Origin of the sequence: Bradyrhizobium erythrophlei (genome assembly GCF_900129505.1) — a bacterium.
Taxonomy (GTDB): Bacteria; Pseudomonadota; Alphaproteobacteria; order Rhizobiales; family Xanthobacteraceae; genus Bradyrhizobium; species Bradyrhizobium erythrophlei_D.
Window position 1 is genome coordinate 7,195,076 of the sequence record NZ_LT670818.1, and the last position, 56,748, is coordinate 7,251,823.

57 protein-coding genes and 3 pseudogenes (2 of these 60 only partly in view) are annotated in these 56,748 nt (G+C 57.0%); 15 read left to right on the forward strand and 45 right to left on the reverse strand.

Going from position 1 to position 56,748, the window contains the following annotated elements:
- The 10 genes from B5525_RS33725 to B5525_RS33770 all read right to left on the reverse strand — a co-directional run.
- On the reverse strand, positions 1 to 976 hold the 5' portion of the coding sequence (locus B5525_RS33725) for an ABC transporter substrate-binding protein (protein WP_172900027.1). The gene continues 188 nt to the left of window position 1, outside the view; the window shows 976 of its 1,164 coding nt (coding positions 1-976); its start codon is at positions 974 to 976; the stop codon falls past the left edge of the window.
- Between the two features lie 22 nt (positions 977 to 998).
- Positions 999 to 1,730: an ABC transporter ATP-binding protein gene (locus tag B5525_RS33730; RefSeq protein ID WP_154073599.1), complete on the reverse strand. Its 732-nt coding sequence runs from the start codon at positions 1,728 to 1,730 to the stop codon at positions 999 to 1,001.
- Positions 1,720 to 2,553, reverse strand: coding sequence for an ABC transporter ATP-binding protein (locus B5525_RS33735; protein ID WP_079570124.1), 834 nt, complete (start codon positions 2,551 to 2,553; stop codon positions 1,720 to 1,722). Before B5525_RS33735 ends, B5525_RS33730 begins: the two co-directional genes overlap by 11 nt.
- Positions 2,550 to 3,383, reverse strand: a complete 834-nt coding sequence (locus tag B5525_RS33740) for a branched-chain amino acid ABC transporter permease (RefSeq protein ID WP_079570126.1) — start codon at positions 3,381 to 3,383, stop codon at positions 2,550 to 2,552. The genes B5525_RS33735 and B5525_RS33740 overlap by 4 nt, the downstream gene beginning before the upstream one ends.
- Positions 3,383 to 4,258 (reverse strand): branched-chain amino acid ABC transporter permease, encoded by an 876-nt coding sequence (locus B5525_RS33745; RefSeq protein ID WP_079570128.1) that lies wholly within the window; start codon positions 4,256 to 4,258, stop codon positions 3,383 to 3,385. Before B5525_RS33745 ends, B5525_RS33740 begins: the two co-directional genes overlap by 1 nt.
- A gap of 207 nt (positions 4,259 to 4,465) precedes the next feature.
- Positions 4,466 to 5,170, reverse strand: a complete 705-nt coding sequence (locus B5525_RS33750) for a GntR family transcriptional regulator (RefSeq protein WP_079570130.1) — start codon at positions 5,168 to 5,170, stop codon at positions 4,466 to 4,468.
- Between the two features lie 132 nt (positions 5,171 to 5,302).
- The gene (locus B5525_RS33755) at positions 5,303 to 6,691 is read right to left on the reverse strand and encodes an FAD-dependent oxidoreductase (RefSeq protein ID WP_079570131.1); all 1,389 of its coding nucleotides are present in this window, start codon (positions 6,689 to 6,691) and stop codon (positions 5,303 to 5,305) included.
- A gap of 2 nt (positions 6,692 to 6,693) precedes the next feature.
- A complete protein-coding gene (locus B5525_RS33760) occupies positions 6,694 to 6,999 on the reverse strand; it encodes a ferredoxin family protein (RefSeq protein ID WP_079570133.1) in 306 nt (101 codons plus the stop codon).
- Between the two features lie 44 nt (positions 7,000 to 7,043).
- Positions 7,044 to 7,547, reverse strand: a complete 504-nt coding sequence (locus B5525_RS33765) for a glutamine amidotransferase-related protein (protein ID WP_079570135.1) — start codon at positions 7,545 to 7,547, stop codon at positions 7,044 to 7,046.
- Between the two features lie 189 nt (positions 7,548 to 7,736).
- Complete coding sequence (locus tag B5525_RS33770; RefSeq protein ID WP_079570136.1) at positions 7,737 to 9,779, reverse strand: molybdopterin-containing oxidoreductase family protein; 2,043 nt, start codon at positions 9,777 to 9,779, stop codon at positions 7,737 to 7,739.
- 69 nt (positions 9,780 to 9,848) lie between these two features.
- Between B5525_RS33770 and B5525_RS33775 the strand changes: the two genes are divergently transcribed.
- Positions 9,849 to 10,349: a tripartite tricarboxylate transporter TctB family protein gene (locus B5525_RS33775; RefSeq protein ID WP_079570138.1), complete on the forward strand. Its 501-nt coding sequence runs from the start codon at positions 9,849 to 9,851 to the stop codon at positions 10,347 to 10,349.
- Positions 10,350 to 10,398: 49 nt separating this feature from the next.
- On the opposite strand, the gene B5525_RS33780 is transcribed toward B5525_RS33775, so the two are convergent.
- Positions 10,399 to 11,931, reverse strand: coding sequence for a tripartite tricarboxylate transporter permease (locus B5525_RS33780; protein WP_079570139.1), 1,533 nt, complete (start codon positions 11,929 to 11,931; stop codon positions 10,399 to 10,401).
- A 292-nt stretch (positions 11,932 to 12,223) separates the two neighbouring features.
- Between B5525_RS33780 and B5525_RS33785 the strand changes: the two genes are divergently transcribed.
- From B5525_RS33785 to B5525_RS33805, 5 genes are all read left to right on the forward strand, one after another.
- Positions 12,224 to 13,663, forward strand: coding sequence for a UbiD family decarboxylase (locus B5525_RS33785; RefSeq protein WP_079570141.1), 1,440 nt, complete (start codon positions 12,224 to 12,226; stop codon positions 13,661 to 13,663).
- Between the two features lie 39 nt (positions 13,664 to 13,702).
- The gene (locus tag B5525_RS33790; RefSeq protein ID WP_079570142.1) at positions 13,703 to 14,911 is read left to right on the forward strand and encodes an FAD-dependent oxidoreductase; all 1,209 of its coding nucleotides are present in this window, start codon (positions 13,703 to 13,705) and stop codon (positions 14,909 to 14,911) included.
- A gap of 66 nt (positions 14,912 to 14,977) precedes the next feature.
- A complete protein-coding gene (locus tag B5525_RS33795; RefSeq protein WP_079570144.1) occupies positions 14,978 to 15,937 on the forward strand; it encodes a tripartite tricarboxylate transporter substrate binding protein in 960 nt (319 codons plus the stop codon).
- Positions 15,938 to 15,952: 15 nt separating this feature from the next.
- On the forward strand, positions 15,953 to 16,600 hold the full coding sequence (locus B5525_RS33800; RefSeq protein ID WP_079570146.1) for a UbiX family flavin prenyltransferase: 648 nt from the start codon (positions 15,953 to 15,955) through the stop codon (positions 16,598 to 16,600).
- 103 nt (positions 16,601 to 16,703) lie between these two features.
- Complete coding sequence (locus tag B5525_RS33805) at positions 16,704 to 17,258, forward strand: TIGR02444 family protein (RefSeq protein WP_079570148.1); 555 nt, start codon at positions 16,704 to 16,706, stop codon at positions 17,256 to 17,258.
- Between the two features lie 74 nt (positions 17,259 to 17,332).
- On the opposite strand, the gene B5525_RS33810 is transcribed toward B5525_RS33805, so the two are convergent.
- The 7 genes from B5525_RS33810 to B5525_RS33840 all read right to left on the reverse strand — a co-directional run bounded on the left by B5525_RS33810 (position 17,333) and on the right by B5525_RS33840 (position 24,990).
- On the reverse strand, positions 17,333 to 18,064 hold the full coding sequence (locus tag B5525_RS33810; RefSeq protein ID WP_079570149.1) for an ABC transporter ATP-binding protein: 732 nt from the start codon (positions 18,062 to 18,064) through the stop codon (positions 17,333 to 17,335).
- On the reverse strand, positions 18,054 to 18,887 hold the full coding sequence (locus B5525_RS33815) for an ABC transporter ATP-binding protein (RefSeq protein WP_154073600.1): 834 nt from the start codon (positions 18,885 to 18,887) through the stop codon (positions 18,054 to 18,056). Before B5525_RS33815 ends, B5525_RS33810 begins: the two co-directional genes overlap by 11 nt.
- Positions 18,888 to 19,612: 725 nt before the next feature.
- Entirely contained in the window at positions 19,613 to 21,379 is a 1,767-nt protein-coding gene (locus B5525_RS33820) for a 4-hydroxyphenylacetate 3-hydroxylase N-terminal domain-containing protein (RefSeq protein WP_338075238.1), read from the reverse strand.
- A gap of 2 nt (positions 21,380 to 21,381) precedes the next feature.
- Positions 21,382 to 21,588 carry a hypothetical protein gene (locus B5525_RS33825; RefSeq protein WP_079570153.1) on the reverse strand — a complete coding sequence of 69 codons (207 nt, stop codon included), beginning with the start codon at positions 21,586 to 21,588 and terminating at the stop codon, positions 21,382 to 21,384.
- Between the two features lie 274 nt (positions 21,589 to 21,862).
- On the reverse strand, positions 21,863 to 23,053 hold the full coding sequence (locus B5525_RS33830) for an ABC transporter substrate-binding protein (protein ID WP_079570154.1): 1,191 nt from the start codon (positions 23,051 to 23,053) through the stop codon (positions 21,863 to 21,865).
- A 156-nt stretch (positions 23,054 to 23,209) separates the two neighbouring features.
- Positions 23,210 to 24,043, reverse strand: a complete 834-nt coding sequence (locus B5525_RS33835) for a branched-chain amino acid ABC transporter permease (protein WP_079570156.1) — start codon at positions 24,041 to 24,043, stop codon at positions 23,210 to 23,212.
- Positions 24,043 to 24,990 carry a branched-chain amino acid ABC transporter permease gene (locus B5525_RS33840; RefSeq protein WP_172900028.1) on the reverse strand — a complete coding sequence of 316 codons (948 nt, stop codon included), beginning with the start codon at positions 24,988 to 24,990 and terminating at the stop codon, positions 24,043 to 24,045. Before B5525_RS33840 ends, B5525_RS33835 begins: the two co-directional genes overlap by 1 nt.
- A 739-nt stretch (positions 24,991 to 25,729) precedes the next feature.
- Here B5525_RS33840 and B5525_RS33845 point away from each other — a divergent pair.
- Positions 25,730 to 26,257, forward strand: coding sequence for a flavin reductase family protein (locus B5525_RS33845; protein WP_079570159.1), 528 nt, complete (start codon positions 25,730 to 25,732; stop codon positions 26,255 to 26,257).
- A 125-nt stretch (positions 26,258 to 26,382) separates the two neighbouring features.
- On the opposite strand, the gene B5525_RS48005 is transcribed toward B5525_RS33845, so the two are convergent.
- A complete protein-coding gene (locus tag B5525_RS48005) occupies positions 26,383 to 26,502 on the reverse strand; it encodes an alpha/beta fold hydrolase (RefSeq protein ID WP_425305227.1) in 120 nt (39 codons plus the stop codon).
- Between the two features lie 546 nt (positions 26,503 to 27,048).
- Between B5525_RS48005 and B5525_RS44800 the strand changes: the two genes are divergently transcribed.
- Both B5525_RS44800 and B5525_RS33855 read left to right on the forward strand, forming a co-directional pair.
- Positions 27,049 to 27,444, forward strand: a complete 396-nt coding sequence (locus tag B5525_RS44800) for a helix-turn-helix domain-containing protein (RefSeq protein WP_172899784.1) — start codon at positions 27,049 to 27,051, stop codon at positions 27,442 to 27,444.
- Between the two features lie 5 nt (positions 27,445 to 27,449).
- Positions 27,450 to 27,842, forward strand: a complete 393-nt coding sequence (locus B5525_RS33855; protein WP_154073604.1) for a transposase — start codon at positions 27,450 to 27,452, stop codon at positions 27,840 to 27,842.
- Positions 27,843 to 27,867: 25 nt separating this feature from the next.
- On the opposite strand, the gene B5525_RS44805 is transcribed toward B5525_RS33855, so the two are convergent.
- The 8 genes from B5525_RS44805 to B5525_RS33890 form a co-directional block, all read right to left on the reverse strand.
- Positions 27,868 to 28,014, reverse strand: coding sequence for a hypothetical protein (locus B5525_RS44805; RefSeq protein ID WP_154073605.1), 147 nt, complete (start codon positions 28,012 to 28,014; stop codon positions 27,868 to 27,870).
- Between the two features lie 195 nt (positions 28,015 to 28,209).
- Entirely contained in the window at positions 28,210 to 28,980 is a 771-nt protein-coding gene (locus B5525_RS33860) for a type 1 glutamine amidotransferase (RefSeq protein ID WP_079570162.1), read from the reverse strand.
- A 376-nt stretch (positions 28,981 to 29,356) separates the two neighbouring features.
- Positions 29,357 to 30,961: a GMC family oxidoreductase gene (locus B5525_RS33865; protein WP_079570164.1), complete on the reverse strand. Its 1,605-nt coding sequence runs from the start codon at positions 30,959 to 30,961 to the stop codon at positions 29,357 to 29,359.
- A gap of 241 nt (positions 30,962 to 31,202) precedes the next feature.
- The gene (locus tag B5525_RS33870) at positions 31,203 to 31,676 is read right to left on the reverse strand and encodes a flavin reductase family protein (protein WP_079570165.1); all 474 of its coding nucleotides are present in this window, start codon (positions 31,674 to 31,676) and stop codon (positions 31,203 to 31,205) included.
- Positions 31,677 to 31,747: 71 nt separating this feature from the next.
- On the reverse strand, positions 31,748 to 32,542 hold the full coding sequence (locus B5525_RS33875; protein WP_079570167.1) for an alpha/beta fold hydrolase: 795 nt from the start codon (positions 32,540 to 32,542) through the stop codon (positions 31,748 to 31,750).
- A 16-nt stretch (positions 32,543 to 32,558) separates the two neighbouring features.
- Complete coding sequence (locus B5525_RS33880; protein ID WP_079570169.1) at positions 32,559 to 33,044, reverse strand: VOC family protein; 486 nt, start codon at positions 33,042 to 33,044, stop codon at positions 32,559 to 32,561.
- Positions 33,041 to 33,688: a 2-hydroxychromene-2-carboxylate isomerase gene (locus B5525_RS33885; RefSeq protein WP_079570171.1), complete on the reverse strand. Its 648-nt coding sequence runs from the start codon at positions 33,686 to 33,688 to the stop codon at positions 33,041 to 33,043. Before B5525_RS33885 ends, B5525_RS33880 begins: the two co-directional genes overlap by 4 nt.
- Before the next feature lie 77 nt (positions 33,689 to 33,765).
- A complete protein-coding gene (locus B5525_RS33890) occupies positions 33,766 to 34,692 on the reverse strand; it encodes a dihydrodipicolinate synthase family protein (protein WP_079570173.1) in 927 nt (308 codons plus the stop codon).
- A gap of 225 nt (positions 34,693 to 34,917) precedes the next feature.
- Between B5525_RS33890 and B5525_RS33895 the strand changes: the two genes are divergently transcribed.
- Entirely contained in the window at positions 34,918 to 36,453 is a 1,536-nt protein-coding gene (locus B5525_RS33895; RefSeq protein ID WP_079570174.1) for a PLP-dependent aminotransferase family protein, read from the forward strand.
- A 110-nt stretch (positions 36,454 to 36,563) separates the two neighbouring features.
- Here the strand turns inward: B5525_RS33895 and B5525_RS33900 are convergent, their stop codons facing one another.
- The 7 genes from B5525_RS33900 to B5525_RS33930 form a co-directional block, all read right to left on the reverse strand.
- Complete coding sequence (locus B5525_RS33900; RefSeq protein WP_079574144.1) at positions 36,564 to 37,112, reverse strand: flavin reductase; 549 nt, start codon at positions 37,110 to 37,112, stop codon at positions 36,564 to 36,566.
- A 92-nt stretch (positions 37,113 to 37,204) separates the two neighbouring features.
- Positions 37,205 to 38,287 (reverse strand): LLM class flavin-dependent oxidoreductase, encoded by a 1,083-nt coding sequence (locus B5525_RS33905; RefSeq protein ID WP_154073606.1) that lies wholly within the window; start codon positions 38,285 to 38,287, stop codon positions 37,205 to 37,207.
- A 264-nt stretch (positions 38,288 to 38,551) separates the two neighbouring features.
- Entirely contained in the window at positions 38,552 to 39,625 is a 1,074-nt protein-coding gene (locus B5525_RS33910) for a branched-chain amino acid ABC transporter permease (RefSeq protein WP_079570178.1), read from the reverse strand.
- Between the two features lie 9 nt (positions 39,626 to 39,634).
- Positions 39,635 to 40,561 (reverse strand): branched-chain amino acid ABC transporter permease, encoded by a 927-nt coding sequence (locus B5525_RS33915; protein WP_079570180.1) that lies wholly within the window; start codon positions 40,559 to 40,561, stop codon positions 39,635 to 39,637.
- Positions 40,558 to 41,310 carry an ABC transporter ATP-binding protein gene (locus tag B5525_RS33920; RefSeq protein ID WP_079570181.1) on the reverse strand — a complete coding sequence of 251 codons (753 nt, stop codon included), beginning with the start codon at positions 41,308 to 41,310 and terminating at the stop codon, positions 40,558 to 40,560. The genes B5525_RS33915 and B5525_RS33920 overlap by 4 nt, the downstream gene beginning before the upstream one ends.
- A 17-nt stretch (positions 41,311 to 41,327) precedes the next feature.
- Positions 41,328 to 41,999 (reverse strand): ABC transporter ATP-binding protein, encoded by a 672-nt coding sequence (locus tag B5525_RS33925; protein ID WP_244567673.1) that lies wholly within the window; start codon positions 41,997 to 41,999, stop codon positions 41,328 to 41,330.
- Positions 42,000 to 42,144: 145 nt separating this feature from the next.
- Positions 42,145 to 43,353, reverse strand: coding sequence for an ABC transporter substrate-binding protein (locus B5525_RS33930; protein WP_079574148.1), 1,209 nt, complete (start codon positions 43,351 to 43,353; stop codon positions 42,145 to 42,147).
- 306 nt (positions 43,354 to 43,659) lie between these two features.
- On the opposite strand from B5525_RS33930, the pseudogene B5525_RS33935 reads away from it, so the two are divergent.
- Positions 43,660 to 44,132: pseudogene (locus tag B5525_RS33935) on the forward strand (IS91 family transposase); the annotation flags it as partial.
- Positions 44,133 to 44,190: 58 nt separating this feature from the next.
- Here the strand turns inward: B5525_RS33935 and B5525_RS48010 are convergent.
- The 4 genes and pseudogenes from B5525_RS48010 to B5525_RS45600 all read right to left on the reverse strand — a co-directional run bounded on the left by B5525_RS48010 (position 44,191) and on the right by B5525_RS45600 (position 46,108).
- Positions 44,191 to 44,577 carry a transporter associated domain-containing protein gene (locus tag B5525_RS48010; protein WP_079570183.1) on the reverse strand — a complete coding sequence of 129 codons (387 nt, stop codon included), beginning with the start codon at positions 44,575 to 44,577 and terminating at the stop codon, positions 44,191 to 44,193.
- Positions 44,578 to 44,731: 154 nt separating this feature from the next.
- Positions 44,732 to 45,406, reverse strand: coding sequence for a pyridoxamine 5'-phosphate oxidase family protein (locus B5525_RS33945; RefSeq protein WP_079574150.1), 675 nt, complete (start codon positions 45,404 to 45,406; stop codon positions 44,732 to 44,734).
- A 267-nt stretch (positions 45,407 to 45,673) separates the two neighbouring features.
- Positions 45,674 to 45,913 (reverse strand): annotated as a pseudogene (locus B5525_RS33950) (transposase zinc-binding domain-containing protein); the annotation flags it as partial.
- Positions 45,914 to 45,922: 9 nt separating this feature from the next.
- Positions 45,923 to 46,108, reverse strand: a complete 186-nt coding sequence (locus tag B5525_RS45600) for a hypothetical protein (RefSeq protein WP_172899785.1) — start codon at positions 46,106 to 46,108, stop codon at positions 45,923 to 45,925.
- Here B5525_RS45600 and B5525_RS33955 point away from each other — a divergent pair.
- The gene (locus B5525_RS33955) at positions 46,043 to 46,582 is read left to right on the forward strand and encodes a nucleotidyl transferase AbiEii/AbiGii toxin family protein (RefSeq protein ID WP_172900029.1); all 540 of its coding nucleotides are present in this window, start codon (positions 46,043 to 46,045) and stop codon (positions 46,580 to 46,582) included. The two genes, B5525_RS45600 and B5525_RS33955, sit on opposite strands and share 66 nt — an antisense overlap.
- 32 nt (positions 46,583 to 46,614) lie before the next feature.
- On the opposite strand, the gene B5525_RS33960 is transcribed toward B5525_RS33955, so the two are convergent.
- The 3 genes from B5525_RS33960 to B5525_RS33970 form a co-directional block, all read right to left on the reverse strand.
- A complete protein-coding gene (locus B5525_RS33960) occupies positions 46,615 to 47,175 on the reverse strand; it encodes a hypothetical protein (RefSeq protein WP_154073608.1) in 561 nt (186 codons plus the stop codon).
- A 180-nt stretch (positions 47,176 to 47,355) separates the two neighbouring features.
- Positions 47,356 to 48,609, reverse strand: a complete 1,254-nt coding sequence (locus B5525_RS33965; protein WP_154073609.1) for a lipocalin-like domain-containing protein — start codon at positions 48,607 to 48,609, stop codon at positions 47,356 to 47,358.
- Positions 48,610 to 48,637: 28 nt separating this feature from the next.
- Complete coding sequence (locus B5525_RS33970; protein WP_079570189.1) at positions 48,638 to 49,744, reverse strand: NAD(P)/FAD-dependent oxidoreductase; 1,107 nt, start codon at positions 49,742 to 49,744, stop codon at positions 48,638 to 48,640.
- Between the two features lie 108 nt (positions 49,745 to 49,852).
- Here B5525_RS33970 and B5525_RS33975 point away from each other — a divergent pair, with 108 nt between their 5' ends.
- On the forward strand, positions 49,853 to 50,755 hold the full coding sequence (locus B5525_RS33975) for a LysR family transcriptional regulator (protein ID WP_079570190.1): 903 nt from the start codon (positions 49,853 to 49,855) through the stop codon (positions 50,753 to 50,755).
- 238 nt (positions 50,756 to 50,993) lie between these two features.
- Here B5525_RS33975 and B5525_RS33980 read toward each other — a convergent pair whose 3' ends face one another.
- Genes B5525_RS33980 through B5525_RS33990 form a run of 3 tightly spaced genes read right to left on the reverse strand, consistent with a single transcriptional unit; the run spans position 50,994 to position 53,931 of the window.
- Entirely contained in the window at positions 50,994 to 52,307 is a 1,314-nt protein-coding gene (locus tag B5525_RS33980) for an MFS transporter (RefSeq protein ID WP_079570192.1), read from the reverse strand.
- A 53-nt stretch (positions 52,308 to 52,360) separates the two neighbouring features.
- Complete coding sequence (locus B5525_RS33985; protein WP_244567674.1) at positions 52,361 to 53,071, reverse strand: RraA family protein; 711 nt, start codon at positions 53,069 to 53,071, stop codon at positions 52,361 to 52,363.
- Between the two features lie 8 nt (positions 53,072 to 53,079).
- Positions 53,080 to 53,931 carry an aspartate dehydrogenase gene (locus B5525_RS33990; protein WP_079570194.1) on the reverse strand — a complete coding sequence of 284 codons (852 nt, stop codon included), beginning with the start codon at positions 53,929 to 53,931 and terminating at the stop codon, positions 53,080 to 53,082.
- Between the two features lie 168 nt (positions 53,932 to 54,099).
- Between B5525_RS33990 and B5525_RS33995 the strand changes: the two genes are divergently transcribed.
- Positions 54,100 to 55,092 carry a LysR substrate-binding domain-containing protein gene (locus tag B5525_RS33995; protein ID WP_172900030.1) on the forward strand — a complete coding sequence of 331 codons (993 nt, stop codon included), beginning with the start codon at positions 54,100 to 54,102 and terminating at the stop codon, positions 55,090 to 55,092.
- Between the two features lie 186 nt (positions 55,093 to 55,278).
- Complete coding sequence (locus B5525_RS34000) at positions 55,279 to 56,085, forward strand: alpha/beta fold hydrolase (RefSeq protein WP_079570197.1); 807 nt, start codon at positions 55,279 to 55,281, stop codon at positions 56,083 to 56,085.
- Between the two features lie 612 nt (positions 56,086 to 56,697).
- On the opposite strand, the pseudogene B5525_RS44810 reads toward B5525_RS34000, so the two are convergent.
- Positions 56,698 to 56,748 (reverse strand): annotated as a pseudogene (locus B5525_RS44810) (IS110 family transposase) (its annotated part continues 72 nt past the right edge of the window); the annotation flags it as partial.

The following is a 56,748-nucleotide window of genomic DNA, read 5'->3' on the forward strand; positions in this document are numbered from 1 at the left end:
TCGCCGCCTGCTGCATCGCGTAGGCATACATCGATACGATGTCGTAGCTCGCTGCGTCGAACTGGTTAGGTTCGACGACCGCTTCGCCCTTCTCCTTCAGCTTGGCCTTGAATTTCTCGACAAAATCCCGCGTCCGCTCGTCATCGAGCCCGCTGAAGAACGTCGCGGTGATCAACGTCCCCTCCCCGTTCGGTCCCATGCGAGCCGGCAATTCAGCATCAGCGACCGACGACCCGCCCAGCATCCGTCCTTTGTGACCCTGGCGGCGCAGCTCGGCGGCAAGCTTCAGCATCGGTTCTGGCGGGGTGCCGACTGCGATGAGGTCGGTCGGCTTTTGCATCAGTTGCGAAACCTGTGGAGCTAGGTCGAATGCCGCAACACGAAGCGAAACGGTCTGCTCCAGCGGAAGGCCGGCTTGCTTGATTGCATCAGGGAGTACCTTCGTCCCCAAGGACTCGGAAACAGCGTCGTCGGTTGCGTAGGCAATAGACACGGACTTCGCGGCGTAACCCTTCGCCTTGATCGTCTTGAACAATCGCTCGTACGTATACGCCTCATCCGTGGTGTTGCGGAACGCATAGGTAAAAGGCGCGGCAACCTTCGGCGCCGACGAAGCCATCGACATCTGTGGAATACCGAGACGCTCTCCGGCCGGGAACGAAACCCGGCATTCGCTGGTACTGAACGGACCGACGATCGCAAGAACCGGTTCGTCCTGAGCAAAACGCGTCACGCCTGCGGCGGCCTGGTCCGGCTTGCCCCCGGTGTCGAACGAAGACAGCACCAGTTTCTTTCCGTTTATGCCTCCCTTCGCATTGATGTCTTCGATGGCGATCTCGACCGCGACGGCATTTCGCTTTGCCAGTGCAGAGAACGGCCCGGTATTTGCGGCCAGATATCCGATGGTCAGATCGTTCGCGTGGGCGGAAACGATGCCTAACACGAGGAGTGACGTAACAAGGTAGATCCGCTTCATGTTCTTTCCTCTTTTGTAATCGTCAGGCATGCAGGGCGTTGTTAACTGCGACGCCTCCGCCGAGATAGGCTTTCGTCAAATCGTCGGACTTCGTGAGTTCTTCAGTGTCAGCTTCAAGCGCAAGGCGACCGAGCCTCAAGACATATCCCCTTTGCGCCGCCTGCAGCGCCATTCTGGTGTTTTGCTCGACAAGCAGGATCGTCAAGCCGGCTTCGTTCAGGCTTTGAATGAGATTGAAGATTTCTCGAACGAACAACGGACTAAGACCAAGTGATGGTTCATCCATCAGCAAAAGTCGTGGACGTGCCATGAGTGCGCGTGCGATCGCAAGCATCTGCTGTTCGCCGCCAGACAACACAGAGCCAAGTTCATGTCGTCGCCGCGCAAGATTTGGAAACAGATCATACATTTCGGCCAGATCGGACGTAACGCCTCGATCTCGCCGTTGGTAGGCTCCCATCAAAAGATTCTCCTCGATCGTCAGCGACAGCAATATCCGACGACCTTCAGGCACCAGCGCTATGCCGGCCGACACCCGACGGGCCGATGACCATCTTGAAATCATTTGGCCTTCAAAATGAATCGTTCCCTGTGCACGCGTCACGCCCATGATTGCGTTGAGGAGCGATGTTTTTCCTGCTCCGTTCGCGCCGAGCACCGCCGCGATACTGCAGCCTTCGATTTGAAGGCTGACGTCATTGACCGCCAATACGTTGCCATACGACACGCCCAGATTGCGGACCTCAAGCAGCATTGTCGTTCCTCCGACGCGCCGCTTCGCCAGATCCAGTTGAAGTCGATTTCGGACGGCTGAGATAGGTCGGCTCGTCCTTTCCCAGGTAAGCCTCGATCACAAGTGGATGGCTACAAACGGAGACTGGGTCGCCTTCGGCAATTTTTTGTCCGAAGTTAAGAGCAACTGCACGATCGCAAAGCGTTCTGACGAAATCCGTATCGTGCTCGACGATGAGAACTGTCGTCTCCTTCGGAAGCGAAGATGCGAGCACCGTAACGAGCTCGTTTCGCTCGCTCGAATTGAGTCCTGCAGCTGGCTCATCAAGTAGCAGGAGTCTGGGGCGCCCCACGAGCGCGCGTGCTACCTCGATCCGCTTTTGAACGCCGTAGGAAAGACCCTGCGCGAGCTTGTAAATATCGTCTCGAAGTCCCAACGCTTCGGCCGCGCTCATCGCCTCCTCGCGCCAGGATCGATTCCACGAGCTTCCAAGCGGGGCCAGTATTCTTGCCCAGGGGCTGACCAAATGGTGCTGGCCCAGCATGATGTTTTCCAGCACCGTGAGGTGTTTCATCAAGCGAAGATTCTGGAAAGTCCTGCCGATACCGAGATGGATGCGTTGATCAAGCGGGACATCGTCGATCGGCTCGTCATCAAGAAGGATCTCGCCCGCAGTGACGCGGTACACGCCGCTGAGCAAATTGAAGATTGTCGTCTTGCCCGCGCCGTTCGGGCCGATCAGACCGCAGCGCGATCCCTTTTGCAGCTGAATATCGAGATTGCCGATCACCGACAGGCCGCCAAAGGTAAGTGAAATTCCGTGCAGGAAAAGCATCGGCTTCATACGAGGCGCCTCCTGAACGGCAGTTCGTGGATCAAGCGCCGGGTCAACAGACCCTCAGGCCGCAGCAGCATCAGCAGGACGATGCAGGCGCCGAACCCGACATATCGCCACTGATCCGTGCTGCGGAGCAATTCCGGAACGAGCGTAAATACAACAGCCCCAATCAACGGCCCGAATGGGGTCTGCAGTCCGCCCAGCAGCGCATAGAGCACCGCGTAGGTGCTCAGTAGAACGTTAAAATGCTGCGCTTCGAGGTAGTTGAAATGATGAGCGTAAAGCGCTCCGGCAACGCCGGCGAATCCAGCGCCGATGGTCAAGGCTGCCACCTCTACACACCGTACCCTCACGCCGAATACCGCTGCGCCCCTGCCGTCGTTTCGAACGGCCGTCATGCACAGACCGAACCGCGTACTGCTCAAGCAGGCTATGATCGCGAGGACGATCATCATCGTTCCGAACATCGGGGCGACACTCAAATGATCGGCCACCACTAAACCGCTGGCCCCTCCAACCACATTCAGGTTAAGCAGAATCGCGGTTACCACTTCCGAAAACGCAAGCGTGGCAATCGTGAGATAAATGCCCCGGGCTCGAAGAACCGGAAATGAGATTGCAAATCCGGCTATCGTGGAAGCGCAGGCGCCGCACAGGATCGAAACACCGAGCGGAAATCCGTAGCGACTTAGAACGGCCGAAGCGTAGGCGCCAATTGCCATGAAGCCGGCAATTCCAAGATTCAATTGACCGCACGCGAGCGGCATGTAGGCGGAATACGCAGCGACGATATTGACGATCAGGATCGCCGCGATCTGGGTTGCGTATCCGCTCATTACATCCGCTCGACTAAAATGGCGCGATCGCCGAGCAGACCGTTTGGTACCAAGAGGATGAGCGCGAGCAACACGCCATAGACGACGATGTTCACGGCTTCCGAGCTGACGTATGAGATCGTCAGCACTTCCACGACCGCGATGATCAAAGCTCCCAGCAACGCGCCCCAGATGTTGCCCATCCCGCCAAGCACCATCGCGGAGATGCCCTTAAGCGCGACTTCCGACCCCATGTCCCAGGAGACCTGAAGATAGCTGATGCCGAACAGCGCGCCGCCCACTCCGGCCAGCAAACCAGAAATGAGGTACATGCCGGACACGGTTCGCCCGACATCGACGCCCAGCATTTCAGAAATGGTTGGACTCTCTGCAATTGAGCGCAGGCCTCGTCCGAGCTTCGTTCGGGTTACGATGAGGTAACAGGCGACAATTAGCAGCAAGGAAATGGCGAAGCTGGCCAGTTGCGGCAGACTGATAAGCACGCTTACAATACGGATACTCGCCCCACCAAACGGACTCGGATAGCCAACAGCATCCGATCCGAAATAGATCACAACGAGATTCTCAAAAAGCACCAGAAAGCCGAGAGAGCTGACGAGTGGAATGTGGCTGTCCGAATTCTTCAGCCATCGGAAGGTGAAGCGTTCAATGACGAGAGAAACGCCGCCGGTCACGGCGAGCGCCACCGCGATCGAGACCGCGATCGAGTACCCCTTCGCCAGCATCGCGCATGAGACGATGCCGCCGAGCATGAACAACGCCGGAATGCTGAAATTCAGAAAATTCAGGATGCCGATGGTCAGCGAGAACGCCAGCGCCACCAGCGCATAGATGCCGCCAAGGAGCAGTCCGTTTACAACCTGTTGGGCTAACATGGCGGCTCGCTAAGCATTCGTGTTTCATTTCACGAAAGCAAGCGACGTGCCAGAATTGGGAACGCTCAAAACTTGGAGAATAACTGGAAAAAAGCTGCGATGGGCCGAAACCTCCGAGGTTTCGGCGGAGGACAGGCTTGCTGCCGGCCAGGCCGGCCATGACAGCACTGATAACGAGCAGGGGTGCCGAGAACTTAATCTGATATCTCAACGCGCGAGCGCAGAGAGCCTGCTCTTAGCTGCAGCGGGAGCCTGCGCAGGTACTCGCTCGCGACGAATGGCCATCGCGAGATCCTTGATGTGGTTTCGCGCCTCTCGCTCTGCCAAATCTGGATCGCGCTTGCGGATAGCCGATAATATTTTTTCGTGGTCGGTACAGGACTGCGGGAGATGCGTCGGGATCGAGTTCCGCTGGATTCGCATGGCTCTCATCTGCGCAAACACTGATTGCAACAGCCTTTCAAGCGTCACATTATTGGCCGCCCGCACGATTTCCTCGTGAAATTCAATGGTGCGCGTGTAGTAGCCGTCCGAGTCGCCGCTGCTCAGAGCGGCGCGCTGATCGTCGATGCTCCGTTGAAGAATTGCGAGCTGCCGGTCGCTAATGTTGGAAGCTGCAAGCCGTGCAGCCATTCCTTCGAGCGCTTCTCGCGCGATATACATCTCCAGCGCGCGCCCTGGATCGTAGTCGACCAGATAAACGCCCTGCCTTGGCACGACCTCGACGACGCGTTCCGCCTCAAGTCGATTGATCGCCGCCCACAACGGCGTGCGGCTCACTCCAAGCTCGCGACTGAGTTCTTCGACGCTGACCTTGTCGCCCGGGTTGAACCGATTCCCATTGAGCAACATCTCGCGAACCACCGTATAGGCGTCCTCGCTTAAATTGGACCGCTTGAGCTTTCGCGCCATCCTTCAGACCCACACGTTTCATGTTAGATTTCTGCTTTTAGCGGCGAATCGGGAGTTCCTCAAGGCGCAACCAGGGGTCGCCCTCGAAAAATCAGATAATTTTTCAATAAGATGCTCCAACCTTTGGCCGCCTCAGGCGGCGGTTTCGGGTGTCGCGGCGCCTTCCCTGCCCCTTACGGCGACCTCCAACATGGCGTCAATACTGACCATCTTCCGCCGCGGCCTACCGGATTCACGACCGGCGCGACATTCGGCATCGTCGATCCGACGCCAATCGGCGAAATCAATCCGGGGACTCATCAGCGGCACATTCACCCGTTGCCGGTCGTCCTTCACCGGCCAACGTCCCTCGCGAAAATCCGAGAGCAACTTGCGAACCGTTTCGCCGGCGTCGGCGCGATTTGTTCCGATGATGCCGGTGGCCCCCCGCTTGATCCAACCGGCGACGTACAGAGGCGCGGCGCCGTGCAGCGCCTCACCCATTACGCGTCCTTCAACGTTGGGGATGATGCCGCGGCGCGTGTCAAACGGCACATTTTCAAGGGGCCTGCCCCGAAAGCCAATACTTGCGATCGTCAACCCCGCCAAAACTGAAAAATGCCATGTGCCAGGCACGGCCTTTCTATCGTTGACGGGACCTTCCAACTGGTTGCGCACAAACTGAACGGCGCTAACGCGGTCAGATCCTTCGATAGCCACAGGACTCGCCAGAAACGTCAAATGAAGCTCTTTAGCCTTCTCCCGAGAGCAATCACGCGCCGCCGCAGCGTTAATGACGTCGACGTTGCGCTTAATGGCTGCGTTAATCGGCAATTCAAGAAAGGCGTGTTCTTGCTCGTCGAGCCGCAAAGCCTCGCGATCGACCACGATGCGAACATCGGGCATGCCAAGCAGTTCACGCAGTTCCGCGGTCGTAAATGACGCCTGTATCGGTCCTCGCCGCCCGACCATGTGAACGCGGCGCACCCGGCTTCGACGGAGTGCCTCTAGCGCGTGATCGGCTATATCGGTTTTTGCGAGCCGCGCGTGATCACTGAGCAGAATGCGCGCAACATCAATGGCGACGTTGCCGTGTCCGATAACAACCGCACTGTCATTGTCAAGGCTCAGATCAAGTCTGGTAAAGTCCGGATGGCCGTTGTACCAGCCAACGAAGTCCGTCGCCGTGATACTCTGCGAAAGATGACTACCTGGGACCGGCAATGGTGTTCCGGCAGATGCACCATACGCAAGAATAATGGCGTCGTATCGGCTTCGCAGCAAGTCCAGCGAGATATTGCTGCCCACCTCGACGTTGCCGAAGAACGCAAACTTGATGTTGCTGGCCAGGGCATCGAACACCTTGACGACCTGTTTGATCTGCTGGTGATCCGGCGCGACGCCGGAACGAACCAACCCGTAAGGCGTCGGCAACCGGTCGAACATATCCACGCGTACGCCGGCATCCGATTTCAGGAGCGCTTCTGCGGCAAAAAAGCCGCTGGGACCGCTCCCAATTATCGCAATGTGAGGTTCAGACATTGTCAAAATCCGTAGCTCGCCTTCCGCGTTTCCGCGTTCGGAAGAGCCACCTGCTTTTCCAGAATCGCCGGCAATTGAGACGCACGCTCGGCGTTGATCTCGATCCAATGGGACTTGTCGGCGGGCAAATCCTCGACGTCGAAGATTGCATTCACGGGGCACGCAGTCAGACATGCGCGGCACGCAATGCATTCGATGGGGTCAACGTAAACCATCCGCTCGTCTTGGTGAAAACAGGATACCGGGCAAACCGCGACACATTCAGTGAAGCGGCAATCCAAGCAGTTATCAGTAACAACGACGGCCATTGATCAATCTCGTCCCTTCCCCCTCATCCGCACGCCCATTGTATTCATAGTTGCGCGACCCACTGCGAGACGAAACGGGAGCTCCTCTCCGACAGACCGGATGCATATTTGGCGGTATCCGCGCGAAGCCTGGACAAAGTGTCAGGGCCCGATTTGCGAATGTCACCGGCGAACGCGACGAACCATTGCTCGAGCTCCGCCGCATCAGTTTCGACGTGGAATTGCAAAGCAAGTGCGTAATTTCCTACCGCGAACGCCTGGTGAGCGTAACGAGAAGTCGATGCCAGCAACGTCGCACCTTGCGGCAGTTCGAATGTGTCACCGTGCCAATGCAGAACCGGCATGTCGTCGCCCGCGACCGCCGCGAGCGGGTGCTCGCGCCCTTGCGCGGTCAATTGAACGGATGCCCAACCGAGCTCCACGCCGTTCGTCCCCGGAAATAGTCTGGCGCCAAGCGCGGCCGCCATCAGTTGTGACCCAAGACAGAGGCCGAGAATCGGGTGTTTTGCCGCGAGACGGGCGCGTATGATGCCGATTTCATCGGTCAAGAATGGAAACTCGGGAGCGTCGTAGACCTCCCATCACGATAAGCAAGTCGGCGTCTGCAGCTCTTTCGCGAAACTGCCGAATCCCTGCCGCCGGGATCGATACAACCTCATATCCATTCGCCTCCAGCACCGGTTTAAGCGTGCCGGGATGTTCGACTGCCAAGTGCTCGATAGCGATACAGAGCTTACTCATTCCGCAGCCTCACTCATCGCACACCTGATGCGCACCTCAATTCCGTGCACGCTCGAGCTTTCCGCAAGATCGGTCTTTTGACCGGGATTGAGGATATTGACGTTAGCACCGGCCATTTCGTATTTCGGCCAGCGGCCCTTGTGAAGCAGGATCGTTGCCTGAGGCACTCCCGCATCGAAGCCCACGCGCATCGGCAGCTCGCCGGTTTCGTTGAACAGAATAACGGCTTCCCCTTCAACAAGGCCCGCTGCATTCGCCATTGCCGGATTGATGAATCCAGTTTGCGGGCCGATCTGACGCCGAATGCGCTCTTCGCTCCCGTAGCTGCTGTTCATCAGCCAACTGCTTGCCGGCGACAGAACGCGCCAGAAACCCGGCGCGGGCGGCGCGTCCGCGTGCGGCGTCGGCGCGGTAGGTAATCCGGCATCGACGAAAGCTGGTCCCGCCAGTTCGATCTTGCCGGAATTCGTGGAGAACCTGCCATCGACAAAAGGAATGCCGGTCTTGCTTGACCAGAACACGGTTCCGCGCTCGGACAATTCAGAAAAACCCATTTCAATACCGCTCTGATGAAGCAGCTTCTCAAGCATGTCGCCGTCCTGTTCGAACAGCGCTCTGTCCGAGAGCCTGCAAGCTTCAGCGATCTGGCGGAACATTTCCATGTTGGTTTTCGACGAACCAAACGGTTCGCTCGCCTTGGTCTGGGCCGACACCGTCCAATCGAAATACGACATCACCAGATCATCGAATTCGAGGAAACTCGCGGCCGGTAGAACGATGTCAGCGTAGTCCACCGTATCTGTCGGAAAAATGTCGATCGCCACATGAAAGAGGTCTTCTCGCTTCAAGGCATCGACCAGCTTTTTCTGGTTCGGGCTGGAGGCGGCAGGATTGCAATTCCACGTGAAGAAAACCGACGAACGTCGTGGATCGGCTAATGCCTCGTGCAAATCCATGTGACTAATCGCGGGCGACGCGCCGGGCGCGATCTCAGCGCCAGTGACCCAGCCCATGTCAACGCCGCGAAATCCAAAGCCGTTCATGTAGAATAGCCCCGCGCCGGGCTTCATCATATTCCCGGTCGCGACCGGAAGAAGCGAGCAGGCACGAAAGACATTGCCGCCAAACGGCTGGCGCTGCAGCCCTTGCCCCAGCCAAAGCAGCGAGGGTCCCCTTGCATAGATCTCGGCGGCCTGGCGAATAAGCGCTGCGGGAACGCCGGTCTCAGCCTCTCCCCACTCCGGCGTGCAGGCGTCAAGCTGCGCAGCGACCGAAGGCCAGCCGATCGCATGCGATTCAATGAATGACCGGTCGAGAAGATTCAATTCGCGGATAACATGCAACATGGCGAATGCCAGCGATGCATCGCTGCCCGGCCGCGGCTGCAGGAAAAGATCGGCCTCCTGCGCCGTTTTGTGCTTGATCGGATCGATGACGATCCGCGTCGCTTTACTGCTCTTCAACCAGTGGCGGTCGACATGCGGTGCAGAAGTCGCCGGATTTGCACCCCAGACCATGATACAATTCGAATCCTTGACGGTGCGTGGGTCGAAGCCGCTGAGACTGTCGCCAAAGACGAGCTGAAGCGCAGCATGGCCGGCTTTGTTGCACACCGTATCCGGATCGACTTCGGTCGCTCCAATCGCATTGAAGAAACGCAGTGGAAAATTTCCGGCGAGCAGCGCCACGGTTCCGGTGTAATGCGCCTGAATGACTTTGCTGGCCCGCCCACCCGCGATATGCGGCTTTAACTTTGCTGCGATAACGGCAATCGCGTCATCCCAGGTAATCTGTTCCCATTGTCCTGCGCCCTTCGGCCCGGTTCGTCGCAACGGATGCAACAGGCGAGACGACGAATTGATGAAACCTCCGTTGTAGGCAACAGCGCATTTGCCGCACAACGAACCCTTGCTGACGAAATGGTTCGGATCACCCACAACGCGGGAGATTTTCCCATCGCGACGTTCGACCAAGATACCGCATGCGTCGTAACAATCACGCGGGCATGTGGTTAGAACCTTGTCCGGAATCGTGCTCATATAGCGATCTTCCCTCTTACGCACTTCATAAGACCAGCGGCTGCATGGCCCGCGTTTTGCAGGCAATCGATGATCTTCCCCGACTTGAATACGAGGTACCCCATGCTTCCACCTCTCCGCTTTCTCGCTGACAATTTCGACCGCGTCTGCGGAATCGTAACGACATCCGTTGCTGCTTTTCTGTATCTGAACACGACCGGACTGCCGTTTGGAACGGTTGGCGCGCCCGATTCAGGCTTCTTCCCGAAATCCCTTTCCGCGATTTTGGCTATCCTCGGACTGGGAATGATTTTACGAGCGAGCTTTGCGACGCGCGAGCGCGCCGAGTTCACCCTGCGGAGCTGGGCTGTGCCCCTGGCAGCCTCTGCGCTGCTCGTGTACGCCGCGCTCCTCAACAAGGTCGGCTTTATTCTCTGCACGATCACGATCCTGTTTCTTCTCATGACAGCCTATGGCCGGTTACGTTGGGTTGTCGCACTCGCCATTTCCGTTCCAGCCGTCGTTGTTTGCTATGTCGGCTTCACCGAACTCGGCGTGCCGCTTCCGCAGGGTATTCTCACCATTTTCTGAGCGATGCCCCTGACAAAGCTGGCCGTCTTCTTCTCGTCATCGTCTCCCCTTACTCCGCCGGTTGTGTCGCTGGCAGACTTGGCCTGCGGCGGCGCCACGCTGCAAAAAGTGCCGCCATTGCGGGCCAAAGCCCGATAAGCAGCGCTGCCGCCACGAGCGAGCCCGCCACCGGTCGGTTGACGAAGATCGTAAAATTGCCGCCGGACATGATCAGGGACTGTCGAAGTGCCGTCTCCATGATCGGGCCTATGACGAAAGCCAGCACCAGGGGCGGTAACGGAAAATCGAACTTCCGCATCAGATATCCGAGCATACCGAACGCGGTCATGGATGCGATGTCCGCCGGATTGTTATTGACGCCATAGGCGCCGGCGAGACAGGCCAGAACGATGATTGGAACCAGGATACTGTTCGGCACCAACGTGATCTTCGAAAGATAGCCAATTAGCGGAAGCATTAGGCATAGCAGGATGCAGTTGCCGACGAACATGCTGGTTACAATCGCCCAGAACATCTCGGGATGCTGAATCATAAGCGTCGGCCCCGGCGTGATGCCGTGAAGCATGAATGCACCCAACATCAGCGCCATCACCGCGTTCTCCGGTAATCCCAGCGTCAACAGAGGGATGAATCCGGCGCAGGTTGCCGCATTGGCCGCCGCTTCCGGCGCCGCAACGCCGCCGACGGCGCCTCCGCCAAAATTCTGAGATGGGTGTCGCCAACGTTTCGCCGTCGCGTAAGCCAGATACGACGAGACCGTCGCTCCGCCTCCGGGAAGCAGGCCAACGAAAAAACCAACGAGCGTTCCCTGGATCAATGGTCGCGCGGCATTCCGCCAGTCCTGTCGCGTCGGCAAGACGTCGCGTAGCCGGCTTGGCGCACGGATCGGCCCGGCAGCAACTATCTTCTCCTCAAGAAGCGAGAAGACTTCCGAAATGCCAAACAATCCCATCACCATCGGTACCAGATCGATGCCGGACTGCAGGCTGAGCGAGCCGAAAGTGAAACGCGCGGTGCTTCGGACGGGGTCCAGACCGACCGTCCCAAGCAGCAGGCCGAACACTGTCACCGCGATCGCCTTAAGAACAGAGTTTGTGGCCAGATAGCTCACCAGCGTCAGCCCCAATAGCGTGAGCGCAAAATATTCCGGAGGGCCAAAGTTCAAGGCGAAATCGGCGAGCGTGGGTGCCAGCAAGCCCAACCCGACGAGGCCGAACATTCCTGCGATAAAGGCACTGAACATCGAGATGCCAAGCGCCACACCTGCCCGCCCCTGCTTGGTCAGCTCATAGCCGTCAATCGCGACCATAACGGAGGCGGATTCGCCGGGCACGCAAAGCAGGATCGAGGTGATTGAGCCGCCATACATCGAGCCATACCAGATGCCGGACAGCATGATGATCGCGGTCGCCGTATCGAGGAAATAGGTGATCGGAAGAAGCAGTGCGATCGTCGCCGCCGAGCCGAGGCCAGGCAAAATTCCCACGATAACGCCCAGCGATACGCCGATAAAGCAGAACAGCAGGCTCATCGGTTGGAGCGAGATCGAAAATCCATGGCCAATGTTGACGAGCGTATCCAAGCCAGCCCCCTCCGAAGCGCGGTATCCGCAATCAGATGAAGGGGTAGCAAGTCACGTGCCAAACTCCAGCACGAAAAATGTTTCATTATACGAAGCATTGAGCTCCCGGGATCGCATACGAGATCGCGGAATGCTCAATATTTTCTCGCCAACGAGCAATTTTTGGGCATATCACAAGATCATTAGGTTCAACGCCGTGAAATGAAACATTTTTTATTCTGGCATGGTTGTTGCTCTGAGATAGCCGACGACAAGGCGGCATGCCGGCAAAGATCAAGGGAACCAAGACCCCATGTTACACGTACCGAATAACTCCTATTTCGAGTCACTCCGGGACCTCCTTTCTCATCTGGAAAAGATCGGAAAGCTGCGAAGAATCACCAAGCACGTCGATAAGGATTGGGAAATCGCCTGCGTTACGCGCCAGGTCATGTACCAGCGGCCGGAAAATCGCTACGCGCTTCTTTTCGAAAATATTTCTGGATTCGAGACGCCGGTCGCGACGAACACACTCGGTGCGTCTCGCGACATATATGCCACCGCTCTCGGCGTTCCGTCCATTGACGGCCGTATCGACAAGGAAGCAATCCGCACGAAATGGGCTACCGCGCTAAGCGCGCCGATTCCGCCGGTCGTGGTCAAGACCGGCCCCTGCAAGGAAAACGTCATGCGGGGAAAAGATGTCAACCTGCTAAAATTTCCGATTCCGACATGGACGCCAGGTCTCGATGCCGGCGCTTATCTGTCGGCCGGTGCCGTGATTCAGGTAGATCCGGAAACCGGCATTCAGAATGCCGGCGTTTATCGCGGAATGATCAAGGGACCGAATCGGATCGGGGTCCTGGTACAGCCCGCAAAGCATTCCGGCATCATCATGCAAAAATATGAGGCCACGAATAAGCCGATGCCGATCGCGATCGCGATCGGTTCGCCGCCGTACCTCGGGATGACGTCAGTGGGAAGGGTTCCCTTCGGTGTCGACGAAATGGCGGTCGCCGGAGGGCTCGGCGGTCAGCCGATGGAAATCGTGAAGTGCGAGACCATCGATTTGATGGTCCCGGCGCATGCCGAAATGATCATCGAGGGAATTGTGCAGCCTCACTTCCGCGAACAGGAGGGACCGTTCGGCGAATTCTACGGGCATATGGGTCCCGTCGCGCAATCGCCGGTAATCGAGGTCACCGCAATCACTTATAGAAACGGTACCATTCATCAGGGTTTCCAGGAGCAAATGCCGCCGAGCGAAGGCAGCTGCATCAAGGATATCGCGATGGAATCCATTCTTCTCACCGGGCTCCGGCAATGCGGTATTCCCGGCGTGCTCGATGTCTATGTTCATCCGATGTCGTGCCAGTCGCACGTCGTCGTGAAGATCAAACCGCAGTTTCCATCACATGCGAAGGCGGTTTATTCAGGATGTTGGGCGGTTTATCCGAACCGCGCCAAGCAGGTCACTGTCGTTGAGGACGATTGCGACATCTACAACGACGACGACGTCGCCTGGCACGTTTCGACGCGCGTCCAGCCCGACCGCGACTACACGATCTGGGAAAACGGCACCGGCCTTCCGCTCGATCCTTCAATGCCGAAAGAACAGGCGATCTACAGCGGTAAAGTTGGCATCGACGCAACACGCAAACATGCTTATCCGCCGCGCTCCATGCCGCCGCGCGAACTGATGCAGACCGTACATGATCAGTGGGAAAGCTACGGCCTCCCTCCCCTGGTGTGACAGTTATCGATAGGTAGGCATCGGCAGGAAGGGTAAGAGATGAAGGCCCGCGAGAAAGTCATCATAGTCGGCGGTGGACCCGTGGGTCTTCTGTGTGCACTCAATCTGGCCTCGCACGATGTGCCGGTCCTCGTCCTTGAATCCCATCCGGAACTGTTTATGGACCTACGGGCGGGGTCGTTTCACCCGCCCACGTTGGAGGTGATGGAACCGCTTGGACTAACCGCAAAGTTGCTCGACATCGGCATTCCCGTTCACAAGTGGCAACTCCGCGATCGTAACAAAGGCATCATCGCTACATTTGAACTATCCCTGCTCGGTGACGAAACGCCATTTCCTTTCCGTCTCCATCTCGAGCAACACCGCTTTACGCCGATCGTACTCGAAGAATTGCGCAAGCTGCCGAATGCAGAAGTGCGGTTTTCGAGTCATGTCGAAAACATCGCGCAGACCGACAGCGGCGTTCGCGTGACAGCGCGAACGCCGGACGGAGAAGAAGCATTCGAGAGCACCTGGGTCATCGGCGCCGACGGCGGCGGCAGCGTCGTCCGGAACTGCGCCGATATCGAGTTCGAAGGATTCACCTTTCCCGAACGCTTTGCGCTCATCAGCACCACACATGACCTGGGCCACGATGGCTTCACAGATACCGCCTATATCTCGCATCCCGTCGAGTGGTGCGCGGTGTTTCGCCTGCCGGATCAGGGACCACCGGGGTTGTGGCGCTTTCTGTATGGGTGTGATCCCGACGAGAGCGAGCAGGACGCATTGTCCACGCCCAGGATCGAGAGACGGCTTCAGTCGGTTCAACCGAAATCGACGCCTTATGACATCGTTCACCGGACGATCTACCGGGTCCACCAGCGCGTCGCGACCACCTTTCGCAACGGCCGGCTTCTGATCGCCGGCGATGCGGCGCATCTCAACAATCCGATTGGCGGGTTCGGTTTAAACTGCGGATTGCAGGACGCGATGAACCTCACCGACAAACTCATTCGCGTCATTCACGCCGACGCATCGGACGATTTCCTGGGTCTGTATGTTCGGCAGCGGCGAACCGCCAACATCGAATACGTCCAGGAAGCCTCGATCCGCAACAAGCGGCTGCTGGAAGAAACCGACGAAAGCGTCAGGCTTTCGCGGCTCGACGACATGCGGCGTTCATCGCTTGATCCGTCACTTGCGAAGGCCGTTCTGATGCGTTCGTCCATGATCGACAGCATGCGACGCGCGAACTCGATCGTCTAATATCAAATAAAAGCCGGGAGAGCGACCTTGAGGACATACCGACATTTGTAAACTGGGGACGGTTGAATGAAAATGGTCAGGTCACTGCTTCTCGCTGCGGCTATCGCTGCCTCGTCGTCCGCTCACGCTCAAACCTATCCGTTCAAACCAGTGACCATGATCATTCCGTTTCCGGCGGGCGGACGAACCGACGTGATCGGCCGGATTTTTGCGCAGAGCCTGCAAGACGCGTTGGGTAAACCGATCCCCGTGATCAACAAACCCGGCGCAAGCAGCGTTCTGGGATCGAACGAGGTCTCGGAGGCAGCTCCCGACGGTTACACCATCGGCTTCTTCTCGACGGCAGCCGTGACGGCGCAATATACCGTTCCCACTCCGCTATCCCTCAAGAGCTTCGAACTCGTAGCTATCGTCAATGCCGATCCGGCGGCCCTTGCCGTTGCCGAGAGTGCACCGTGGAAATCGCTGCGTGATCTCGTCGCCGACGCGAGAACCAAGCCCGGTGCGCTTCGTCTCGGCATGATCCCGGGCGCTTCTTCGCAGATCTTCGCGGCGGGGTTCACGCGCGCGGCGGGCCTCGATCTCATCAGCGTTCCGTTCAAAGGCGATACCGATGGAGCGATTGCGCTCGCTGGACACAACATCGACGTCCATTTCGCAGTTCCGGTGTCATACAAGAGTTTGGTCGAAAGCAAGAAGGTTCGTATTCTTGCGGTCGCTTCCGATGCGCCGTCGCCGATCTATGGAAATCTTCCCACGTTCAAGGATGGTGGTGTCGACCTGACGATCGGCGCTTTCCACGGAATCTTCGTGCCAGTCGGGACGCCATCCGCGGTCACGCAGAAGCTCGCCGACGCGCTCAAAATCGCCGTCGAACGGCCTGAGCTCAGGAAACGCATGGACGACGCAGGCGCGGCCATCGTCTTTCTGCGGGGAGACGAGGCGAAATCATATCTTGCGAAGCAGGATGAAACCTATCGGAATATCATCGAAGCGCTCGGTTTGCGCGTTGCTGCTGCCCACTAATTCGAGGCTGAACATATGACTGTATCCGATCGGCGCCGAATGATCGTCGGCATTAGCGGGGCTTCCGGTATCGTCTACGGCATTCGCACGCTGGAGGTGCTTCAGCAGCTCGGTTACGAGACCCACCTGGTGATGACGAAATCCGCGCAAATTACGATGGCGCATGAAACGAGCGTGAAGGTTGCCGCGCTCGGAAGGATCGCCAGCGTCTTCCATCGTATCGAAGATATTGGAGCTTCGATCTCCAGCGGTTCGTTCAAGACCATGGGAATGATCGTCGCGCCATGCTCGATCAGAACGTTGTCGGAGATCGCGACGGGCATCACCTCTACACTGCTGACACGGGCGGCCGACGTCGTACTCAAGGAGCGACGGCGGCTTGTGCTGTTGGCCCGCGAGACCCCATTGCATCTCGGTCACCTCCGAAGCATGACGCAGCTCACGGAAATGGGCGCCATCGTTATGCCCCCAGTTCCTGCCTTCTACGCAAAGCCGCAAACCATCGACGACATCGTCAACCACACCGTTGGCCGGGCTCTCGACCTGTTCGATATCGATTGCAAAATGGTCAAGCGCTGGGGTGACCCGGATTCGAAGAGCGACCGGACACAATCGCGCGTCGACCACGATGAGGCTGTCGTCACCTCGATCGCTGCCCGCTGATAAGCTTCATCGAACCCGAGCGACAAACTGCGAATTCCGCAGATCATTCGTATCGCCGCAGGCCGCGCGATAGGGACCTGCGTTCGAGAAGCGGCATGGCTCAATGATCATCGACTGGATCGGTAATATGCAGATGAACGAGTCCGCCGCAAACGAAGTCTGCTGGAACTTCGTGATCGAGCTCTATGCCAAACAAGGCGTCTCGCAGGCCTGCCTGCTACTACAGGATCAATTAGGCGTTGACGTCAGCTTTCTCCTGACCGCCATGTTCTATTCTGCCCGCCGGCAGGTGGATTTGACGGCGGACGAGATCGAAAAACTCGACCGGCACATCTCGGCCTGGCGCAATGAGACCGTTCTTCCGCTTCGCAACCGTCGCCGCAGGCTCAAGGAAGGCAATCCAGCGGTCAAGGGACATTCGGCTGGCGAACTCTACCGTCAAATAAAAGCGGCTGAACTGTTGGCGGAGCGGCTGGAAATCGGTGCACTTGTGCAGCAGCTTGAGCAAATACCGGGCAACCCCGCGAGCGCGCAACCGAACCGAACGACCATCGAAGGTGTTGTCAAATACTTTGCCGATGCTTCGGAGCCGGGCAATCAGCTCGGCGATGCGGCCATTCAAAGCGCAATTTCGGTCCTCGATGCCGCATCGTCGTGATCGTGGGTATGAATTTCCTGTTGCCTCGAGCGTTCCGAACACGTGCTTGATCACAGCCTGTTGCGCCAAACACGCTAAACGGAATGGACGAGTTCGGGTGCCGCTTCTCCACCCAAATAAGCTTTTGCGAGTTCGCCGGATCTGGATAAGACTGCGGTATCGCCATCCAGCAGCAAGCGCCCCAGCTTCAACACGTACCCATGATGCGCCGTCTGCAGGGCCAGCCTTGTATTCTGTTCCACTAAGAGGATTGACAAACCCGAGCCGTTGAGGGTTCGGATAAGTCTAAATATCTCTCGCACGAAAAGCGGACTTAGTCCGAGCGAAGGCTCATCCATCAAAAGAAGCCGGGGACGCGCCATCAGCGCACGGCCGATCGCCAGCATTTGCTGTTCGCCACCCGAGAGCACTGAACCAAGCTCACGTCGCCTACGTGCAAGGTTTGGGAACAGATCATAAATTTTGTCGAGGTCAGCGATGATCGCGCGATCCTTGCGTTGATACGCGCCCATCAGCAGATTTTCGTCGACGGAAAGCGACAACAAAATTCGCCGACCTTCGGGAACCAGCGCCATGCCGGCAGCGACCCGCCGAGCAGACGGCCATTTGGTGATGGTCTCTCCATTAAAGACTATTTTACCCAGAGAGGGCGTAACACCCATGATCGAATTGAGGACTGACGTTTTTCCAGCGCCATTGGCCCCAAGTATTGTGACGATCTGTCCCTCAGTAACCCCGATGTTGACGTCGGTTACAGCAACGACTCTGCCGTAGGAGACGTTGAGGCTGTTGACTTCAAGCAGCATCGTCGCTCCCAGCGCTAGCGGAATAGGCGACCTCAACGTCGACGACGGAGCCGGAAGAAACGTCAATAACGTCGTCCTTACCTAGATAGGCTTCGACAACCGCTGGATGCTTGAATACGTCCTTGGGTCTTCCTTCAGCAATCTTCCGGCCAAAATTCAACGCCACAACGTGATCACAAAGGGAACCAACAAACTCAATGTCGTGTTCGACAATGAGAACACTCATCTCCTGGGGAAGAGACTTGACAAGTACCGACACGAGCTCCGCACGTTCGACAGTATTCAGGCCGGCTGCGGGTTCGTCCAGCAGGAGTAGTCTTGGCCGTGTAACAAGGGCACGCGCGATCTCAATGCGCTTTTGAACGCCATAAGGCAGTCCATCGGCGAGTTGGTTCATATCATCCCGCAATCCAACGCTTTCGATTGCCTGCCGTGCTTCCTCCAAATAACGGCGATTTGCACGCCACTGGAGAGGAATGAAGTTGCGGTGCAGTTTTCCCACGTGATGATGCTGGCCAAGCATGACGTTTTCGAGAACTGTCAGGTGCTTCATCAATCGTAAATTTTGGAAAGTCCGTCCGATGCCAAGTTTGACCCGCCGGTCAATCGGGACTTCGTTAATGCGCTCGTTATCGAGGAGTATCTCTCCGGAGGTCGGTTGATAGACGCCGCTCAGCAGATTGAAGACGGTGGTCTTTCCAGCGCCGTTCGGGCCAATCAGGCCGCACCGCGATCCCTTCTCGACAGCGATATCAAGGCTTTCCACCACAGCGAGGCCGCCGAAAGTTAGCGTGACACCGTGCACGAACAGCACGGGAATCATGAGCGCTGTCTCCTCACCTGCAGTTTCCCCTCGCGGCAACCAACTCCGGCAAAGAAGCAAGGACCACCGCCCTGCCTGACCGCAATCACGCCCCTTTCTTGCTTTCCAGCCACGGCTGCACTCAAATCCAACCTCGTGCGATCCTTCAGTCTATTAGCAGGCGGCATGCCAACCAAGATTGCTATACTCCGGGAGGCAGTTGCATCGATGTGCGCGCCGATCCTATTTCGCACCAATGAACTCATTGTCCTGAACGGCAACCTTCAACATCGCCTCAACCGAAACGAATTTTCTGCCGGGCCTGCCGACGGTTGCGCCTCGATCCGCTTCCAGCCTGCAAATTAACAACCTGCCCGTTAAAGCTTGAGTCGATTTCAGCTTTACGCGTCCTGCATTCCAATGACTGCTCCGAAACTGCTCCTAGAGACTTTGGACGGTCTCTTCAGAGTCGGCCTTATTGGTGCCAATGACCCCGCTTTGCCTTCGTTTAATCCACCCGGTGACGTAGACCGCAAGCGTCTTAGCAGTCGCGCGGACATGTTGCTGTAACTCTCTCCGGAATGGCATTCATCAAATGATCCGTGTTGCACGCAGCATCCCAGACGCTCATCCGAGATCGATGGCCACTAGCGACTATCGGAGGGGCTGTGATCCGCGCGGACACCGAACTGCCGGATACCTCGTGAAACCAACGCGCGTCCGGCAGATGGGCAGCTCTTACGATCTTAGTCGCGGCCTTTCGGCCAAAACAGATTGATATCGCTCGGATTCACAAGGTCCGGTACCGTCCAACCTTTGTGGTCGTATTCGTCCAAGCATTGTTCGACGAACGACTTCATTCGAGAAGAAAGCCCCGAGTCATGGGCATCCTTGAACGCGTCGAGCTGACCCTGCTCGTAGTTCCCCGCATAATTGATCTCGTATAGCTCGTGGCGGGATGCAAATTCAGATCCGACGGAATCCCAGAGAAGCTTGAGCAACTTTACGCGATCAATAGCTTCGATTCCATTCGAGCCGCGGACATATTTGTCAAGATAGGGCTTTAATTCCGGCTGTTCAAAATCCGCTCCACTGGAGGGAAGATAGATCAGGCCGGATGCGACCGTCTTGCTGATCAGATTTCTCATCCGGGAATAGGCGTCGGCCGCGAGATTTCGGTAGGCCAGGCAGGCTTCATAGTTCGGTTTGACATATTGCCCACACCATCGCTCGCCGGAGTGAACCATTGCGTCGGACAAACTCCATATCAAGTGCCGTAACGCGATTGCCTCGCCAACGCTTGCCTGGACACCACGAAAGTCCTTGGTACCCGTGATTTCCACCGCCTTCAGCAGCATGCCACAGAAAAAATCCATCTTTACCGCGAGGCGCGCGCACCCGTGCATGAGATTGCGCCCGTCGTGCCCCACTTGCGCAGCGAAACGGTTCGAATTTTCGACCCCGTACATCAGAACGTCTTCCCAAGGAACGAAAACCTTGTCGAGGATGAGGATTGTATCATTCTCGTCGAACCGACCGGAGAGCGGCGCATCAAACGGACGCCCTGTCACACCGGAATTGAACTCATAGGAAGAGCGGCAGATCAATTTCACCCCGGGCGCATTTGGCGGCACAATGAAAACAGGGGAGAAGCGTTTCTCTTTGTGGATCACGTTGCCGTAGAAACCGACGTAAATATATTGGGTCAGCGGGGCTCCTGTCGCCACGACCTTGGCGCCGCTCACCACGATTCCGCCGTCAGTTTCCTCGTCGACCCGCACGAAGACATCCGACTGCTCGTTCGGAAGCTGCCGATCAACCGGCGGATGGACAATTGCATGGCCGAAATAAGGAACGCGCTCGCGTACGATGTCGTACCAGCGGTCGGCATTGGCCTGGTAATCCTGATAGACATTCTTATGGAGACCAAGGGTGCCGAACCAGGCCGCCTTGTAATCCGGGGTTCGGCCCATCCAACCGTAAGTCATGCGGGCCCATTCGACGATCGCATCCCGAGCGGCTACCTGCTCCGGGATTGACCGCGGTGCCTGAAAGAAGCGATGCGTACGCATACCGCTTCCGTTATCGATTGGAATGGTCAAAAGTTCGACTTTTTTCGGATCATGAAGTGAGTCGTACAGCCGGGCGATCATCCGCGCGGAATTTCTAAAGGCCGGATGGTTCGCCACATCCTTGACGCGTTGACCATTTATCCAGACCTCTCGGCCGTCATTCAGGCTCTGCAGATATTGTGCACCGGTGCAGGCGCCCACCTTGCCGGCCGCACCTGCCCTGATGGTGGGCGGCGCGTCAGGCATTACACCAGCTGTGCGTGCTGGCTGCGACACTATACTCTCCATTATCTTCATACTCTCCATTGGATTTCGAGATACAAGTTTAGAGCTCAATCGCGCCACTGCAGCGTCCTCGCCCATCGTACCCAACGCGATGCCGAGGCGACGGTGCATCATCAAGCCAGTTTCCGTGGTTTCCAAAAGCACCGCTCTGGACATTTCTATGGTACCGCTTCTTGCCAAGAGCGGCGCGGCCAATAACTCAGCGCGGCAAAGCTGTCCACGAGAACCGTCTTCTCGCTAATTTTCAAGGCTTCGCCTTCCTGCTCGGTTTGATAAACGGCGAACGGCGCGACGATACGCGGCAGCCCAGTGACGTGACGATCGCTGTGGATATTATAGTTGCTCGCAACGCGGAGCGCCTTCAATCGTCTTCGATCGTCTCGCGGCTATCACAATAGATGAGGGCCGACGAAAATATTGTTCCCGGGGCTTCCCGTAGCAGGAACAACGAACCGCGAATAGATCGAGCCATTGTTACTGATCTGCGTGATCGCGCAGTTCGGAAACAGAGAAACGATCGCCACATTGATGTCGTCGTTACGATCCGGATGAAAGGCAACGAGGGACGACTCCGCGAGTTCAAGGTTAGCACGGCTCACCCAGGCACCTGCGTGGCAGCCGGATAACAACCACCCGGAATTATTTCGACTGCGCTAATTCGGGGGGGTGCTTGTCGACCAACACCCATTTGTTGGCTTTTGCTTCCAATATGTAGATTGTCTTGATGACATCACCTTCTGGCCCCATGCTCAAATTGCCAACGATCGCAGGAAAGTCTTTCATTTTTCGCAACTCATCGCGAATTGCCGTGCGCTCCTCAGCAAGTTTGGTCTTGTCACCCGTGACTTTTGCCCGCTTCATCGCCTCGGCATACATGAAGACGATATCGTAGCTGGCAGCATCAAACTGACTTGGCTCGATCCCGGTTTCTCCGGCGACCTTCAGTTTTGCCTTGAACCGTTCGACGAATGATTGGACCCGGGCATCCTCGATGCCGCTGTAAAATGTAGCGCCGATCAGCGTTCCTTCGCCATTCGGCCCCATCCGTTCGGGGAGATCGGCATCGGCGATGCCCGAGCTGCCGAGGATCCGCCCTTTGTGGCCCTGGCGCCGGAGTTCGGTAACGAATCGCAGCAGCACGTCGGTCTGAGCGCCAACAGCGATCAAATCGCTTGGCTTTTGCATCAATTGAGAAACCTGCGCGGACAAATCGAACGAGCTAACCCGAAACGTCACCGTGTCGGTCTGCGGTATGTTGGCAGCGGTGAGGCGCGTCGGCAAAACGCCGGTTCCAACGGCCTGAGAAAAACTGTCGTCGGTTGCATACGCGATCGCAGCGGACGAATGCGCATAGCCCTTGCGGTCGATCGTTCGGAAGATACGTTCCCACGTGTAGTTCTCTTCAACGGTATTTCTAAAAGCATAGCTAAATGGGGCGGCCACTTTTGGCGCCGATGATCCCATCGACATCTGCGAAATACCCAATCGCTCACCTACGGGAAACGCCGCGCGGCATTCGCCGGTGGTGAGCGGGCCGACTACGGCCAGCGCCGAAAGGTCCTGGGCAAACTGCTGCACGGCGACTACGGCCTGGTCCGGCTTTCCGCCGGTATCGAACGAACGGAGAACGAGCTTCTTACCGTTTACGCCGCCGGCGCCGTTGATCTCTTCCAGCGCGACTTCAATAGCTACGTCATTATGCTTGGACAGCGTCGCGGAAGGCCCTGTAGAGGATCCGCTGTACCCAAGAACGAGCTCTTGGGCCAGCGTGCCGCTTGAATTCGCCAACATGCAGGCAAACACGGCTAACGTGCGGAGATACGTACTCATTCAAGCCACCTCTGGTCTGTTGAAAAAACTGTTTCTGCTGTCACTCTCGAAACACTGCCGCAGATGCACGAGCTTGCTGCCAGGTCGACCGATCGCCGCCGGCTGGCGAAATCACTTCTGCGGAGATGTTCGACGTGCGGGTGGAACGGATGATTGTCATCGGACCGCACTCAGACGCAGTCTTCGGATGACACTCCGCGTCAGCAGACCCTCTGGCCGGCAGACCATCAGGATCACCATCGTCGTGCCAAAGCCGATATAACGCCACTCGCCGCCCGCGCGCATGAGTTCCGGAAGAAGGGTAATGGCGCTGGCGCCGAGCAACGGCCCCCACCATGTTTGTGCGCCGCCGAGCAGCACGAACAGCACCGCATTGCTGCTCAAGAAGAAGTTGAAATTCTGCGCCTCGATGTAACTGTAATGGTGCCCGTAAAGGCCTCCAGCGAGACCCGCGAAGGCTCCTCCGAGCACAAGGGAAAGCATTTTCACGGATGGCACGCCAACACCGAATATGGCGGCTGCGCGTTCGTCGTTGCGGACAGCGGTGAAGACCAGGCCGAGACGCGTCGACATCAGATAAGCAACCAGTACGATCACCAGGAGTGCAGCCGCGGCAATCGAATAGAGCCCGATATAGCCGGGCACGGCAAAGCCGCTGGCGCCCCCTACCGCTTCGGAATTGATGAGAACGGCGGCTACGACTTCGGCGAAGGCGAAAGTTGCAAGACTAAAGTAAATCCCATCCATGCGCGCGATGGTTACTGCGACCAAGAATGCAGCGACGGTCGCGCATGCCGTGCCAATTATGATGCACAGCAAGATAGGCAGCGCAAACTTCACGCTCACAATCGCGGAGGCATAGGCACCGATCGCCACATAGCTTGCAACGCCAAGGTTGAGTTGGCCTGTCGCAAGAGGTAAATATGCGGCATACGCGATGATCACTGAGATCAGGAGATGGGCCGCAATCTGAGACGAATATCCGCCCATCACATTCTTTCAATCATACTGGTGCGATTGCCCAACAGGCCACCAGGGCACCAGACAAGGAGCGCAAGTAATGTGCTGTAGACGACCGCATTTACGGCGTCGGAGCTAATGTAGGCGATCGCCAGCACCTCGATCAAACCGACAATGAACCCCCCGACCACGGCGCCCCAGACATTCCCCATGCCCCCAAGCACCATTGCCGAAAGGCCCTTGGCCGCGACTTCTTGCCCCATATTCCATGAAACCTGCAGGTAGCTAAGCCCGAACAGAATTCCTCCGATACTGGCGAGCATTCCTCCGATGATGTAGATGCTGGATACGGTCTTGCCGACATCCACACCCAGCATCTCGGCGGTTCTCGAGTTTTCCGCGATGCTGCGAATCCCGCGCCCCAGCTTTGATCGTTTGAGCGTCGAGTGCATGACAACGACCGATGTCAACGCTACGGCGAGCCCCAACAGCTGAGGAACGCTTACGAGCAGCCGACCAAAGTGTAGATCCGCGGTCGGAAGCGGGCTTGGATAGCGTATCGCCTCCGAGCCAAATCCAATGATGGCCGAATTTTCCAGAAGGATAAGGAAACCCAGCGAACTGACGAGGGGAATGTGATGAGAGGACTGCCGCAACCAACGATATGTGAATCTTTCGATGAGAAGCGAACAGGCCGCCGAAACAAGTAGCGCCAACCCGAAGGCAATCGACCAATGAAAGCCAGCCCTGAGAAATGCGTAGCTTAGGACTCCGCCGAGCATAAACAGGCCAGGAATGCTGAAGTTCAAAAAGTTCAACATTCCTATTGTGAGCGTAAACGCTACGGCAACCAGCACGTAGATGCTTCCCAACATCAACCCATTGATGACTTGTTGCATGACCACGACAATATCTTCCGTTACAGATTGCCCACTTCGCTGACGCATCGAAAGTTCACGAGAAACGGTAAGTTCCATGAATTTGATCTCAAGCAAAAGAACCACTTCGCGGAATTCTATTGGGATAGGTCGCTTCACCTCCAACCCGGCATCGGATTGCGTCCTTCGGTCTGAGCCACGAATAGATGTCCTCTTGTCAAGCATCCATGGGGCCGCCCATCCGAACGAGAAGGTGGAAACCGTTGAGGGATGGGATAGGTTCACCGGCGTCGAGTTCCACGGGCGTCCTCTGATGACACTGCTCCGCCCAAAATTCCCGAAATACTCCCGGGTGCGCGAACTTGAGGTGTTGGAAGAATACCCATTTTGGTCTGTCGGCGCGTCCTCTCTCCCATATTGCTCAGACTGCCGGAATGCCGCGACACTCGTCGAGCCAAGAGGAGGTCGGCATCTGGGAGATTTTCACCGTATAAGTTGCGCGCTCGGAGAGGAGACCCATTTTGCGATTGCTGATAGGACCAACTCATTTTTCCTGGAAACTTGACCTTGGCGAATTCGGCGCCGCGACGGTAAAGTTTACCTTAGGATCCGGATTATCGGCTAGCCTCGGATGCTTCTCTTTCGGTCGGCGGAGCCGCTTCTCTTTGCAGATCTGAACCTCAATCCAAATTTTAAATCCAACTTTTAACAACTGATCTCGCGACATCTGAGTGGCAAAGGCGATCGGTCGCTAGCGATTACGCTCAAGATTGCCGGGCCTACTTGATAATTGAATTTCTTTGATACAGATTGCTGTTGAACACTTGGAGGTAACATCTTGTCGCCCGACAGTCGCCGCCTACGCGCCGCGCTTGGCCACTTCGCGACCGGAATCATTATCGTCACCGGCCATACCGACGTCGGAGAGCGAATTGGCATGACGATGAATTCTTTTAATTCCGTCTCACTCGACCCTCCGCTGGTGCTATTCAGTATTCGGAAGGACGCGCTAAGTTTGGTGAACTGGCAACGGAGCTCGTACTGTGCGATCAATGTTCTCAGCGAGGACCAAGAAGACCTGTCCAATCTGTTCGCGCGAAGCGAGGCTGAAAAATGGAAAGGAATAACCCCAGTCTTTGGGAAGACTGGCGTTCCTCTTTTGCCCGATGTGCTAGTCGCCTTTGAATGCGAGGCATACGCCAGGTATGATGGCGGCGATCACGAGATCTTTGTATCGCGCGTCGTCGAAATACACGATGGGCACGTCAAACACGGCAAGCCAATTCTGTTCTTCGATGGACGCTACCGCCAGCTAGCCAACGTCGGCACGGCCCACGAACCTCCGAGCGATATCTACGGATGGTAGACGCAGCACCGCTGCCGACAACTAGTCGGAAGATAGTAATACACCCCACCCATCCAATGTCCGAGGTCTATAGCTCGGGACACGTCGTCTTGGCGATTTCTTTCACTTCCATCCTCATCGTCCCCTCACCAAGCGTGACTCAGAAGGAAATCATGCACACGCCGATTGAACTCGTCGGGTTCGGTCTGCGCATAGGCGTGCCCGCCACGCGGCACCAGCTCTGCCTGCGGGATCAGCTCGGCCACGCTCGATTTCGCGCTGCGCCTCATGGGTGGCCGTCCAGGCACTCACAATGGCAGGGTGCCGGAGCATTCTAAAATCGAGCGATGTCCGTTGCTAGGGCAACCCGGAAGACCTATGCTCAGCTTAAGTATTTCGCAGTTTGCCCCACAGCGGACCTCGCTAAAGCTTGCTCGACATGTGCGTAGCTGAGCCAGCACGTACACTTCATCGTAAGCCTCCAGGGAAGGCCGTCCGGCGGGTCTTTAGCCGGTCTGCGATAAGCGCGCCGGAAACCAGCAGCGTGTCATTCCTAGCCCGACCTATTCGTGAGATTGCGGTTTTTGGTCGGATTGATGCGGCCGCCCATCTCCTCTGACGAGGCGCACAGGATCGCCTTCGGCTTTTCACCGCTTGACGACCCGTACTTTGCAACGCGCTTGAGGGATGGGTTGGGCGAACGGGGGCAGACGCCCCGGCGGTCAAGGACCGAGCGGCAGCAGCGCGCCCGGCAAGCAGCGGATCAGGTCGGCCTCGGGACATGCCGCGGCGAACGCAAGGCGAGAATATTGTTGAAGGCTGACGTCGCGGACGGCGGTGAAGGCTGGAGTGACAGCCGGATCATCAAGGCTTTGGACACCAGCGTTTCGATGGTTTATCGGGTGCGGAAGCAACTAGCCGAGGAAGGCTTCGAGGCTGTGTTGAGCCGCAAGCAGCGGGCGACGCCGGCGGTTGCGCGAATTTTTGACGGCGAGAAGGAAGCCAAGCTGGTTGCCCTGGCCTGTTCCAAGCCTCCTAAGGGACGGGTCCGCTGGACCCTTCGGTTGCTGGAGAACAAGGTCGTGGAACTCGGCATCGTCGATCGCGCCAGCGACTCAACGATCGGGCGCGCGCTTAAAAAAACATCCTCCAGCCCCATCGCCGACAGTGCTGGGTTATCCCGCCGAAGGCGAACGGCGCGTTCGTAGCCGCGATGGAAGACGTGCTGGCCGTCTACACGCGGCCACACGATCCCGATCATCCGCTGGTATGCCTGGACGAGACCTCGAAGCAACTCACGGCCGAAACGCGCATGCCGATCCTGATGAAAGTGGGTCGCCCGGCCCGCTTCGATTACGAGTACGAGCGCAAAGGCACCGCCAATCTGTTCATGATGTTTGCTCCGTTGGAAGACTGGCGCCATGTCGAGGTGACAGATCGTCATGCCGCCGTCGATTATGCTCAGGTCCTGAACGATTTGGCCGACGTTCACTTTGCCAGCGCCAGGACCATCGTGCTGGTCCAGGACAATCTCAGCGTCCGAAGCAAGGCGCCTGGTCGAACGCTTCGAATAGCACTACACTCCAAAACATGGGAGCTGGCTTAATCTGGCCGAGTCCGAACTCGGCGTTCTAACCAAACAGTGCCTGGATCGCCGTATTCCCGACAAACAAACCCTCACCGACGAAATCGCCGCATGGCAGCACGACCGAAACACAAGCCACACCAAAGCGGACTGGCAATTCACGACCAGAAATGCTCGCATCAAACTCAAGCATCTATACCCGTCAATCTGAATGAATCGGCCGACTAGGATCATAAAGCTGTTTCCAAGATTCATCATTGAATGCCTTCGACAAGGTCGCGAAGACGGAGCATTGAAAGAGGCTGTTTGGCAGTGGTGTCAACGAGGAATAACTGCATGTCGTCGGGTCCTTGCTGTCTTCGCGTAAGATGCAAAACGCTTTGATGCACTATCTCAACTCGTTCGACCTTTTTGGCAATCCGCGATCACGATACTGCTTCGCACTCCGAGTCAGGATGGCCGAGAAATTGTCGTAAAGTCTGCGAGCGGCAGAGCCGAAGGGGTCCAGACGCGGAGCGACGACTTCATTTAGCCGCGCGGCTTCCTCTTTGCCAAGCGCACGTTCCAGGCTGCTCTTGTACTCAGGCACGGCCTCCCAGTCCGAGACGGTCGATGCGGTAATCTCGACGTGATATTGAAGACCGTAGGCATGTTCGCCCCAACGTATCGCCTGCGTCGGACAGGCAGCGTTCGCCGCCAGCACCTTTGCACCCTCGGGAAGATGCGCTATCTCGGCGCCATGCCACTGAAAGGTCTCCAGTTCTTTTTCGAACCCTCTGAACAATGGATCGGCCTGGCCATCCTCAGTCAGTTGCACCGACGAGAGGCCGACTTCCGGTGCCGCCATCAGGCGGACCTTTCCGCCCAATGCTTCCGCCAACAATTGGTGGCCCAGGCAGATACCGAGATATGGTCTTCCAAGATCCTTCACCCATCGACGAATCGCAGCCTTTTCGGCGAAGAGCCATGGATGAAGGTCTTCCTGCCAGACATCCATCGGTCCGCCCATGACGACCAACAGATCGAAGTCCTCGAGCGGCGGAATACGATCTCCTTCGTTCGATTCCACGGCGTGCCAGCTATCGCCGCTCTTCGTCCAAAAATCGCGAAATATGCCTGGGTGCTCCACCGATAGATGTTGGAAGACGAGATTGCGCATGTTTGTCCTCGATTTTACTGGGCCAATCTTTTCGCGGGGGTCGGAGAAAGCCGGATACCGATATACCGGCGTCTAAGATCAGAGGCCCGCCAGTCGGCTACCGACCGACCCGCCTCACGGATGCGGACAAGGAACGATCACGGTACGTCTCGCAGATAACTGAGCCGCGAGACCTTCGAGCGCAGCGCGCACGTAGTAGACTCCGATGATTTCTCGGTTAATGACGTCCGCACGATGACGCCTCGGCGTTGAGTTTGGGTAACGATCTCTTTTGCTCCGGGTCTCAAGAACGCTTCGCGCCCAGACATCCTGCTTTAGCCTAGCTAGTTTGACGACAAGCGCGCTATCGCGAGTGTGATTGAACGCCCTAAAGCCGTTAGTTCATGCTTTGAAGCAAGAAGTCAGCGCACCGTTCGCCTATGAGAATCGACACGGCATTGGTATTGCCGCTGACAAGTCGGGGCATAATCGAGGCATCCGCGACCCTGAGCTTCGAGACGCCATTCACGCGGAGCCGTGTATCGACAACAGCGGTTGCATCGGAACCCATTCGGCAGGTTCCGGATACGTGACTAATCGGCCTTACGTATTTGCGCACGAACCCTTCAGGATCGCGCGCATCCTCCTCTCCGGTCGCTGTCGGATAGACTTCTTGGCTAACGATTTTTTCGAACGAAGGCGCTTTGATCAAATTGCGAGTGAAAGTTGTACCACGGATCAATGTCTCTACGTCTTCCGAGTGGCTAAGAGTTCCGCCATCAAAGTAAATTGGCGCGTCGGGATCCGCGCTTACAATCTTAACCTCGCCGCGTGAGAGTGGTCGCAGGAGGCACACGCAAATGGTGATACCGTGGCCGGATGGGGCAGGCCATTCGTCGGAGCCAAATAAAGAAGGAAACATAATGAGCTGGATGTCGGGACGGCCGCTTTTCAGAGTATCCACGTATGCTCCCGCCCCCCAGATACTCGAAGCGAGAAGGCCGTCACGGAACAAGATGTATTGAAGGCCGTGCTTGAGCGCCGCGAGGCCTTTATTTTGGCCGAGCAAGCTGATCGATTCCTTGAGTCTGCAGTGGATCGGAACCTCGACGTGGTTTTGGAAATTCTGGCCAACTTCGGGAGCGTCGTGGACCACAGCAACGCCTTTTTCCTTAAGGAGTTTAGTCGGTCCAATACCGGATAGTTGCAGGATCTTCGGTGAAGCCAGAGCACCGGCGGCCAAAATCACCTCACGACCGGCGTGCACTTGGCTAATTTTGCCAGAGCTTGACCGATATTCAACGCCGACGACCTCGCTGTCCTCCGTGATAAGGCGGAGAACGCGGCAGTCGGTAAGCACCGTCAAATTCGACATATTCTTCCTTGGCGCAAGAAACGCCACGGCGGTGCTGCTCCGCCGACCCTTAAACGCCGTGCATTGAAAGAGGCCTACGCCCTCTTGCGTCGCCCCGTTGAAGTCGTGGTTATAAGGCAGACCAATCTCTTGGCCGGCCTTGATGAAGGCGAGATCTGTTGGCAGAGCGTGCCACGCGTTGCCAACTTTGAGCGGACCATTGGTGCCATGATAAGGTTCTGAGAACGACGCATTACTCTCCGACTTTTTGAACGCCGGGAGAACATCGTCCCAACCCCACCCGTCACAGCCGAGCTCTCGCCATCCATCATAGTCCTCCGCAGAGCCGCGGAGGTAAATCATGGCATTGACGGAACTCCCCCCGCCCAGAACGTTTGCTTGAGGAACGAAGAGTGGTCTGGAATTAGCATGGCTTTGCGGTGTTGTTTTATAGGACACAACCCGTTTGGTGCCGAATAAGCGAAAGAATGCCCCGGGCATGTGGATGAATGGCGTGTTGTCCCCGCTGCCCGCCTCAAGCAGTAGGACCTGGAGGCCCGCCTCTGCCAGCCGGCCAGCAATGACCGACCCAGCCGATCCACCGCCAACAACGACAAATTCGTACGACGATTTCGCTTCTCGGCTCATGGGCAATCCGCGGCTCCTGAATTGGCTCCTCAGAGAAGCCGTGAAGATCGACTGTCTCTGCAAACCATCCCCTGCCACGGACGTGCCCTGTACTTTAGGCAGCAGATCGTGACGTCTTGACCGGTCTAGGCTAGTGAGGATTTTTCGAAACTGACAGAGCCACTTCGGACAACGGGGCAGGACTGGTTGGGCAGGTATCGGGGCCATCGCTAGGAGCGCAATTGGCTCTTCCGGGAGACGACTACAGATAGTGACCACGAAAGTGAACCAAAGGCGCGAGCGTGGGATTGTCCGACAATCCGACCACTCGTCCCAAGAGAATTTCCGTTTCAAATCTCGTAATTGCCTCGATCAGTTCGCAATCAACGGCAGCCACGGCGCGTTCGAGGATCGGTGCTCCCGTGACCAGCTTGGTCCAAGCGACTGTTTTAAACCGATCGGATCCGCTTATTTTTGTCTTTCCTCCAAAAATGTCAGCAAGTTCAATAAGATCATCGGGAACAAAGTTCAGCGCAAAATGCCGAGCATCTAGGATTGCTGGAAGGGCAGACGTAGGTTTACTCACGCTCACCATCATAGTCGGTGGGTCCGCGCAAAGATGGGTAGCCGATAAGCCAAGAAAGCCCGCCGGTCCATGTTCGGAGCACGCGGTGACAATAGTGCTGCCTGACGCTCGCTGACCAACAGATTGCCAGAATGCCCTTTGATCAATCATATCGACCCATCCCTCTCGGGTGATATCGGAGTTTGGTAAGGTCAGACTGACGCGGGCGTGAAGCGAACATTTCAGTGTCGCTGGCTTAAAAAGAACTTTAGCACCGTCTCATTGAATTCATCCGGTTCCGTCTGGGCATAGGCATGACCCCCGCGAGGCACGAGCATCAGTTTCGCGTGTGGAATGAGGTTGGCATATTCACGAGAAAAGTAACTTGGGGTCAGGACGTCATCCTCGCAGCAGACAACGAGAGTTGGAAGATTTAATCTGCCAAGCTCTTTGCGGCGATCGAACTTAAGTATGGCATCAAGCCGACTACCTTGAACTTTGGCATCGCCGAGTTGCTTCGATGTTGAAAGCTCAAGTTCACGCAATTTTGCGTCGTTGCCGTTTATCCAGTAAGGCGGATAGAGCAGCAACGTGGTGTACTTCGCGTAGGCGAGCAAGCCGAGATGTGATAATAAGTGGAGGCGTAAATCGAAAATGCGTTGCCTGTAGGTATCGCCGCACGTTGTGCTTGCGTAGATCACGAGAGATGAGATGCGATCGGGATAGTCTAGAGCGGTAGCGACGCCGATCGCGCCGCCTGTCGAGTGGCCAAGATAAGCCGCGCGCTCGATGCCGGCGGCATCGAGGATAGCGATCAGATCCGCCGACATCTCCTCAACAGACTCGACCTCGACGCGAGAGGAACGACCCGTTCCGCGCTGATCAAACGCGAGAACAGTGAAATGTTTTGCTAAGGCAGGGATATTGGCGTGCCAGAATGTTGCTGTTCCTCCTAGTCCCGCTGCGAGCACAAGCGGCGGTCCCGAACCGTCAACATACCAGTGCAGACGAGCACCGTTCCTCACTGTCTCTGGCATTATCGCTTACGCCTTCCTAGAAACTTTCATATGCGCTGTACCAGTTTGTATCCTTCGAGGGACCTGGGCCCGCCTCGTTTGATCCGTCATATGTCAGTTCGATCAAGACCCCGTTTGGGTCACGGACGAACAGCTGCCACAGTTGAGTTCCGGGCGGGATGTTTTGCCGCCATGGCTTGCCGGCGGCCATCAGTTTTTGACGCATTTCTTGGAATCCCGCGCCGCCGATAGCGACGTGATCGATTGCTCCACCGCCGGTCGGAACGACACCATTGACATTCAGGGCAGATTCGCCGCCATACAGATGAATAAGGATTCCGCCTGCCGGCGGCGGAGTGGCGAGCCAAGCGCCCGGGAAATCGAAGGCGGGGCGATCGACCTCAGTCATGCCAAGCACGTCACGATAAAATTCCACAGTCGCCGGCACGTCTGCGGTTTTGAGCGAGATGTGCAAGATGTTCTGCAATGAAGGCGTCGTGGCCGTGGTGGATTCGAGTCTCATCGGGTCACCCCTTGTGATTCCGGGATTAGTCGCGAAAATCGAGCCTTGCCGGTCGCTTTCGCTAGGACATCTTCAAGAAATTGAAGTCGATCCTGCCCCCAGTACATTTCCTTTTCAAAGAAATAGAACGGGGAGCCGAAGACGCCCCGGTCCTGCGCCTCCTGTGTATTGCGATCAAACTGTGCAATCGCATCTTGGCTCTTAGCGGCCTCTATCAGACGAGTTCCATCAAAGCCTAAGCCATCCACGATCTTGATCAGAGTGCGCTCGTCTGAAATGTCCTGCTCAAGTGCCCAGATCGCACGCAAAAAGGCGTTCGCCAAAAGGCCTGTCTCGTAGCCGAGCCCCTTGGATGCGATGAGAGCGCATGATGCAAGCTCATCGCTAATCGGATAGTGCTTTGGGAAGAGCTTAACGGGTATCCCGAGATACTCTGACCACCGCTTCAGCTCGACCAGTCGATAATCCTGCCGTTGCTGGGATCGCTTCTGCAAGAGGATCCCACCCGTTCCGGCATAAATTGCGGCAAGGCGCATGGGTTTGTGGTTGATGCGGACGCCGTAACTGCGTCCGAGTCGCTCCAGACGCACGCCTCCCATGTAGGCCCAATCGGACAACACGGAAAAAAAGTAATCGATCTCCATCGCGGGTTCTCTCACTTTAGGTGCGGCGCTCTTAAAGACGCACCGCACCGGCTCATCAGGCTTAAACGAAACAGCGGCTAGGCGAGAGCCGTCGCGGCCTCGGCTTTCATCAGCCCAGCGTTCTCGAGCAGCGCCTGCAGATATCTCCGATCAGCGGCATTGAGCATACGTAGCGGCCGCCGTGTCTGACCGACCGAGCGCCCCAGTAAATCGCAGGCTGTGTGCGCTACTCGAATATAACCCTTGACGCCCATATATTCGCAAATGGGAAACATCGGTTGAAAGTATTCGCGCATGGCTTCGATGTTCTTTTCATCGTGGCCGATCCGGAAGAGTTCGACACACCGACGCGGCATGATATTGCAACTACCCGCGAACCAGCCATCCGCACCGGCCGCAATGGCTTCAGGTGTGCAGGCATCATTGCCGTTCAGAACCGTGATCTGACGGTTTGTCAGCTGCCGGATAGCCGAGATGCGACTCATATCGCCCGAGCTCTCTTTGACAAAACCGACATTATCGATCTCAGCAATTCGAGCAATGAGGGCAGGTCTCATGTCGACCGCCGTGGTTCCGGGGTTATTATAGATTCCGACGGGGATCTTAACAGCACCTGCTATGGCTCGGTAATGTTCGTAAAGCTCATCTTCCGTAGCGCGCCAATAATTGATCGGAACAACAAGAACACCATCGGCGCCGTTATCTTCGGAGAATTTCGACAGTCGGATGGCTTCAGCCGTCGACATTGCGCCGGTGCCCGGCAAAACCGGCACACGCCCAGCCGTGTGCTTTACTGCCTTCAAAATAACCGCTCGGCGCTCGTCTTCGGTAAATGAGCCAATACCACCCGTGCTGCCGAAGACTGTGATTCCAGCGACACCGGATGCGATCTGGTGATCGATGACGCGCGCAAGGCAAGCGTCATCGATCTCTTCACCATCGCTTTTTGTCGGGGTTACGACGAATGCAAACACTCCCTGAAACTTCTTCGCTGCGGCCTTCATTTTTTCTCCTCACTAACCAGCTGCTGAGCTTGTCTAAATGTCGCGATAAGCGGGCGAAAGTGCCGCTTCAAACAACGGGATAGGACCGCTTGGATGGATGTGGACGGCGTGCGATTTGCTGGGCCAGCTTAATATGCGGCTCAGCTCGGCGGCCGCGAGGCCAAACCCTTGGCACGATACTTGCAGTAAATGTCTATCTTCCCTGACGGTTGCGTTGGTACAGAAATGCTTGACGAAGATTCAAAGGAAACGGCGCTGAAAGGTCGCAGTAAGCGCGCGAGTCTGGCCGTTCTCAGTGACTTTGTACTCAATCCGCAGGCGCCTATTCCTTTGTGGCAACAGCTTTATCAGCAGCTGCGTGACGCGATGATATCGCGCCGACTACCGCCGGGCACTCAATTGCGGGCAACCCGTATTCTTGCACAGGAGCTCGGCTGCTCACGCAACACTGTTTTGGGTGCATTCGAACAGCTCATTGCTGAGGGCTATCTTGAAGGAAGAATTGGATCCGGCACATACGTGGCTAATATTTTGCCAGATGACGTAATGTGTGCCGACGACGCGTCGGCGGGTCAATCATCGCGGGCAGCGCGAAGGAGTCACTGTACTTTAGGACTGTCGCAGCGTGGCAGTCAGCTGGCGCAGATGATCCAAGATCGTGTGCCTTACAAGGCTTTTGCGCCTTGCCGACCGGACGTCTCACTGTTCCCGTTTGAGATTTGGGAGAAACTCGCGCGCGTTTGGGGGGCACCATCCCAGTCGCTTTTGACGCAGGCAGACCCATGTGGATATTGGCCTCTGCGCGAGACAATCTGCACGTATCTCCGCGCCGCGCGGATGATTGAATGTAAGCCTGAGCAAGTTATCATAACAGGAGGCGCGCAAAACGGTGTCGACATGGCCGCGCGCTTGCTCCTGGATCCTGGAGATGCCGTGTGGGTCGAGGATCCTGGGTATCCTGGCTTGCAGGCGGCGTTCTGTGCTGCCGATACCACTGTGGTGCCGGTTCCCGTGGACCAGGAGGGATTGTCGATCGCTGAGGGAAAAGCGACCGGCCAGGTCCCTCGAATGATAGCAGTCGCTCCCTCACACCAGTACCCGCTTGGCGTGACCATGTCATTGCAACGCCGGTTGGAGCTGCTCTCGTTTGCAGCGGAGGTCGATAGTTGGATTATTGAGGACGATTACGATAACGAATTTCGGTATGAGGGCCGGCCTTTGGCGGCGCTCAGGAGCCTCGATAGTGATGACCGGGTCATCTATGTCGGGACGTTCTCAAAGGTTTTATTTCCCTCGTTACGGCTTGGATACTTAGTCGTGCCTTCGCGGATTTCCGAGCGTTTTGCGCAAGCGCGGGTCGGCATCGACGTGCAACCGTCGCTTCTGTCACAGCCTATTGTGGATTCCTTTATCCGCGAAGGTTATTTTTTCTCGCACGTGCGGCGTATGCGGACCATCTATCGCGATCGTCAAGCTGTGCTTGTGGATGCTGCCGAGAAGAATTTATCCGGCCTTCTTCACGTTCATCCTGATGCCTCAGGCCTTCATCTCCTGGGACGCTTTACACCGGAAGTAAGTGCTCGTCTTGACGATGCGTCTGCCTCGCGCCGCGCCGCGGACTCTCGCATTTTTGCTCCGCCCTTATCGAGCTTTTATGCGGATCGTCGCGATCGCGGCGCGCTTGTTCTGGGTTACGCCGCAGTTGATGAAAGATCGATCATTTCTGCGACGCAAGCACTTTCGCGAGCACTACGCCTCTAGAGTGCGGTCGATTTATTGTTGATCTAGCTGTCCATCGGATCGTCCGGGAACGCGCCGGAGCGATGTGCAGCGATCGAACTACCCTGCCAATCGAGGTCTTCGCACCGCGTTCAGACGGATGTTGGTTGAGACTTCGCGAGCACTTCGTGGAAATTGGTGACATACGTACGTCCGTGATAGAGCAACGGGACACCGCCGCCAAATCGAACGGCTTCGACGGCACCGAAGATAATATTGTGAGAGGCGAGCTCTTTCACCTCGATCGTTCGGCAATCGAACGCAATCACGGCTGAGGTGAGAACCGGCGATCCACTTTTCAGGGTCATCCAGTCCCCAGTTGCAAATCGCTCGTCGAGGTGAAGGCCAGTGCGGCTCGCGAAAATGTCCGCAAGCTTCGTCTCGTTGGGGCCGATCGTGTTCACGCAAAAAGCGCCATTTTGCGAGAATAATGGCGCACTGTTACTTCGCTTATTGACGCAAACCAGCAACATAGCTGGATCGTCGGAAACCGAACACACAGCAGTCGCTGTAAAGCCGGTCTTACCGGCTGGTCCGGCCGACGTAACAATGTGTACGGCGGCTGTCAGGTGGCTCATCGATTCACGAAATAGCGCGGGTTCAATGTACGACAATATCCCGCTCTTTCGATCATCCGGCATCGTAGCGTCCGTGTTTGCTCGCGCGACCCATGCCAGACCTAGATCTGTTTGCTTGATCGGCATCGCGAAGTACGAGTTGCGCGCGGCACAAGTCAGGCACTCTTTTTGGTGAGCCGGACGTCGTTGCCGAGTAGAGCAGCATCGACCAGCGGAATAACGTTTTCTCCGAACTTTTTGACGTCGCGGCCCCAATTCGGAAAGACCATTGCCGCGCCGCCGAGACCTTGGGCGTGCAGTTCACAGAACCGATCGGCGACAGTCTTATAGGAGCCCACGATCGGCAGAACTCCCATGAAGGCGTCGGCTCTATGGCGCTGAGCGGACGATCCAGTTGCGTCGGCCTGTCCGAGGCGACGCCACGTCTCGACTGCTTCGACATCGACAGTCTCGTTGATATGGTCGAGCACAGCTTCGGCCTTGGCATCAGTTTCCTCTGCAATTACAACGAGCAGTGCGTAACTGCGGACGCTCCTGCCGACTTGGCGCGCGAAGGTTTGCGTTCGTGTGCTGAGATCGAGCGTTGTAAGTTCGGCATTGGGCATGATGAAATTGTAGTCGGCCCATAGAGCCGCTGCTTTCATGCCGGCGTCTGACTGCCCGGCCCCACACAAGGGAATCGATCGCTTAGGCAGGGGCTGACAAATGCAATCGTCCAGATTGAAATACTTGCCTTTATGGGTCAAACGGCCCTTCTCCCATAGCCCGCGCAGCACTTCCACGTATTCGACTGCGTATTCATACCGGTAGCGGTAGTAATCGTCGCCTGGCCATAAACCCATGGGGGCATATTCCATCTTGTTCCAGCCGGCAACGATATTCAGGATCAGCCGCCCGTTGCTGATGCCATCGATGGTTGCGGCCATGCGTGCGCAAACGCCGGGGTGCAGAAGGGGCAACGAGACGGAGGCGATGAGTTCGATCCTCTTGGTCGAGGCCGCAATGCCGCTCATCAATGTCAACGATTCCGTGGCGTAGTCCCACAGTTCCGTCTTGCCTCCGTAACCACGCCATTTAGTTTGGGCCAAAGCGAATGAATACCCGGTGTTTTCGGCATCTACACAAGCATCGCGGTTAAGCTCGAAAGTGGGCATGTATTGGTACTCGGGCGCCGTGGACGCGATCATCCCATTATTTGTAACTGGCAAGAACATTCCAAAATCGAATTTATCAACCACGTCTCGAACTCCTTCCGTCCAGCATCCTCCGTTTAGTCCGGAGGAAAGCAGTTCTTTCGATAACGCCAATCTAGATTTCTGGCTTTGTAGAACGAAAGGTCCATTCCGGCGAGTTCAGTGGTGCCACCGGAATGATCATGTGAAGAGAACGCCTGAATAGAAGGCAAAGCAGCTAATCGCTTAGGCAGTTGCGCCTGTGGCCGAAGGCGCTACCCGCGAAGTCAAACGCGTGAGCGGTGTTAACCTAATGCGCGTGCGGGGCAGTCAGCTCGATGTTAGCGTTTCTTGCTCACTCCGGGAGGGACGCATGGACAATCGCGAGAACGGACAGGGTATTTCAGAGCCGTTCGTTAGTCCGCTAGGACGAAGCACGAGAACCAGCGCGAGCACAATGCCGAGCCCAATTTCTTGCGAATATCTCGGTAACCCAAGTATGTGGCTTTGGATCGTAACCCCAGCCTCGAACTTTCGCAGTATTTCAACAATTAAGGTAACGAATAGAGTGCCGATAACTGCTCCGCTCAAGCTCCCGGAGCCACCGATGATCAGCATGGCCAGCGTAAGGAACGTAAGGTTGAGATAAAACACGTCGACAGAGATGACACCCAAGAAGTGCGCATATAAACCGCCCCCAAGGCCGACAAGAAATGCACTCAGTACGAAAGCACTCAGCCGGACGTGGACGACGTTTATAGCGACGGATTTTGCCGCGATCTCGTCGTCACGCGATGCCCGCACCATAAGGCCCACCCGCGATTGCTGAAAGAGCGCGGCGCAAATGATTGCAAATGCGACATACGCGAAGAACACCCACGAATTTGCGACGGTTGGAATGCCAATAATGGAGCTCGCACCGGCAGTCACCGAATCCCAGTTTGAATAGAGGCTGTTAACAGCGGCTAGAAATGCAAACGTAGCGATTGAGGCCGCGATGCCCGTGAGACGGATGATTGCTGCGCCAAATAGAGCCGCTATGACCGTGGCCAATAGGCCGCCACCTAAGACCGCAACGATAAAAGGATATTGGGTCTCGTTGAGAAATGCGGGAAGCCCCGTCAACATCAACTGTTTCCACGCGGGTGGTCCCGCGGCCCATCCTGCCGCATAGGCGCCAATGCACATGAAAGCGACTTGGCCGAATGAAAGGATGCCCGTATTTCCGACGAAAGTATAAACTCCGATGACGACTACCATACGAATAAGCATTTCGTTGATAGTCAATGTGACGCTCTCAGCGCCGCTAAACTGACCGAGCGCAACAACCACAGCGACGATGGCGATCAGTACGATGGGGCTCCAAATCGTTTCAAGCCGCCGTCGATGCGGTTCCATTGTCATGGTGCTCCTTTAGACCCGTTCAGTGAACGCTCTTGTGGGAAACAGGCCAGTTGGTCGGACGATTAGGATCAGAATGACCAGCGTAAAAACAAACGCATCCCGAAAACTTCGCATCTCCCCTGGCAGATACGCCTGTAGCAAGGATGCGGCGAGGCCTACAGCCATGCCGCCCACAGCAGCGCCGACCAAGCTGCCCATTCCGCCGATCACCGTGCCAATAAAGGCGAACAGCATGAGTGGAACACCCATCTGAAACGTAAGGGTGCCGGTCTGTGCTACGAACAAAAGTGAGACGGCGACAGCAAGTACGCCAGAGACGGCGAACGCAACGCTGATTACGTAGTTCGAGCGCACACCAAGATATTGCGCCATCCGAAAATCTTCTGCCGCGGCGCGCATTTGCACACCTAAGGGGGTTAAGCGCAAAATAGCCGTCAAAAGCAGCATCAAGATCATTGTCGCGCCGATCGTTACCAGCTGTAGCTTACCTACATGTAGAGCGCCGATATCGACCTGTTGGATGAGACTTGGCCAGAGATTGACGGACTTCTCGCGCGCTCCGTAAACTATCAAAAGCACGTTCTGAATCACGTAGCTGGCCGCAAAAGACGCGATCATCAAGGTTGGCGGCGAGGAACTTTTTAGATAGCGAAATAGAAGGAAATAGCAAAGGACAGCGAGTGCGATCACAATAGTACTCGTAGCGACGAGCATGAAGGGCAGCGGCCAACGCCCGATGAACATTTGCGCGGTGACATCGGCACTTGCTTGGAGTGGTGGAACGATGAGCGCATAAGCGCCGACCGATATAAAATCTCCATGCGCGAAGTTGATCAGCCGCAAGACCCCAAACAGAAGGCCTATGCCAAGAGCGGCAAGTGCATAAAGGCTGCCAAGACTAATGGCGTCGATGACATTTTGTAGGAACCCAATCATTGTTGTGCGCCCTCTTGCAGAGTCTCTTGGGGCTCATCGAAGCCGAAGTATGCGCTTTTTAAGGATCGCCCGTCGGCTATGTCCGCAGGTCGGATGCATAACCGAATCACGCCGTTGCGCAGAACGTAAACGCGATCTGCTACTCTCATCACGCGTTCCGATGATTGCTCATTGATAAGGAGCGTAACATTGTCGCGCCGGCGCATATCAAGCAAGATATCATAAACACGACCGATGATTTGCGGTGCGAGCCCCAACGATGGCTCATCGACGAGTATGATCCGGGGCCTAGTCATGAGCGCGCGGCAAATGACAAGCATTTGCTGCTCGCCGCCGGAAAGTTTTCCAGCTGGCTGCTTCAGCCGCTCTCGCAGCCTAGGGAAGAGCTCCAGCATGCGTTCGCGATCGGCATTTATGTTGGTTCGATCGCGCCGTTGGTAAGAACCGATGCGCAAGTTTTCATCGACCGACAACGTTGAAAATACATGCCGGCCCTCAGGAACGAACGAGAGGCCAAGGCGTGATATCGCTTCGGGTGCCTTTCCCATGAGCGCTACACCCGCAAAACGGATTGCTCCTAGGCGGGGCCGAACGCCGCCGGCTATAGCCTTGAGAATCGTCGATTTACCCGCGCCGTTTGGTCCGCATATGCAAACGATCTCGCCGTCCTCGACGTTAAGCGACACACCACGCAGCGCGCTAAGGCGGCCATAATTGACGTGGACATCATCAACCTCGATCAATGGCATAGCGCGTCCCACACATTCTAAACGTAGTGTCCGAGATACGCTTCGATGACAGCCTCGTTCTGCTGAATTTCTTTCGGAGTCCCTTCAGCGATTGTTCGCCCACCATCAAGAACATGGATGCGATGTGACACGCCCATGATGATACGCATGTTATGCTCGATCAAAAGCGCGCCGCAATTGAACGATTTGGGAATCCGTGAGATCAGTTGCATCAATTCGTCGCACTCATGATCGGACATTCCCGCAGCGGGCTCATCCAGCAGGATAAATGCGGGTCGGGTCACAAGTGCGCGCGCAATACCTACTCGTCTTTCATCCGTGTAAGCGAGGGTACCGGCGATCGCATCGGCCTTGTCGTCAATCGAGAGCCAAGCCATGGTCTCCATCGCGACGGAAGCTGCTTGCTTCCGAGCCATTCCCATCGCAACGGCGGCGACCTCAACGTTCTGAAGCACGGTCATTCCTCGGAAGAGGCGACCGGCTTGGAAGGTTCGGCTAATCCCTGTTTTACGGATGTGGTCAGGAGCTGACCCCACGACGTCAACGCCGCCGATAAGGATACTGCCTCCCGTGGGGATCTGGAACCCAGTGAGGCAGTTGACGAGCGTTGTTTTACCGGCGCCGTTAGGCCCGATCAGCCCCAGGACCTCGTTGCGCTGCAGGCTGAGGCTGACATTCGAGACAGCCACCAAACCTCCAAAGCGCACCTCAAGGCCTGCTACGGACAACTCCCACAGATTATCCTTTGTCCTGCTTAGCAAGATCGTTCACCCGCCCTGCTCATCGCGAACCTACCCGAGTCCGACGAGCGTGATGCATAACGCCCTTTGTTGGTCATTTCTTCAAGCGATAGAGGACGTCGCTTGGGACGGCTTCGTCGATCCGCCAATCTTTGAGCACCTTCCCTTTGCCATCATTGATTTCGACGATGAAATAGTTGGCCCGATCCTGCTCATGCAATTTTGCCGAAAAGGAGCGTGGACCAAGGATTGTTGGTTCGTCGCTAAGACTGTTCATGACTGCGACAACTCTAGCGGCATCGAGTGTTCCCGCTTTCTCAACCGCCTTCTGCCACAGTTGGAGAAAAGCATAGATTGGAAAGGCATATTGTGTGACGGGCGCTTCATTGAACTTTACCTTGTAGCGTTCGATGAGGGATTTCACCTCCGGACGCGGATCGTCGCCATAGACTGATGCCTGAACTGTCTCATAGAAATTACTCAGGTTTGGCACCGAGTTGAGCCAGTATGTCCCGTCCATGCCGCTACCGTTCAGGATCGGCACATGAATGCCAGCGGCACGCATTTGACGGATGGCCGCCGGTCCGCCTGGTGTGATGGTACATAGCATCACCGCATCCAGTTTTCCGGCACTTATCGCGCTACGTATATGCGTGACTTGTGAGGCGATCGATGCGTCGGCGTTTTTGAACGTATCACGGTCGACGATTGTGCCGCCCAGCTTTGAGAACATCCAGTCAAAGCCAGCGCAAGTGGATTTATTATATTCAATGAAATCATCGAGCAACACAAAGGCGTTGCGGACATTCTTCTCCTTGTACGCCCATTCCGCGATCGTAGCCCCCTGAACTTGGGCTGCGGCCGATGCAGAGAAAGAATATGGACCAACGCCGACGATGCCCGCTTTCGGATCCTCGGCGCATAGAAATACTGAGATCTTCCCAGCTTTTTGCGCTTGAAGAGCAGCGGGCGCACCGAAGTCGTAATCGCAGGTGACAAAGACAAGGTCGGCACCCTCGCCGATGACCTCCTGCCCTGCCTTGGCACCTTCAGCGCGATCGCCTTTGGTATCGGCGAAAAGAGGCACGATTTTTCGACCAAGAATTCCGCCTTTAGCGTTGACGTCATCCATGAACACTTGTGCCATCTTGGTGCCGTCGCCATCGTAAGCGAGCCAAAATCCTGTCATCGCGACCGAAAAGCCAAATTTAATGGGAGGCTGCTCCTCGGCAATTGCATGAGACGTGGTCACGTAGGTAAGCAGGCCTAACCCGAGTATTCCAGCCCTCAGCCATCTCAGCATTTTAGTCTCCATGCCATTCATCAACGCGAGAGTTATTCGCTTGTTCTAAGGCTTCACGCGCGAAATCTTTAGACCCACTAAGCGAAAATGATTGGAGCCGATTAGCGTCATTAATAATGAACGGCCTGCTTCTGAAGGTGATTGCGTGGAGCGCAGGCAGATTTTGGACATTTTCTGCGCACTTGCGCATGACATGGTGCGACTCGTCGGAAAGATGGCCAGTGCGGCCTCTTTTGCGGCGACCGCGCCTGCGTGGCTTGTGCTGAGGTGCGCGAATGTCTCGTCAAAGATCGCGATTCTGGGTGCTCGGTTTATCTCGTGCCGCTGTGCAAGGCCGAGTGGGTCGTCTACGCAAAGCGGCCGTTCGGCGGGCCCGAGGCGGTGCTGGCCTATCTGTCGCGCTATACCCACCGCGTCGTCATCGCCAACAGCCGCCTGATCGCCTACGACCAGCAGCGTGTCACCTTCAAGTGGAAGGACTACCGCATCAAAGGGCGCGATCGATACAGAAGCATGAGGCTTGCCACCGACGAGTTCATCCGCCGTCTCCTCATCCACGTGTTGCCAAACGGCTTGCACCGCATCCGCCACTACGGCCTGTCGCTAAAGCCGCTTGCGCCGGCAACATCGCACGCGCCCGCGAGTTGCTCGCCGCCACAAAACCTCAGAGTAAATCCACCAGTTCCGTGGTCGATCCCGGCGATCCTCCTTGTCCATGCTGCGGCGGTTGCATGATTATCATCGAGGTCTTCGAGCGCGGTCGTACGCCCCGTCACTAATGCGGCCGGCATCCGAAATCCTTCACAAAAAATGGAAATTCTAACCTCGTACCCGCGATCACTTTGGCGCTGGTTTGGGAAGCGGCCTAAGCGCCATGATCGCTCCGCGCTCGACTTGAGTGACCTCTATGCGCAGTACCGGAAGCTCGATGGAGTCGCCGTCGTCCGGAATGCGGCGTGGCTGGTCGATCACAAAGCCGCCCAGCGTCTTGTAAGTTGGAGTCGTAGGCTCTTGTAACGCGAAGATCTCGGCAACATGGTCGAGCGGTTCGACACCGGCGACCAGATAGCTTCGTCCGCCTCCCGTGTCAGCGCAGTCGTGGACGCCTAGGAGGCAGCATGCCCCCCGGTAAGTCGCCGGCGAGCGGTTCGACGACCGACTCGGCGCCAGACTGGAGCGCCTGCCGCTGATTCTCCCCCAATCAAAACGCCAAACGCTTCCCAAACTGCATCAAAAGTGCGTCAGAGCCAAATTTGAACGCCGATTGACGGGCACCCATACTTCGAGAAAAGGATAAGAGCGAACCTGCTGGATATAAAGCGTCGGGCTCTTCGCCCGAAGGATCAGTGCTCGCGAATGTGGACAGAATCGAACACCGCTACTTCAAGTATCGAAAATCCTCGACGAAGCTCGGCGCCCTTATTCCTTCTCTTAACTTCGGATCCGGGACAGGCTTGAGTTGCTCCAACCGCAGACCAATTGAGCCTGCCCACAGGTCAGTTTTAAGATCATCCGGCTCCTCATCCGGCAAACCGTCACTCACCTTAGCCGAGACTTCATTTAGCTTCATTCGGATAACCTTAGTCGCTTTCCACTCCTGGTCCGTTGGCTTACGCGCATAGTCCCACAAGCCCGGCGCCAATCGATCAACGAAGACGGGTAATGCCTCGCGCTTCACCTCTTCGCTACAAAGCTCGGCATTTCCGAACGCTATGACGGATCGAAAGTTAACGTTGTGGTTAAATGCAGCGCGCGAGAAAACGATACCGTCGAGATGCGTAACTGTGAAGCATACCGGGATTCCGCTTTGCTGCGCCTTCAGCATGCGACTGGCGGATGACCCATGCCAATACAAGTAATCATCAATGCGCCAATGGTTCGTGGGGGTGACATAGGGCGCTCCATCGATCACATAGCCAACCTGACAAACTATGCCGACGTCGATGATCGCATTGATAGTATCCCGGTCGTATTTAGCCAACCAATGATACCGCTTTAGGCGCGTCCGTTCACTCGCTGGCTCTACATGAAGCGTATCTTTGTTGATCGTCATCGCGCTAAACTCCGGGGAAGTACATCGTTCGAGCATTCAGTTGAGTATTGGTTTGACGGGGGATTCCCGGCGCTTGGCGTCTTTTTTTGAAAGTTGGCAGGTCCATTATTGGTCCAGGTCGAGGGATCAACAGCCGCGCCACACCTCGAAGTATGCCTAATCCAAGCCAAGCTCCAAATCGTGTCGTATCGCCGAGCACTTATAGAGGTTACGACGTAAACTTGCGCGAGCCATTGCGAAAAACTGGATGGAGCCAATTATCTTTTTTTGCGCCGCCGCGCCCTGGCACTTCGGGCAGTGCCGGTTGCGGCAGCTGTTGTAGGCGATCGTGGTGTGGGCGCAATCCTCGCAGCGCGCGACGTGTCCGCCCAGCGCCGCCGTGCGGCAGTTCTCGATGGCGCTCATCACCTTGAGTTGGAGCAGGCTCACGTGACCGCGGTTGGCATGACGCCACGCGGCCCCGTGGTCGCGGAAGACGTCGGCGACCTCCAGAGCTGGACGGGCCATGTGGGCCCGTTAGGCTGGCGGCTCGTTCTTCTTCGGCGCTGGTGGCGTGAGCCTGTCCAGCGGGCTCATGACCTCACGGATGATGTTGGTGGCCACTTGAGTGTAACGAGCCGTGGTGTCGAGCTTGGAATGCCCGAGGGGGAACTGGCCAGGGCAGTGATCCCCGTTCAGGTTGATATTGGCTTTGGCGATCACGTCTATCCACCGCCGGAGCGTAGGATGTTCCCGTGCCTTCTGCCAAACCTTCCGGCGGCGAACATCCTCATGTATCCGCCCGAAACTGTGATCGCAGAGAAGTTCGAAGCGATGATCCGCTTCGAGACAGCGAATGGGCGGATCAAGGATTTTTACGACATTTGGGTCACGCTCCGCACATTTGGGTTCGAACTGCCCGAACTGGTGCAGGCCGTCGGCGGTACGCTCCGGTGCCGAGAGACTGCTATCCCGACCGAGATGCCCGTGGGATTGACCGAGGCGTTCGCAAAGATCGCCGTCGATCGTGGTCTGTGGACGGGCTTTCTTCGTAGGAATCCACCGACTATTCAGCCGCCTCCTTTCCCAGAGCTTCAGGTGGAATTGCAACGGTTTCTGGGCCGTGTGATCGCCGGTCTCGCGGTGCCGGAAGGGGCCAAGGGCCGATGGGACCCAGATGGCGGGGCCTGGAGTTGAGGTGCCATTCGGCGTTTCCAACCAGGTCCGGTTCAGCGCGCGTTGGCAATGGATTGTACCAGCACTGCTGATCCGGCCGCGATCGCACCGCTCTGACGCGCTATCGCCATGTTGAGCTGCCGGACAGGGCGTTCATCGACTGTATGGTGCAAGCTCACGCTCCCGTCGCCTTGGCCTACTCCCACAGCAACATCTGCGGCGATCGGAAGCCACATCTCCACGTTCGGATCGTTAAGGTCGGTGCGATCGTGCCTGGTGAGTTTCACAACCGGCCGACTACCGATGATGAAGCTTTTCTTGGGCTGCGTAATCCGCAGTATGGCGATGCCGCGCCGTTCGAGCACGCGCATCACCTCCGCGCTGGGTTCTCCCAGTGTCTGAACTCTGACGTTGCGCAGTGTTCGAGCCTTGGCTTTGGGTGTCGCCAACGCTTCGATTTCGTCAAGCCGATGGGGTACGGCTTGGCGCAACTCGTCGAGTGTATAGATGCCGTGCATCTTGTTCTTGTCGCCCTTACCAAGCTGGCGCCGTACCACCCGCCGCGCCGCCGGCACATTTTTTTTCTCCGTGTCGTGGGCGAGTTGGGCTTCCACTATATTGCCGTCGAAACGCGCCCTCCTCATTGAGCAGGGTCGACGCAGCCGTGCGCGCAGTGGTCGCCGCCGGGCCAGTATCGCACCCCATGATCCGCAGCGCCTTGTTCAGTGTGTTGACGGACATTGGCACGCCATCGTCATTGGACGTCCAGCAGATCGCGAATCAGCGTCGCGCGATCAGCGCTGTTGGCGTCGGTCTCGCGCCAAGCCGCAACGGAGTCGACCCCGGAAGTCGTCCAGCACGAGGTAAGTGTCTCGCTCGCATCGTGGGGCACAATGGATGGGGGTTACAATGCATTCCGCAATCTGAATGGACAGATTATTGCCAACATTTCGACGCCGCGGCCGCGTCCTGCCGAAATACATCAGTTCCCAGATCGCGTGATCTTCGAAGATCTCGGTCCTCGCATCCCCTTCGAATTTCTCGATCGTGACCTTGCCGGTAAAGCGGTGATAGGCGCCGTCAAAGCTAATCAGCCGGGCGATGATCCGCTTGAGCAGCGGCGCGCGGTCGGTGAAGATCGCTTGCAGGATCGTCTTCTGCCGAGCGAATGACACGACATAGCGTGTATCGGTATCTTGGTAAGTATAGCGCGTGACATCTCCCACTGGCTTGCCGGTCTTGCCATCGGTCTCGACGCGCTCTGCATCAAAGGCGACCTTGGTCTCGTCGTCGGCGATGATCTGGCCGTCTTTGGCCAGCATATAGACGATCTGCGTTTCATAGCCGTAGGCGGCGGTGGCGGTGATATGGGATGCGATGACCGTATAGGGTCCGACGCTGGCACGCGCCCAATACCAGTTGTGCATCAGCGTCTGCATGGGGACGTCGCCCCAATTATGATCGTGATATCCGCTGCCGGAGACGCGGTGTTCTTCAGGGCCGATCGTGTAGCGGACGCTTGCCCGTCCGTGGGGCACGGAGGGAAGCCACGCAAACAGTTTTTCTCGCCCCTCAGTACCAAAATAGAGATGACCGGATTTGGGACGCCAGGCGGGGACCTCTCCGGTCAATTCGATGTCGACCGATATCTCCTCGATGGTCGCGGTGATGTAGTAGCGATGGAGATCTCCGACAAAGCGATTTGCGCCGATCCTGACGTCGCAGCCGGATTTCGATGCGCTGAACAATTCCGGCTTGGTGTCGAGAAACTTCTCGAAGGTTCGCCCATCCGGCAAAGTGAGGTTGATGGTGATCCGTGGCGCGAGAGGACCGTTGGGGCTGACATTGGGCTTGGTGTAGAACACGACAACGACGGTCGCGCCATCATCGAGATGGGCGTCGAAATACCACCATTCGTAGCGGCCCTTTTCCGTGCCGATGCGCTGACCGTCCTCGAACGGCACGACAGAGACAGGGTCGATGCCGAGCCGCGCATAATCAGCGAGACGCCCTGCCAGGCGAAAGTGAGGGTTGTTGTCGTTGTCCATCGTCTTCTCTCCAGTGGCAGTTGCGGCGTCAGGCCGACAGGCCGAGCTGCTTGCGATATTTTGGCACCAGCATGGTTTCCGCCTTCACTTTCCGGTTCAGCCAGGGCGACCGAAGCGTTCCGACCGGCGGAGCGAAGATGACACCGGCCCGACTGCCCAGGGTGACCGCCATCATGAGGTTTCCGGTCTTGGCCTTGTAAGTCTTGGGCGGCGTTCGCCCCGATGCTATCGCGCGGATGTTCGCTTCCGCGACGCTGACCTGGCCGGCGATATGCAGCGCCATCTTGTTTTCCTTGAGGTCGGTAATGTCGCCAAGGGCGAACACATCGTTCTCGCCCTCCATCAAGAGCTGGGGTGTCACACTGACACGCCCCTCGGCATCGAGGCGGTCGGAGAAATGGGCGCGTAGATATTCGGTATTGGGACGGCCTCCGATGCAGCACAGCATGACGTCATAGGCGATGTGCTTGCCGCTGGCGGTGCGGGCCTCGCCCGGCTCCGCGGTGTAACCGTTCCGTGGCAATGGGCTCTCGATCCGTTCCCCGGTCAGCAACGTCACCCCGTGCTCGGTCAGGAATCTTGCCGCAACGGCAGAGGCCGAACCTCCTGTCCCAGCCAAAATGCGCGCCCCGGACTGGACAATGGTCACGGAGCGTCCCGGCCAAGTCTCGACGATCTCGCCGGCCATCTCGACACCCACCGGGCCACCGCCGACGATCAGGATGCGCCGCGCAGAGGCGAGCGATGCCTCCAGTCGATAAAAGCTCGCTTTGCGCTCTTCGATTGAGCCGCTGGACGATCGGATGAACGGACCGGAGAAACGGCTGCCGGTCGCCAGCACGGTGATGTCGGCCGTCACCATCCGTTGGCCGCCGTCATCACCCTCAACGCGCCCGCCAGCGCGGCTTAGCTCGACGAGACGCCCGCGGACGTACTGCGCTTTCGGCAGGGCTTCGGCGATCGGCACAATCGCCTTTTCGGCGTAGCTGGGCTCGACTATCAACCGGGGCATCGCCATCGGCACTTCGAAATAATCGGTCGGTGCGATCACCGTCACGTCGAAGTCGTCGGCGAGATGGCTCGCCAGCACAGCGCCGGCCATACCGGCTCCGTAAATCACTATTTTACTTTTCATCGTTTGCGCCGCTTTCAAGCGTTGGATCGACCCAATCGCAATCTGGCGTTTTCAGACCCATCGGAATAGACTATATCTTTCGATATTTATCATCGTACGGCACTATACATGCTGGATGGCGTTACACTTGATCAGTTCCGCACCTTCGTCGCCGCTGCCGATGAGGGCAGCTTTTCGGCGGCTGGCCGCCGCCTCGGGCGAGCGCAATCCGTGGTCAGCCAGACGCTGGCCAATATGGAAGGGCAGTTGGGCATCAAGCTCTTCGACAGGAGCGGACGGATACCGGTTCTGACCGAATCCGGACGCGCGCTCTTAGCCGATGCGCGTGCGGTCACGGGCACAGTCGACACGTTCAAGGCCCGGGCGCGCGGACTGGCCGGGGGCCTGGAGGCCGAGCTCCCGGTCGTCGTCGACGTCATGCTGCCCACGCCCGTCCTGACGCATGCAGTGGCCGAATTCTCGCTGCGCTTTCCAGACGTTCCCCTGCGCCTCTACGTTGAAGCGCTTGGCGCGGTTCTCAAAATGGTACTCGAAGGGACTTGCGCGTTCGGGATCGTCGGCACGTTGCCCGATGTGCCTGAAGATGTCATTCGCGAGCATTTGATGGAGGTGCAGATCGTGCCGGTCGCCTCGCCGTCCCATCCGCTCGGCCTTCATCCCACGCCGCTAACGATCAATGATCTGGCGGCACATGTTCAACTCGTCCTGACCGATCGCTCCAGCCTATCGAACGGAACGGAGATCGGCGTCGTGTCGACGAAACCGTGGCGGCTGGCAGATTTGGGAGCAAAGCACGCCTTCCTTAGGGCGGGCATGGGTTGGGGAGGCATGCCACTTCACCTTGTCCAAACCGACATTGACGCCGGCACGCTGGTTGTCCTCGACGTCGTCGAAATGCCGAAAAGAGGCGCATGGGTGGCGTTGTCCGCCGTATTCAAGGCGGACGCACCGCCTGGCCCGGCCGGGCGATGGTTGATCGAACGAATCAAGGCGAGGGCTGAAAAGGAATGACGCGGCGTCATTTGCAGTCGAACGTCGAGAGGGGCAACGCAGCGCAATCGGGCATCTCAAGGTCCGGCGGCTGGCAATTACAGCGTCAGCAATAGTGCCGGTTCGCAAAATGGCGTGGCTGTGGGGATAGCAGAGCAAGAGAACTTGCGTACGGCGGAATGATGCGGCGACACCTCTCCGTCTTGAAGAACATACCAGCGCCGACGCGGATAAAAGTGTCGTCCCTAAACGTAGCCGGTCAATTTAACCTGGCCATTTCTGCTGGAGATTGCCTGAACCCCAATACTAGCGTCAGCATGGTTCCTGCCGCAGTTAAAAGCGCGAGAGGCAAAAGGCCAAGCGCATAACTGCCAGTAGCTTCTTTGATAACCCCCAGTGAGTACGTCCCAACGAAACCGCCGAGGTTGCCGATCGCGTTGATCTGAGCGATCCCGACCGCGGCCGCGCTGGTCGACATCCATTCCGTCGAAAGCGCCCAGAAAGGCCCCTTGATTGCGTAGGTTCCGACAATCGCCACAAAGAGAATAGCAACCGTTGGCAGGAGAGACTGGGCGGTAAACGCTAACAGCAGACTGAGCGACGTTGCCGCCAAAGGAATTGCAAGGTGCCAGACGCGCTCTCCTGTCCGATCCGAGTGCTTAGCCCACAACACCATCAGGACGGCGGCAACACCGAATGGAGCCGAATTCAGAAGACCCGTTTCCATATTTGAGAGACCGAAGGATTTCAGGATCTGCGGCTGCCAAATGGATAGGCATGCGCTTGCCCCGGTGCTTCCGGCAAAGATCAGTCCGGCGGCAAGTACATGCTTGTCGATCAGCACCCTCCAGGTAGAGCGCCGGCTTGAGCTTCGACCGCCATCCCGTTCGCGTTTAATGCGATCGGTAAGCCACCGGCGTTGTTCCGCAGTGAGCCACTTGGCTTGAAGCGGGGTGTCGGGCAAAACAAAAAACGCCAATCCTCCAAGAAGGATCGCGGGAGCGGCCTCTACGATGGACATCCATTGCCAACCGTGGAGGCCAAGCCAGCCATCGAGCCGGAGCAGAGCAGCGGAGATCGGCGAGCCGATGAAGCTCGCGGCGGGCACAGAAACCATGAAAAGCGCCACCACGCGCGCGCGGTACGATTTGGGAAACCAAAACGTCAAATAGAGCAGCACGCCGGGATAAAAGCCTGCCTCGGCGGCTCCCAACAAGAACCGCACCAGATAAAAAGAATAAGGGCCCACGACGAGAGCCGTTGCGGCCGAGACCAACCCCCAGGTGATCATAATGCGAGCGATCCAAAGACGCGCTCCAACCTTCTCAAGGACAAGATTGCTCGGTACTTCAAATATAAAGTAAGTGACGAAGAAAAGACCGCTACCCAAACCGAACATGGACGCCGTGAGGCCGACGTCCTTGTTCATCTGCAAGGCGGCAAAGCCGACGTTCACGCGGTCGATGAAAGAGACGAGATAGCACGCCATCAAAAACGGAAGCAGGCGACGCGTTACGCGCCTCATCGTCGCCCTCTCGAGGTCAGAGGGCATACCATCATTCGTCATCGCCATGTCTTTTCTCCGAAAGACGCACAAACAGTTGTTTCGGACGTGCTCGAGCTCAACTAGACGTGCCCGTATTTTGCGAGCGCTTCTGCGAGTGTGAGCCCTTCGGAGAGTTGTGTTCGGATCGCGGCCTCGGTCGCAGTGAGGCGCTCTGATTCAGCGAGCACCTGTTCGACAAGTGGTGCAGGGATGACAATCGCTCCATCGTCGTCGCCAAGAATGAAGTCTCCCGGCTTGACCGACACAAAATTGGACGTCGCGCCGCGCAACACAACCGGAACTTGCCAGGCGTTTACCTTCCAGCGACCAATGGACTGAACCGGCGTGCGGTATCTCGCGAAAACCGGAAATCCGTGCTGACCGATCCACCTCACGTCGCGAATACCACCGTCAAGCACCGCTCCGACGCAGCCACGCTCTTTCATCCCGAGCGCGATCAGCTCGCCGAAATAGCAGATGCCCTCGCCATCGCCGGACCAGACCGAGATCTCACCCGCAGACAATCCCTGACATGCCTGCATCTTGTCGTCGTCTCCGCCGAGCGGGAACGCTGTCATCTGCCCGCGAATTGTGTAGGCCCAGCCAGCCAGTTTGATTCCGTCGCGTCGGATCGGGAACGGTGCGAAATCCGAACTCAGACCCTGGTCCAGGTAGTCGAGGGTGTCGAGGACATCGGCAACGTTCGATGTATCGACTGCCAGGTATCGTTGCCGAATCTCGTCCTTGTTCGCCTGTTTCATGTCATTCATGATCTCGTTGCTGAGCCGCAAGATTGGTCTCAGGAGCCCACTCGTAGGGGAGCCTTGAGCTTCCGAAGATAAGAGATCACCGAGAGTGCCGTGATGCGGCCTGTTTTGGGGTTTGTGTCAGTCGGCACGTTCTCGATTGACATCGAGAAACTGGCGGAGTCGGCCTCGACCTCTATGCGGTGGGTATTCCGCTCGAGAGCCGGGTCGGCCCAGATCTCGAGCACGGTCCTGTCTGCGCCAATCCCGGCAAGGGACAGCGCTACCGCGACGTTCAGATTTGCTGGAAAACCCTTAGCGGCCTCACGAGGTGTACCGCGAAAGATAAGCCGGGCTTCACGGATATCAGCAATCTCTATGTTATGCTCCACCAGATAGGGGGCTCCAAGGAGGCCCCGCACCGGCTTGCGGGTGACCATGCGAACAGAGCGGATTGTCCCTTCCGCGGCAGCAGCCACGGCATCGAGGCCGATAAGGGCCCCCGTTGGAACGACGATTTGACCGCCATTCACCCGCGCCAAATCGATGAGATCCTCGTTGTCGAGAAGCGCACCGGAGCTTAGAACGATAGCTGTTTTACCCGCTTCCAGAAATGGTTCGACAATGCTCCGAAGATGATGAGCCGGCGCGCACTCCACCACCAAGTCTGCATGCGCTTCGAGGGCACCAAGCGACGCAACGATCGCTGGCGGAAAGCTTAAGGTCGAAAGCTCCCGTGTCGCCTTCTCAACGTCCCGAACCGCTACGGCGGCAAGGATGCAGCCCTCGATGGCGCCCCGGTCAAGGGCCTGGGCTATCGTCCAACCGACAGTCCCCAGGCCTGCAAGAGCAACACGCTGCGGCTGGGGCTCTTTCTTCTGAACTTGGTGAGATATGTCAGTCATTGGCTTCTTGTTCGACTGTTGAGTAAACCTTGAGCAATCCTTTGAGGAAAGTCAGAGAGCTGGACAAACTATATATTGGCTCGGTTAGCATGAGCCGGTATCATGCATGACAATTGCTGGTGGAATTGCGCCGCGTTAGGAAAATCCTGCCGGCCTCAGATTGAACTCATGCCGAAGCGACGACTTCCGAACCTCTCCACGCTACCGGGCTTTGAGGCAGCGGCGCGCCACCTGTCCTTCACGCTTGCGGCAGCCGAATTGCATCTCACGCAGGGTGCGATAAGCCGCCAGGTACGAGACCTTGAGCTCTTTCTGGGCCGCCAGTTATTCCGCCGCTTCACACGCCGCATCGAGCTGACCGAAGACGGCGTGGCCTATGCTCGCGTCACGCGCGACATCCTTGCTGAACTCGAAAGAGCGACGGCACGGTTCGGAGATCGCGCGCCGTCGTCCCGCAAAATCGTCGTATCAATCCTGCCCACGCTCGCCTCACTCTGGCTCATGCCTCGGCTACACCTTTTCGCCCAGAGTCATCGCGAAATAGAGGTCCGGGTGGTGACCTCAATTGAACCGGTCGATCTCATGTCTGGAGCTGTGGACGTCGCAGTCCGTGTCGGATCGCTTCCCGGCCAGAATTGTACGCCCTTGCAGCCGCGAATCGACCTGAAGATGGTGAATGACTGGACCGATGTGCAAGCCTTTGAGTTGTTTCCCGACATTCTATGTCCGGTCTGCTCGCCGATCCTGCTCGCAGGCCAGTCGATCGATGATGTCCGAAGTCTGCTACGCTTGCCGCTCATCCATACCTCGACGCGCCGTTTCGCATGGCCGGACTGGTTAGCCGCCAACGGTGTCCCGAACGTCGACACTCTCCCGGGTTCGGATGCAATTGAGTTCGGCCACTTCTTTATGTCCCTTGAGGCCGCTAGAAAAGGTCAAGGTGTCGCCATTGTCCCTGACATTATGCTGGCTCACTATGAGGGTCGGCGCGACCTTGTTTCGGTCGCTCCGGCCGTGATAGCGAGCGCCGGGACATACTGCTTGCTCGTGCGCAAGTCCCGCTCGGAAGACCCGGAAATCAGGGCATTTCGATCCTGGGTGATTGCTCAATCCGTCGACGCGAGAAGTCCACTGATCTTGGACCGGTCCCCGCGCCCCTAGCGACGCGACGGAACCATACAGCGAACGTTGCCGATGTCGCGGGTCTGGGGACTATCGGTTGGACGCGCGCCTTGGATCGTTCCAGGTACATGCATGATGCTAGCTCATGCTAACCGGGCCAATATATAATTTGTCGGGCTCTCCACTTTCCCCAAGGTTCTGTCCCCCAGGTATGGAGAAGATCGCATGATCGGGAAGACAACCCGTCGCGAAGCGCTGACTGTAGCCGCTGCGGCGCTCGGAGCTGCAGCACTCGCCAACGGCACGCAGCCTGCAAGCGCGCAAACAACGCCCAAGACATTTGTGCTCGTCCACGGCTCATGGCATGGCGGCTGGTGCTGGCGGCGCGTCGCCGACCGCCTCGAAAAGCAGGGCCACAAGGTCTTCGCGCCAACATTGACGGGACTGGGCGAGCGCGCTCACTTGATCAGCGCGCAAGTTGACATCAACACGCACGTCACCGACATCGTCAGCGTCATCAAGTTCGAGAACCTCGATAATATCGTTCTGGTGGGCCACTCATATGCTGGTCTGATCATCACGGGCGTGGCCGAGCAAATCGGTTCCGCGATCTCGTCGATCGTCTATCTCGATGCGTTCCTGCCGAACGATGGCGATACGCTCGTGAACTCTTCGCCCGAGACAGTAAGAGCCGCAACGTTGGCTGCGCGCGATAGAGGCGATATTTCGCGCCCCTTCCCTCCCGCCTCCGTTTTCGGCGTGAACGAGAAGGACCAGGCCTGGGTCAACTCCAAGCTGACGCCCCACCCTTTGGGGACGTCCTTTACGCCCATCAAGATGACTGGCGCTCGCGAGAAGATTGCCAAGAAAACCTTCATTCGCCTCACAGGCTATCAGTCGCCGTTTTTCGACAAGGCTTTGGCGCAATGCCGGGGCGACAAAACCTGGCGGACGTTCGAAATCGCAACGGGTCACGACATCATGGTCAACATGCCGGACGAACTGACGAACCTGATTCTTGAGGCGGCGTGAATTTTGGCCTCCGACGCTCAGTTCACAAAACGATTGGACCAAGACCGATCATCAAATGTCGTAGCTTTCCGGCTACATTGGCGTAGTACACGGGAACATGCTGCGGCCGCCAAACGACGGTGGAAATCATTCGTTCGCAGAGGCCCGTTAACAGCATCGGTACAGCATTTGGTACTGCACGGCTAACCGCGACCGCACTTAAGTGCTGATTGCGCTCCGTTTTTCCCGCTCAGTCGGTCCAGTCCATCATGAGGAAGCTTGATCTAGGTCCAGCCAGCGAGAGCCAGCTAGATCTCCGATCCACACGTCAACGGCCGCTTCGCGCCAGAAGGGGTCATGTGTGGACGACGCCCGCGTTGCAAGAAGAATCTGACGTTCGGCTTGCGGTCGGGTGCAAGTCATGTGTCCGGCCTGTTTGCGCGGCACCATGACCGCTGGCCCTGATGTAGTCCGCGGATCGGGTCCCAATCATTCGCACGGGCTTTTACGCCCATGACCCAGAAGCGGGTTGTCCCAATCGACGGCTCGACCGTTTGGCATCACGCCATCATCACCCTCGCAATTCGATTGTCTCGCTCTGCCGTCGCCTCACGCTCCCATTGCCAAGCCTCTTCAGGCGGCTGCAGCAAGCTCCGGCGCTCGATAGTATCCTCCCTTGGCCAT

Bases quoted from the DNA above. Each gene is read 5' to 3' on its own strand.
- B5525_RS33965 (WP_154073609.1), bottom strand. From the start codon at position 48,609: ATGGACAACGACAACAACCCTCACTTTCGCCTGGCAGGGCGTCTCGCT.
- B5525_RS33865 (WP_079570164.1), bottom strand. From the start codon at position 30,961: ATGAGCCGAGAAGCGAAATCGTCGTACGAATTTGTCGTTGTTGGCGGT.
- B5525_RS33800 (WP_079570146.1), top strand. From the start codon at position 15,953: ATGACTGTATCCGATCGGCGCCGAATGATCGTCGGCATTAGCGGGGCT.
- B5525_RS33880 (WP_079570169.1), bottom strand. From the start codon at position 33,044: ATGAGACTCGAATCCACCACGGCCACGACGCCTTCATTGCAGAACATC.
- B5525_RS33770 (WP_079570136.1), bottom strand. From the start codon at position 9,779: ATGAGCACGATTCCGGACAAGGTTCTAACCACATGCCCGCGTGATTGT.
- B5525_RS44805 (WP_154073605.1), bottom strand. From the start codon at position 28,014: ATGCTTGAGTTTGATGCGAGCATTTCTGGTCGTGAATTGCCAGTCCGC.
- B5525_RS33990 (WP_079570194.1), bottom strand. From the start codon at position 53,931: ATGACTGACATATCTCACCAAGTTCAGAAGAAAGAGCCCCAGCCGCAG.
- B5525_RS33955 (WP_172900029.1), top strand. From the start codon at position 46,043: ATGCCCGAGGGGGAACTGGCCAGGGCAGTGATCCCCGTTCAGGTTGAT.
- B5525_RS33775 (WP_079570138.1), top strand. From the start codon at position 9,849: ATGATCTTCCCCGACTTGAATACGAGGTACCCCATGCTTCCACCTCTC.
- B5525_RS33745 (WP_079570128.1), bottom strand. From the start codon at position 4,258: ATGTTAGCCCAACAGGTTGTAAACGGACTGCTCCTTGGCGGCATCTAT.
- B5525_RS33730 (WP_154073599.1), bottom strand. From the start codon at position 1,730: ATGCTGCTTGAGGTCCGCAATCTGGGCGTGTCGTATGGCAACGTATTG.
- B5525_RS33885 (WP_079570171.1), bottom strand. From the start codon at position 33,688: ATGGAGATCGATTACTTTTTTTCCGTGTTGTCCGATTGGGCCTACATG.
- B5525_RS33875 (WP_079570167.1), bottom strand. From the start codon at position 32,542: ATGCCAGAGACAGTGAGGAACGGTGCTCGTCTGCACTGGTATGTTGAC.
- B5525_RS33795 (WP_079570144.1), top strand. From the start codon at position 14,978: ATGAAAATGGTCAGGTCACTGCTTCTCGCTGCGGCTATCGCTGCCTCG.
- B5525_RS33805 (WP_079570148.1), top strand. From the start codon at position 16,704: ATGATCATCGACTGGATCGGTAATATGCAGATGAACGAGTCCGCCGCA.
- B5525_RS33785 (WP_079570141.1), top strand. From the start codon at position 12,224: ATGTTACACGTACCGAATAACTCCTATTTCGAGTCACTCCGGGACCTC.
- B5525_RS33815 (WP_154073600.1), bottom strand. From the start codon at position 18,887: ATGATTCCCGTGCTGTTCGTGCACGGTGTCACGCTAACTTTCGGCGGC.
- B5525_RS33975 (WP_079570190.1), top strand. From the start codon at position 49,853: ATGCTGGATGGCGTTACACTTGATCAGTTCCGCACCTTCGTCGCCGCT.
- B5525_RS33760 (WP_079570133.1), bottom strand. From the start codon at position 6,999: ATGGCCGTCGTTGTTACTGATAACTGCTTGGATTGCCGCTTCACTGAA.
- B5525_RS33900 (WP_079574144.1), bottom strand. From the start codon at position 37,112: ATGCCGGATGATCGAAAGAGCGGGATATTGTCGTACATTGAACCCGCG.
- B5525_RS33915 (WP_079570180.1), bottom strand. From the start codon at position 40,561: ATGATTGGGTTCCTACAAAATGTCATCGACGCCATTAGTCTTGGCAGC.
- B5525_RS33735 (WP_079570124.1), bottom strand. From the start codon at position 2,553: ATGAAGCCGATGCTTTTCCTGCACGGAATTTCACTTACCTTTGGCGGC.
- B5525_RS33920 (WP_079570181.1), bottom strand. From the start codon at position 41,310: ATGCCATTGATCGAGGTTGATGATGTCCACGTCAATTATGGCCGCCTT.
- B5525_RS33740 (WP_079570126.1), bottom strand. From the start codon at position 3,383: ATGAGCGGATACGCAACCCAGATCGCGGCGATCCTGATCGTCAATATC.
- B5525_RS33855 (WP_154073604.1), top strand. From the start codon at position 27,450: ATGGAAGACGTGCTGGCCGTCTACACGCGGCCACACGATCCCGATCAT.
- B5525_RS33830 (WP_079570154.1), bottom strand. From the start codon at position 23,053: ATGAGTACGTATCTCCGCACGTTAGCCGTGTTTGCCTGCATGTTGGCG.
- B5525_RS33890 (WP_079570173.1), bottom strand. From the start codon at position 34,692: ATGAAGGCCGCAGCGAAGAAGTTTCAGGGAGTGTTTGCATTCGTCGTA.
- B5525_RS33870 (WP_079570165.1), bottom strand. From the start codon at position 31,676: ATGATTGATCAAAGGGCATTCTGGCAATCTGTTGGTCAGCGAGCGTCA.
- B5525_RS33945 (WP_079574150.1), bottom strand. From the start codon at position 45,406: ATGACGATCAACAAAGATACGCTTCATGTAGAGCCAGCGAGTGAACGG.
- B5525_RS33755 (WP_079570131.1), bottom strand. From the start codon at position 6,691: ATGTCTGAACCTCACATTGCGATAATTGGGAGCGGTCCCAGCGGCTTT.
- B5525_RS33895 (WP_079570174.1), top strand. From the start codon at position 34,918: ATGCTTGACGAAGATTCAAAGGAAACGGCGCTGAAAGGTCGCAGTAAG.
- B5525_RS33810 (WP_079570149.1), bottom strand. From the start codon at position 18,064: ATGCTGCTTGAAGTCAACAGCCTCAACGTCTCCTACGGCAGAGTCGTT.
- B5525_RS33980 (WP_079570192.1), bottom strand. From the start codon at position 52,307: ATGGCGATGACGAATGATGGTATGCCCTCTGACCTCGAGAGGGCGACG.
- B5525_RS33995 (WP_172900030.1), top strand. From the start codon at position 54,100: ATGCCGAAGCGACGACTTCCGAACCTCTCCACGCTACCGGGCTTTGAG.
- B5525_RS33910 (WP_079570178.1), bottom strand. From the start codon at position 39,625: ATGACAATGGAACCGCATCGACGGCGGCTTGAAACGATTTGGAGCCCC.
- B5525_RS33790 (WP_079570142.1), top strand. From the start codon at position 13,703: ATGAAGGCCCGCGAGAAAGTCATCATAGTCGGCGGTGGACCCGTGGGT.
- B5525_RS33840 (WP_172900028.1), bottom strand. From the start codon at position 24,990: ATGGAACTTACCGTTTCTCGTGAACTTTCGATGCGTCAGCGAAGTGGG.
- B5525_RS33860 (WP_079570162.1), bottom strand. From the start codon at position 28,980: ATGCGCAATCTCGTCTTCCAACATCTATCGGTGGAGCACCCAGGCATA.
- B5525_RS33835 (WP_079570156.1), bottom strand. From the start codon at position 24,043: ATGGGCGGATATTCGTCTCAGATTGCGGCCCATCTCCTGATCTCAGTG.
- B5525_RS33930 (WP_079574148.1), bottom strand. From the start codon at position 43,353: ATGCTGAGATGGCTGAGGGCTGGAATACTCGGGTTAGGCCTGCTTACC.
- B5525_RS33750 (WP_079570130.1), bottom strand. From the start codon at position 5,170: ATGGCGCGAAAGCTCAAGCGGTCCAATTTAAGCGAGGACGCCTATACG.
- B5525_RS34000 (WP_079570197.1), top strand. From the start codon at position 55,279: ATGATCGGGAAGACAACCCGTCGCGAAGCGCTGACTGTAGCCGCTGCG.
- B5525_RS33820 (WP_338075238.1), bottom strand. From the start codon at position 21,379: ATGTCCAGAGCGGTGCTTTTGGAAACCACGGAAACTGGCTTGATGATG.
- B5525_RS33970 (WP_079570189.1), bottom strand. From the start codon at position 49,744: ATGAAAAGTAAAATAGTGATTTACGGAGCCGGTATGGCCGGCGCTGTG.